Origin of the sequence: Streptomyces sp. NPDC051104, from assembly GCF_040682835.1 — a bacterium.
GTDB classification, from domain to species: domain Bacteria; phylum Actinomycetota; class Actinomycetes; order Streptomycetales; family Streptomycetaceae; genus Streptomyces; species Streptomyces cynarae.
Map to the genome: position 1 here is coordinate 111,465 of NZ_JBFBBS010000014.1, position 53,639 is coordinate 165,103.

General features: G+C 70.2%; 56 protein-coding genes, 1 rRNA gene and 2 pseudogenes (1 of these 59 only partly in view). 28 read left to right on the plus strand and 31 right to left on the minus strand.

Annotated features, from left to right (window positions below; all coding sequences use genetic code 11):
• Positions 1-424, minus strand: the 5' portion of a protein-coding gene (locus AB0N14_RS21150; RefSeq protein WP_366027227.1) for an AmfC protein. 197 nt of this gene lie to the left of the window's left edge; only the first 424 of its 621 coding nucleotides appear in the window; its start codon is at positions 422-424; its stop codon lies off the left edge, out of view.
• A 192-nt stretch (positions 425-616) separates the two neighbouring features.
• Between AB0N14_RS21150 and dtd the strand changes: the two genes are divergently transcribed.
• Positions 617-1,042 (plus strand): D-aminoacyl-tRNA deacylase, encoded by a 426-nt coding sequence (gene dtd / locus AB0N14_RS21155; RefSeq protein ID WP_263230697.1) that lies wholly within the window; start codon positions 617-619, stop codon positions 1,040-1,042.
• Between the two features lie 295 nt (positions 1,043-1,337).
• On the opposite strand, the gene AB0N14_RS21160 is transcribed toward dtd, so the two are convergent.
• From AB0N14_RS21160 to AB0N14_RS21210, 11 genes are all read right to left on the minus strand, one after another.
• A complete protein-coding gene (locus AB0N14_RS21160; protein WP_366027228.1) occupies positions 1,338-2,303 on the minus strand; it encodes a folate-binding protein in 966 nt (321 codons plus the stop codon).
• Between the two features lie 10 nt (positions 2,304-2,313).
• The gene (locus AB0N14_RS21165; protein ID WP_366027229.1) at positions 2,314-2,751 is read right to left on the minus strand and encodes a Fur family transcriptional regulator; all 438 of its coding nucleotides are present in this window, start codon (positions 2,749-2,751) and stop codon (positions 2,314-2,316) included.
• Between the two features lie 34 nt (positions 2,752-2,785).
• On the minus strand, positions 2,786-3,427 hold the full coding sequence (locus tag AB0N14_RS21170; protein ID WP_366027230.1) for a restriction endonuclease subunit S: 642 nt from the start codon (positions 3,425-3,427) through the stop codon (positions 2,786-2,788).
• Positions 3,424-4,998: an N-6 DNA methylase gene (locus tag AB0N14_RS21175; protein WP_366027231.1), complete on the minus strand. Its 1,575-nt coding sequence runs from the start codon at positions 4,996-4,998 to the stop codon at positions 3,424-3,426. Before AB0N14_RS21175 ends, AB0N14_RS21170 begins: the two co-directional genes overlap by 4 nt.
• Positions 4,991-5,482, minus strand: coding sequence for a hypothetical protein (locus tag AB0N14_RS21180; protein ID WP_366027233.1), 492 nt, complete (start codon positions 5,480-5,482; stop codon positions 4,991-4,993). Before AB0N14_RS21180 ends, AB0N14_RS21175 begins: the two co-directional genes overlap by 8 nt.
• 476 nt (positions 5,483-5,958) lie before the next feature.
• Positions 5,959-6,534 carry an FABP family protein gene (locus AB0N14_RS21185; RefSeq protein WP_366027234.1) on the minus strand — a complete coding sequence of 192 codons (576 nt, stop codon included), beginning with the start codon at positions 6,532-6,534 and terminating at the stop codon, positions 5,959-5,961.
• Positions 6,535-6,752: 218 nt separating this feature from the next.
• Positions 6,753-7,601: a hypothetical protein gene (locus tag AB0N14_RS21190; RefSeq protein ID WP_366027235.1), complete on the minus strand. Its 849-nt coding sequence runs from the start codon at positions 7,599-7,601 to the stop codon at positions 6,753-6,755.
• Entirely contained in the window at positions 7,598-8,401 is an 804-nt protein-coding gene (locus AB0N14_RS21195) for a hypothetical protein (RefSeq protein WP_366027236.1), read from the minus strand. The genes AB0N14_RS21190 and AB0N14_RS21195 overlap by 4 nt, the downstream gene beginning before the upstream one ends.
• A complete protein-coding gene (locus AB0N14_RS21200; RefSeq protein WP_366027237.1) occupies positions 8,398-9,162 on the minus strand; it encodes a hypothetical protein in 765 nt (254 codons plus the stop codon). Before AB0N14_RS21200 ends, AB0N14_RS21195 begins: the two co-directional genes overlap by 4 nt.
• 89 nt (positions 9,163-9,251) lie before the next feature.
• On the minus strand, positions 9,252-9,533 hold the full coding sequence (locus AB0N14_RS21205; protein ID WP_366027238.1) for a DUF397 domain-containing protein: 282 nt from the start codon (positions 9,531-9,533) through the stop codon (positions 9,252-9,254).
• Positions 9,515-10,357 carry a helix-turn-helix transcriptional regulator gene (locus AB0N14_RS21210; RefSeq protein WP_366027279.1) on the minus strand — a complete coding sequence of 281 codons (843 nt, stop codon included), beginning with the start codon at positions 10,355-10,357 and terminating at the stop codon, positions 9,515-9,517. The genes AB0N14_RS21205 and AB0N14_RS21210 overlap by 19 nt, the downstream gene beginning before the upstream one ends.
• A 178-nt stretch (positions 10,358-10,535) precedes the next feature.
• Between AB0N14_RS21210 and AB0N14_RS21215 the strand changes: the two genes are divergently transcribed.
• The 3 genes from AB0N14_RS21215 to AB0N14_RS21225 all read left to right on the plus strand — a co-directional run bounded on the left by AB0N14_RS21215 (position 10,536) and on the right by AB0N14_RS21225 (position 13,068).
• Positions 10,536-10,901 carry a hypothetical protein gene (locus tag AB0N14_RS21215; protein WP_366027239.1) on the plus strand — a complete coding sequence of 122 codons (366 nt, stop codon included), beginning with the start codon at positions 10,536-10,538 and terminating at the stop codon, positions 10,899-10,901.
• A 24-nt stretch (positions 10,902-10,925) separates the two neighbouring features.
• Positions 10,926-11,288 carry a DsrE family protein gene (locus AB0N14_RS21220; protein ID WP_366027240.1) on the plus strand — a complete coding sequence of 121 codons (363 nt, stop codon included), beginning with the start codon at positions 10,926-10,928 and terminating at the stop codon, positions 11,286-11,288.
• A 67-nt stretch (positions 11,289-11,355) separates the two neighbouring features.
• Entirely contained in the window at positions 11,356-13,068 is a 1,713-nt protein-coding gene (locus AB0N14_RS21225; protein WP_366027241.1) for a SpoIIE family protein phosphatase, read from the plus strand.
• 15 nt (positions 13,069-13,083) lie between these two features.
• On the opposite strand, the gene AB0N14_RS21230 is transcribed toward AB0N14_RS21225, so the two are convergent.
• The 8 genes from AB0N14_RS21230 to AB0N14_RS21265 all read right to left on the minus strand — a co-directional run bounded on the left by AB0N14_RS21230 (position 13,084) and on the right by AB0N14_RS21265 (position 18,213).
• The gene (locus tag AB0N14_RS21230) at positions 13,084-13,341 is read right to left on the minus strand and encodes a DUF3099 domain-containing protein (RefSeq protein WP_103844332.1); all 258 of its coding nucleotides are present in this window, start codon (positions 13,339-13,341) and stop codon (positions 13,084-13,086) included.
• 89 nt (positions 13,342-13,430) lie between these two features.
• On the minus strand, positions 13,431-13,718 hold the full coding sequence (locus AB0N14_RS21235; protein WP_103844331.1) for a DUF1416 domain-containing protein: 288 nt from the start codon (positions 13,716-13,718) through the stop codon (positions 13,431-13,433).
• 31 nt (positions 13,719-13,749) lie between these two features.
• A complete protein-coding gene (locus AB0N14_RS21240) occupies positions 13,750-14,595 on the minus strand; it encodes a sulfurtransferase (RefSeq protein ID WP_366027242.1) in 846 nt (281 codons plus the stop codon).
• 144 nt (positions 14,596-14,739) lie between these two features.
• On the minus strand, positions 14,740-14,820 hold the full coding sequence (locus AB0N14_RS21245; RefSeq protein WP_355139345.1) for a putative leader peptide: 81 nt from the start codon (positions 14,818-14,820) through the stop codon (positions 14,740-14,742).
• Positions 14,821-15,100: 280 nt separating this feature from the next.
• On the minus strand, positions 15,101-15,844 hold the full coding sequence (locus AB0N14_RS21250; RefSeq protein ID WP_366027243.1) for a DUF2993 domain-containing protein: 744 nt from the start codon (positions 15,842-15,844) through the stop codon (positions 15,101-15,103).
• A 138-nt stretch (positions 15,845-15,982) separates the two neighbouring features.
• On the minus strand, positions 15,983-17,062 hold the full coding sequence (locus AB0N14_RS21255) for a hypothetical protein (protein WP_366027244.1): 1,080 nt from the start codon (positions 17,060-17,062) through the stop codon (positions 15,983-15,985).
• Between the two features lie 3 nt (positions 17,063-17,065).
• Positions 17,066-17,320, minus strand: coding sequence for a MoaD/ThiS family protein (locus AB0N14_RS21260; protein ID WP_200421040.1), 255 nt, complete (start codon positions 17,318-17,320; stop codon positions 17,066-17,068).
• 38 nt (positions 17,321-17,358) lie between these two features.
• Complete coding sequence (locus tag AB0N14_RS21265; protein WP_366027245.1) at positions 17,359-18,213, minus strand: alpha/beta fold hydrolase; 855 nt, start codon at positions 18,211-18,213, stop codon at positions 17,359-17,361.
• A 173-nt stretch (positions 18,214-18,386) separates the two neighbouring features.
• On the opposite strand from AB0N14_RS21265, the gene AB0N14_RS21270 reads away from it, so the two are divergent.
• The 6 genes from AB0N14_RS21270 (at position 18,387) to AB0N14_RS21295 (ending at position 24,312) form a co-directional block, all read left to right on the plus strand.
• Positions 18,387-19,166, plus strand: a complete 780-nt coding sequence (locus AB0N14_RS21270) for a response regulator transcription factor (protein WP_366027246.1) — start codon at positions 18,387-18,389, stop codon at positions 19,164-19,166.
• Positions 19,167-19,263: 97 nt separating this feature from the next.
• Positions 19,264-20,286, plus strand: a complete 1,023-nt coding sequence (locus AB0N14_RS21275; protein ID WP_263230711.1) for a LacI family DNA-binding transcriptional regulator — start codon at positions 19,264-19,266, stop codon at positions 20,284-20,286.
• A gap of 155 nt (positions 20,287-20,441) precedes the next feature.
• Positions 20,442-21,548 (plus strand): trypsin-like peptidase domain-containing protein, encoded by a 1,107-nt coding sequence (locus AB0N14_RS21280; protein WP_366027247.1) that lies wholly within the window; start codon positions 20,442-20,444, stop codon positions 21,546-21,548.
• Between the two features lie 37 nt (positions 21,549-21,585).
• The gene (locus AB0N14_RS21285; RefSeq protein ID WP_366027248.1) at positions 21,586-21,861 is read left to right on the plus strand and encodes a hypothetical protein; all 276 of its coding nucleotides are present in this window, start codon (positions 21,586-21,588) and stop codon (positions 21,859-21,861) included.
• A gap of 259 nt (positions 21,862-22,120) precedes the next feature.
• Complete coding sequence (locus tag AB0N14_RS21290) at positions 22,121-22,855, plus strand: response regulator transcription factor (RefSeq protein ID WP_366027249.1); 735 nt, start codon at positions 22,121-22,123, stop codon at positions 22,853-22,855.
• A complete protein-coding gene (locus AB0N14_RS21295) occupies positions 22,852-24,312 on the plus strand; it encodes a HAMP domain-containing sensor histidine kinase (RefSeq protein ID WP_366027250.1) in 1,461 nt (486 codons plus the stop codon). Before AB0N14_RS21290 ends, AB0N14_RS21295 begins: the two co-directional genes overlap by 4 nt.
• Positions 24,313-24,412: 100 nt before the next feature.
• On the opposite strand, the pseudogene AB0N14_RS21300 reads toward AB0N14_RS21295, so the two are convergent.
• A pseudogene (locus AB0N14_RS21300) lies at positions 24,413-25,195 on the minus strand (bifunctional metallophosphatase/5'-nucleotidase); the annotation flags it as partial.
• Positions 25,196-25,343: 148 nt separating this feature from the next.
• Between AB0N14_RS21300 and mshD the strand changes: the two are divergent.
• The 8 genes from mshD to pstB all read left to right on the plus strand — a co-directional run bounded on the left by mshD (position 25,344) and on the right by pstB (position 35,466).
• Positions 25,344-26,270, plus strand: coding sequence for a mycothiol synthase (mshD, locus tag AB0N14_RS21305; RefSeq protein ID WP_366027251.1), 927 nt, complete (start codon positions 25,344-25,346; stop codon positions 26,268-26,270).
• A 792-nt stretch (positions 26,271-27,062) separates the two neighbouring features.
• The gene (locus AB0N14_RS21310; protein ID WP_366027252.1) at positions 27,063-29,342 is read left to right on the plus strand and encodes an RNA degradosome polyphosphate kinase; all 2,280 of its coding nucleotides are present in this window, start codon (positions 27,063-27,065) and stop codon (positions 29,340-29,342) included.
• A gap of 136 nt (positions 29,343-29,478) precedes the next feature.
• Positions 29,479-30,507, plus strand: a complete 1,029-nt coding sequence (locus tag AB0N14_RS21315) for a CHAD domain-containing protein (RefSeq protein WP_366027280.1) — start codon at positions 29,479-29,481, stop codon at positions 30,505-30,507.
• A 68-nt stretch (positions 30,508-30,575) separates the two neighbouring features.
• Positions 30,576-31,013 carry an NUDIX hydrolase gene (locus AB0N14_RS21320; protein ID WP_366027253.1) on the plus strand — a complete coding sequence of 146 codons (438 nt, stop codon included), beginning with the start codon at positions 30,576-30,578 and terminating at the stop codon, positions 31,011-31,013.
• A 293-nt stretch (positions 31,014-31,306) separates the two neighbouring features.
• The gene (pstS, locus tag AB0N14_RS21325; protein ID WP_366027254.1) at positions 31,307-32,449 is read left to right on the plus strand and encodes a phosphate ABC transporter substrate-binding protein PstS; all 1,143 of its coding nucleotides are present in this window, start codon (positions 31,307-31,309) and stop codon (positions 32,447-32,449) included.
• A gap of 102 nt (positions 32,450-32,551) precedes the next feature.
• On the plus strand, positions 32,552-33,559 hold the full coding sequence (gene pstC, locus AB0N14_RS21330; protein ID WP_366027255.1) for a phosphate ABC transporter permease subunit PstC: 1,008 nt from the start codon (positions 32,552-32,554) through the stop codon (positions 33,557-33,559).
• Positions 33,556-34,617 (plus strand): phosphate ABC transporter permease PstA, encoded by a 1,062-nt coding sequence (gene pstA / locus AB0N14_RS21335; protein WP_366027256.1) that lies wholly within the window; start codon positions 33,556-33,558, stop codon positions 34,615-34,617. The genes pstC and pstA overlap by 4 nt, the downstream gene beginning before the upstream one ends.
• Positions 34,618-34,689: 72 nt before the next feature.
• On the plus strand, positions 34,690-35,466 hold the full coding sequence (pstB, locus tag AB0N14_RS21340) for a phosphate ABC transporter ATP-binding protein PstB (protein WP_366027257.1): 777 nt from the start codon (positions 34,690-34,692) through the stop codon (positions 35,464-35,466).
• Between the two features lie 111 nt (positions 35,467-35,577).
• Here the strand turns inward: pstB and AB0N14_RS21345 are convergent, their stop codons facing one another.
• The 3 genes from AB0N14_RS21345 to AB0N14_RS21355 all read right to left on the minus strand — a co-directional run bounded on the left by AB0N14_RS21345 (position 35,578) and on the right by AB0N14_RS21355 (position 37,481).
• The gene (locus AB0N14_RS21345) at positions 35,578-35,778 is read right to left on the minus strand and encodes a DUF5988 family protein (protein ID WP_366027258.1); all 201 of its coding nucleotides are present in this window, start codon (positions 35,776-35,778) and stop codon (positions 35,578-35,580) included.
• A gap of 76 nt (positions 35,779-35,854) precedes the next feature.
• Positions 35,855-36,853: an inorganic phosphate transporter gene (locus AB0N14_RS21350; RefSeq protein ID WP_366027259.1), complete on the minus strand. Its 999-nt coding sequence runs from the start codon at positions 36,851-36,853 to the stop codon at positions 35,855-35,857.
• Between the two features lie 7 nt (positions 36,854-36,860).
• The gene (locus AB0N14_RS21355; protein ID WP_055490603.1) at positions 36,861-37,481 is read right to left on the minus strand and encodes a DUF47 family protein; all 621 of its coding nucleotides are present in this window, start codon (positions 37,479-37,481) and stop codon (positions 36,861-36,863) included.
• Positions 37,482-37,704: 223 nt separating this feature from the next.
• Here AB0N14_RS21355 and AB0N14_RS21360 point away from each other — a divergent pair, with 223 nt between their 5' ends.
• Positions 37,705-38,061 (plus strand): metal-sensitive transcriptional regulator, encoded by a 357-nt coding sequence (locus tag AB0N14_RS21360; protein WP_366027260.1) that lies wholly within the window; start codon positions 37,705-37,707, stop codon positions 38,059-38,061.
• A gap of 10 nt (positions 38,062-38,071) precedes the next feature.
• Here AB0N14_RS21360 and AB0N14_RS21365 read toward each other — a convergent pair whose 3' ends face one another.
• Both AB0N14_RS21365 and AB0N14_RS21370 read right to left on the minus strand, forming a co-directional pair.
• Positions 38,072-38,251, minus strand: coding sequence for a hypothetical protein (locus AB0N14_RS21365; RefSeq protein ID WP_366027261.1), 180 nt, complete (start codon positions 38,249-38,251; stop codon positions 38,072-38,074).
• 153 nt (positions 38,252-38,404) lie between these two features.
• Positions 38,405-39,244 carry a hypothetical protein gene (locus AB0N14_RS21370; RefSeq protein ID WP_366027262.1) on the minus strand — a complete coding sequence of 280 codons (840 nt, stop codon included), beginning with the start codon at positions 39,242-39,244 and terminating at the stop codon, positions 38,405-38,407.
• 120 nt (positions 39,245-39,364) lie between these two features.
• On the opposite strand from AB0N14_RS21370, the gene AB0N14_RS21375 reads away from it, so the two are divergent.
• Both AB0N14_RS21375 and AB0N14_RS21380 read left to right on the plus strand, forming a co-directional pair.
• Complete coding sequence (locus AB0N14_RS21375; protein WP_366027263.1) at positions 39,365-39,526, plus strand: hypothetical protein; 162 nt, start codon at positions 39,365-39,367, stop codon at positions 39,524-39,526.
• Between the two features lie 141 nt (positions 39,527-39,667).
• Positions 39,668-41,200, plus strand: a complete 1,533-nt coding sequence (locus AB0N14_RS21380; RefSeq protein ID WP_366027264.1) for an FAD-binding oxidoreductase — start codon at positions 39,668-39,670, stop codon at positions 41,198-41,200.
• A gap of 19 nt (positions 41,201-41,219) precedes the next feature.
• Here AB0N14_RS21380 and AB0N14_RS21385 read toward each other — a convergent pair whose 3' ends face one another.
• The 3 genes from AB0N14_RS21385 to AB0N14_RS21395 form a co-directional block, all read right to left on the minus strand.
• Positions 41,220-41,921, minus strand: coding sequence for a phosphatase PAP2 family protein (locus AB0N14_RS21385; protein ID WP_366027265.1), 702 nt, complete (start codon positions 41,919-41,921; stop codon positions 41,220-41,222).
• 282 nt (positions 41,922-42,203) lie between these two features.
• Complete coding sequence (locus tag AB0N14_RS21390) at positions 42,204-43,211, minus strand: bifunctional lytic transglycosylase/C40 family peptidase (protein WP_366027266.1); 1,008 nt, start codon at positions 43,209-43,211, stop codon at positions 42,204-42,206.
• 430 nt (positions 43,212-43,641) lie between these two features.
• Positions 43,642-44,397 (minus strand): serine protease, encoded by a 756-nt coding sequence (locus tag AB0N14_RS21395; protein WP_366027267.1) that lies wholly within the window; start codon positions 44,395-44,397, stop codon positions 43,642-43,644.
• A 411-nt stretch (positions 44,398-44,808) separates the two neighbouring features.
• Between AB0N14_RS21395 and AB0N14_RS21400 the strand changes: the two are divergent.
• The 7 genes and pseudogenes from AB0N14_RS21400 to AB0N14_RS21430 form a co-directional block, all read left to right on the plus strand.
• Positions 44,809-44,937: pseudogene (locus tag AB0N14_RS21400) on the plus strand (peptidase S8); the annotation flags it as partial.
• Positions 44,938-45,497: 560 nt separating this feature from the next.
• Positions 45,498-45,806: a hypothetical protein gene (locus AB0N14_RS21405; RefSeq protein ID WP_043441655.1), complete on the plus strand. Its 309-nt coding sequence runs from the start codon at positions 45,498-45,500 to the stop codon at positions 45,804-45,806.
• 217 nt (positions 45,807-46,023) lie between these two features.
• Complete coding sequence (locus tag AB0N14_RS21410; RefSeq protein WP_366027268.1) at positions 46,024-46,860, plus strand: hypothetical protein; 837 nt, start codon at positions 46,024-46,026, stop codon at positions 46,858-46,860.
• Complete coding sequence (locus tag AB0N14_RS21415; protein WP_366027269.1) at positions 46,850-48,214, plus strand: hypothetical protein; 1,365 nt, start codon at positions 46,850-46,852, stop codon at positions 48,212-48,214. Before AB0N14_RS21410 ends, AB0N14_RS21415 begins: the two co-directional genes overlap by 11 nt.
• Positions 48,211-49,770 carry an SCO6880 family protein gene (locus tag AB0N14_RS21420; protein WP_366027270.1) on the plus strand — a complete coding sequence of 520 codons (1,560 nt, stop codon included), beginning with the start codon at positions 48,211-48,213 and terminating at the stop codon, positions 49,768-49,770. Before AB0N14_RS21415 ends, AB0N14_RS21420 begins: the two co-directional genes overlap by 4 nt.
• A gap of 7 nt (positions 49,771-49,777) precedes the next feature.
• A complete protein-coding gene (locus AB0N14_RS21425) occupies positions 49,778-51,202 on the plus strand; it encodes an ATP-binding protein (RefSeq protein WP_366027271.1) in 1,425 nt (474 codons plus the stop codon).
• A 54-nt stretch (positions 51,203-51,256) separates the two neighbouring features.
• A complete protein-coding gene (locus tag AB0N14_RS21430) occupies positions 51,257-52,855 on the plus strand; it encodes a type VI secretion protein (RefSeq protein ID WP_366027272.1) in 1,599 nt (532 codons plus the stop codon).
• A gap of 19 nt (positions 52,856-52,874) precedes the next feature.
• Here AB0N14_RS21430 and AB0N14_RS21435 read toward each other — a convergent pair whose 3' ends face one another.
• On the minus strand, positions 52,875-53,444 hold the full coding sequence (locus AB0N14_RS21435; protein WP_366027273.1) for a GNAT family N-acetyltransferase: 570 nt from the start codon (positions 53,442-53,444) through the stop codon (positions 52,875-52,877).
• A gap of 90 nt (positions 53,445-53,534) precedes the next feature.
• Positions 53,535-53,639, minus strand: a 5S ribosomal RNA gene (rrf, locus tag AB0N14_RS21440); the annotation flags it as partial.

A 53,639-nucleotide genomic window follows, 5' to 3' on the forward strand; every position in this document is an offset into this window, starting at 1 on the left:
GCATCTCGGCCGCCAGCCGCCGGTACTCCTCGCCGTGCGGTGTGCCGAGAGTCACATGCCGGGCCGAGGAGCGCTGGCGGGCCGGGGGGTCCCTGAGGATCTCCGGAAGCCGTTCCATGACTCCGTCGGGCGCCGCGCCGCCCCCGCGGCGGGCCAGCTCCGCGCGCAGGATGTCGATACGGCCCTGCAGCAGCCGCCGTACGTAACTGAGGTCCGCCTCGTCCCGCTGGGCGTCCCGGCGCAGCACGCGCAGCTCCGGCAGTCCCAGGCCGGACAGGCTGTGCTCCTGCGGGTACGCCCTGCTCGGAGAGCTCGGGGGCGGATCCGCAGGCAGCGGGGGGCTGTCCGTGCGCTGCACGGGCGCCCGGCACTCCGCCATGGTTGCCGTACGGGCGGGCTGCTGCCCGGTGCTCGGTGTGCTCATGTACCTACCGTCCCCTCGACCGGCGCGGCACCCCCCACGGATGCGCCGCTAACACACGCATCGTGCCACTGCAAGTAGCCGTAATGTGGCCAAGTGACCATGGACAGCCCAGATGGGGGTGTTGAGGGTCAAGGCGGAACGACCAGTTGGCCGTATCCCGGCGCCGCCGTGCCGCACGGCATCATGGTCCTCATGCGTGCGGTGGTGCAGAGGGTCGACGGCGCGAGCGTCGTCGTGGACGGTGAGACGGTCGGCGAGATCAGCGGCGAGGGGCTGTGCGTGCTCGTCGGGGTGACGCACGACGACACCAAGGAGAAGGCGGCCCAGCTCGCCCGCAAACTGTGGTCGATCCGCATGCTGCACGACGAGAAGTCCTGCTCCGACATCGACGCGCCGCTGCTGGTGATCAGCCAGTTCACGCTGTACGGCGACGCCCGCAAGGGTCGCCGCCCGACCTGGAACGCGGCCGCCCCCGGCGATGTCGCCGAGCCGCTGGTCGACGAGGTGGTCGCGCAGCTACGGGCGCTGGGCGCGACGGTGGCGACGGGGCGGTTCGGGGCGGCGATGCGGGTGTCGCTGACGAACGATGGGCCGTTCACCGTGCTGCTCGAGATTTAGGGTGCCCGGGGGCGGGGCTGGGCGGGGGTGGGTCGCGCGGCCCGGCGCTGACGGGGTGCCTCCCCCGAGCTCTTCGAGGGAGACCCCCAGCGCCCACCCGTGCCGCCCCTGAGGGTCCAGGCCGTCAAGGCTCTGGGGGAGGCGCGACTGCCCGCAGCTACGACGGCTACGGGCTGCCCGCAGCGGCGGCGCCACTGAGCCGGCGGACTTCAGCTCCCTAAGGGGCGCGGGGCCGTATGTGATATGCGGCTCCGCCGCGTGGGCGCGCTCAGCCACGACGGACCCGCAGTCGCGCCTACGGCTGGACCACGACCTCCTGTGCGGCCGCTGTCTCCCCGGCCAGGAGCCTCGCGTCCAGCGGGACGTTCCGTTTGACCAGGGCCAGGGCGACCGGGCCCAGTTCGTGGTGGCGTACCGACGTCGTCACGAAGCCGATCCTGCGGCCGTCGGGGCCGTCGTCCGCGAGGCGCAGTTCCGTGCCGTGCGGGGGCAGGTGGACCTCGCTGCCGTCGAGGTGGAGGAAGACCAGGCGGCGCGGCGGCTTGCCCAGGTTCTGGACGCGGGCGACCGTCTCCTGCCCGCGGTAGCAGCCCTTCTGGAGGTGGACGGCGGTGCCGATCCAGCCCAGCTCGTGCGGGATGGTGCGGTGGTCGGTCTCGAAGCCCAGGCGCGGGCGGTGCTGCTCCACGCGCAGCGCCTCGTAGGCGAGGATGCCGGCCGCGGGGCCGTTCTTCTCCGCGTACGACTCCAGGTCCGCGCGTGGCAGGAACAGGTCCCGGCCGTACGGCGTCTCGCGGACCAGCACCCCCTCGGGCGCCTCGGCGATCGAACCGGCCGGCAGGTGCACCACCGCGAAGTCGTCCGTCCGGTCGGCGACGTCGACGCGGTAGAAGAACTTCATCGACTCGAGGTACACGATCAGCGCACCCTGGGTGCCGGGCTCGACATGCGCCCAGACCGTCCCGCCGTCGTCGACCAGGTACAGGGCGTGCTCGATGTGGCCGTGCGCGGAGAGGATCAGCGCCTCGGTGGCCTCGTGCGGGGACAGTTCGCTGACGTGCTGGGTGAGCAGCAGGTGCAGCCAGCTCAGCCGGTCCTCGCCGCTGACGGTGACGACACCGCGGTGCGAGAGGTCCACGAATCCGGAGCCGTCGGCAAGGGCACGCTGCTCGCGGAACAGATCGCCGTAGTGGGCGGCGACGCCTTCGTCCACGCCCTCGGCGGGGACGGCGCCGGGCAGAGACAGCAGGGGACTCTTCATGGTCTCAAGCCTACGACGGGGTAGTTGAACTCTTGAGCGAACAGTCCTTGCACCGGCCGAAGATCGCGAAGTGCTTCATGTCCGTTTCGAAGCCGAACGTCTCGCGCAGCTTGGCCGTGAACTCGGACGCCACCGCGACGTCCGCCTCGATCACGTTCTGGCAGTCCCGGCAGACCAGGTGGATGTGGTGGTGCCGGTCGGCCAGGTGGTAGGTGGGAGCGCCGTGCCCCAGATGGGCATGGGTGACCAGCCCCAGCTCCTCCAGGAGCTCCAGGGTCCGGTAGACGGTGGAAATGTTGACCCCCGACGCCGTCTTCCTCACCTCGTTGAGGATGTCGTCGGGGGTCGCGTGCTCCAGTGTGTCCACGGCTTCGAGCACGAGTTGCCGCTGCGGGGTCAGCCGGTAGCCGCGCTGCCTGAGGTCGCTCTTCCAGTCGGTGCCTACCACAGCGTCCAGTCTAGGACGCCGCTGCGGACGGCCGTCACGCCTCAGCAGACAGCGCGCCCGTCATCAGGAGATCGGCGAGCAGGCTGCGATATTCCCCCGTGGTCCGAGCGATCTCCGTATGCACACGCACCTTCTCGTCGAGCGCGGCGAGGGTGTCGCCGATGGCTTTCTGTTCCTCGGCGGGTGGCACCGATACGGGCAGTTCACCCAGCGCCCGCGTACTGATCGAAGGGATCACCATGGCGACCGAGCGCGACTCGATCCACTTCTGGGCGGCACTCGCGCTCAAATACGCGGCCAGGTACTCCGGCAGGAAAGGGGCGGGTTGCTTCAGCCGGAGCCGGACGAGGTTCGCGTGGTACAGCCACTGGTGCTGCTCCGCGGTCACCAGTGCGCACCGGCCGACGGTACCGGTCCGAGTAACGAGCACGTCGCCCTCCGCCAGCTGGTACTTCTGCAGGTTGCGTGCCTTGTCCGGAACCACGCCGACCCGGCCTGCCGGTGTAATCCGCTGGTGGGACAGGTCCCTCGGCAGCACCAGCGGCACGCCCTCATCCGCGACCGTCCGGCCCTCCTCCTTGATGGCCGGTCCCACCTGAAAGGAGCACAGGTCCTTAAGAGCCAAGCGCTGCCATCCTGCGGGCAGCGCTCCCTCGTCCTCGCTCCCGTCGGTCACAGGCCGTACCTCCGCAGCCGTACCTCTACGAGGCGGTCAATGGTCGTCGCTTGCTCGTACAGCTTCTCAAGCTCATCGGACAGTTCCGCCAGCCGGTTCTTCGCTGAGGCCTGGGGCAGATCACCCTGCGGGTCCCGCACGTACAGCGCCGGTTCAAGTTGGTGATCGCGATCCGCGATCTCCTCGGGCGCCACCGCGCGGCTGAGTCCGGGAGTGCGGCCGTGGCCCTCGTTACGCCAAGAGACATAGGACTGGACGAGTCTGTCGACATCGTCGCCCGACAACGTGCGGCGAGTCCGAGAGGTCATGCTTCCAAGAGCCGCCCCGTCCACGAAGAGGACAGACTCCGCGTGACCGCGCGGAGGGCGCAGAAACCAGATCTGCGTTCGGATCGCGGTCAGCGCGAAAAGCTGCTGAGGCAGCGCCATCACGCATTCAACGACGCCGTCCTCGACCATGCGAGCCCTCGCCTGCCCTACGGCACCGCTCCGGAATCCCGCTCCAGCAGGCATGAGAACCGCAGCCCGGCCCCCAGGGGCGAGGCGCGAAACGACGTACTGCAGCCAGTCGAAGTCCCCTTGGCGAGTCACGCCGTATCGCCAGTACTCCGGAGGGGAAACCCCATTGTCGACGCGAACGGCGAACGGCGGATTGGCGATCACTGCGTCGAACGATTCGGGTGGATCGGTGGGGCCATGGGACGGGATCAAAGGGCCCGGCCGAATGCGGGGCCGGTGGACACCGCGGAGCTGAAGGTTCATGCGTGCGAGCCGCAAGGTGCCCTCGTACGCGCCTCTGCCGCTCACCTCTTCCGGGGCGGTGCCCCCCTGCTCGGCCACCGCATCCAGGTACCCGGCCAGCAGCTCTCCGCTTCTGCAGAATGGATCGTGCAACCGCTTCGCAGGAGGAGCCTGGGCAGCCAGGGCTCGCGCCATGACACGGCTCACCGATGGAGGCGTGAAGAACTCGTCGGCCGTGCGCGCGTCCGTGTCGCGAAGGAGCGCCAGGAGCCGGTCGAAGGCCTGCCGACTCTCATCGCGGGATGCGGGCGGATTGCGGTCCAGGAACCGGACGGCATGGGACAGCGACAGCCGGTCATACTCCACCGGCACGTCCAGATCCACCGGTCCGGCCTCCGCGTCCGCAACGTAATCGGACCACCGTTCCTTCTCCTGGCTCTGGGCGAAGACCAGAAAAAGGAGCAGATACACGTAGTCGGACATGCGTAGCCGACCGCGCAACCGGTCCGCGTCCCGCCACGCCAGCTGCTCCACCGCCGAGAGCAGGCTGCCCGGGCGTTCACCGCCCAGGCCGACGCGGAAGCGGTCGCCGTACGTGGTTCCCGCCGACTCACCCGGCTGCAGCGCGTTGGACGGGATCGTACGGCCGGACAGCCACTCCAGGATCTCCCCGGCACGGAAGGCCTCGGACCCGGTGCTCCCTGCGTCCGGAGCGACGGGCATTGGAAAGTCCGGGTGCCGTCGCTCCCAGTTGGTGACTGCGGGGCGCTTCACTCCGGCCAGCCGGGCAATGTCGGAGCGTGACACGAGCACGTCGCCGAGGTCACTCAAGATTATCCTCCTTGCGCGCAAGGACGGACGGGAACCGGTCCATCTCCCGGACCTCCTTGGTCAGGTCCGGACTGAGCGACCCAAGAACCCGGTAGATCCTGGCGTGGTCGGCGGCAAGATCCTCGCCGTAGATGGGCTCATGGTGCATCACGCGGTTGCGCAGGCGGACCACGCGCCACAGGTCGTCGGACAGGGCGGCGCGAGAACCGGAATGGTACGGGAACGCCTTGTGCAGGGTGGTCCTCCAGAAGGCCCGGTCGTAGCGCTTCACGAGCAGTGTCGCCCAGAAGCCGAAGTTCAACTCCGTGACGACGTCGTCCACGGTGACCGGCCGCTTCGGGCGCTGCTGCTCCTCCGCACGCTGGTCCTCGTTCCGCTCGCACTTGGTACGCGCCTTGGCGACAAGACCCTTCCCTCCCGCGTTGAGCGGTGCCACCGTCCACCAGTCCGGTCTTCCGTAGGTGAGAACCAGGCGGTCGTGCAAGGCGCGGCGAGTTCGGCATAGTTCAGCGGGACGTACAAGGCCTCGGACGCCTCGACGTTCCAGCGGTACAGCCGCATCGCGGCCTGCGGGTCTCCCCCGGCCGCACGCAGGTACGGCTTCATACGCGGCTCGGAGAAGTACCGCTGCACCCACTCGGGCATCCTCGACCACCGGTTCCCCCTTCCGGGCACACGGATGCCCAGGACGTTTTCCTCCTCACGGAAATGACCTGCTGTGCTACAGTGGATGACGAACGTTCTGGGCCGCCTCTGCTTCGCACGCCACCCAGAGCACGGCTTGTCGGGAACCCCGGCCGCATTCCAGTTGCGGCCGGGGTTCCGTGCGTTGGTGCCTACGATAGCGGCTAGTACTGCCACCATCAAGCGCATTGCAGTGCACTTGAATCTGTTAACCCCATCGACGGTGCGAAACAGGGCCTCGCGGATGCCCGCGAGGCCCTCTCCTTGCTGCTTGCTCTACTTGAAGAACGCGATGCCGTCGTCCGGGAGGTCGTCCGGGAGGGCCTTCGCCCAGCGCTCGACGTCCTCCGGGGTGACGACCTTCTTCAGGTGGGCCGACATGTACGGGCGCAGCTCGACCTCCGGCGTCTGCTTCTCGCCGACCCACATCAGGTCGCTGTTGACGTAGCCGTAAAGGCGCTTGCCGCCCGTGTACGGGCCCGACGCCTCGGTACGGGCCACCGTGTCCGTCGCCAGGTCGATCTGCGGCTTCTGGTGCGCCAGCTCGCCGTACCAGATCTCGACGACGCCGTCGTTGCGGACCATGGTCACCTCGACCTTGCGGTCCGCGTCGATCCGCCAGTAGCCGGACTCCGACTCCAGCGGCCTGACCTTGTTCCCGTCGCCGTCCAGCACCCAGGTGTGCGAGTGGTACTCCAGGAAGTTCCGGCCGTCGTGGGTGAAGGAGACCTCCTGCCCGAAGTTGCACTTCTCGGAGCCGGGGAAGTCGTGCACACCCGCGCCGGTCCAGTTCCCGAGCAGGAAGGCGAGCGGGACGAGGTCCTTGTGAAGGTCGGACGGGATCTCGATCATGAGCAGCTCTTCGTCGTGGATGGCGTGGGGGTCAGCGCTGGCCCTCGAAGAGCTTCTTCACGGTCAGTCCGGCGAAGGCGAGCACGCCGACGCAGACCAGGACCAGCAGGGTTTCGAAGAAGATCTCCACGGGAGTGCTCCTTGGTGGGCGAGGGTGGGTACATAAGAGCCGGGTCCCACTGTAGTCGGGCGGGACCCGGCGCTCTCCCCGAGGTCGGCTAGCCGAGCAGCTGGCTCTGCAGGGCGATCGTCTGCTGGAAGGGCACGGCCTTCGCGCCACCCTTCCTGGACTGCACGATCATCGCAAGGGTGTCGCCTGCGGACAGATACGCCTCGCGGACCTGTTCGGCGCCGTACGGCTTGACCTCCGCGAACACCTGGTGCTTCACGTCCTCGACCCGGGCGGCGACCGGGTAGTCATCCCTGGCCACCTCGGCGGCACCGCGCACGGCGTACCGCGGGGCGTTGTAGTCGGTCAGTTTGCCGGCCAGGAATTCGTCCGCGACGGCCGCGGTGTCGAACTGCAGCAGGTAGATCCGCGTGTGCGTGCCGTCCGGGGTGTTCCAGCCGCGGGCGGCGACGTGTCGCAGGCCGTTGTCGGTCAGCAGCTGCCCGAGCTCATCACGGTCGCCCCGGTCGGCGAACTCCGCGAGGAAGGTCCGCGTCGGCAGCCAGCCGTCCGTGCCGCGCAGCGCCGCGTCGGCCGTCGCCCCCTCGGGGGCGGGCAGGAGGAGGGCCCGCAGGTCGGCGTAGTGCGCTCCGGCGTTGTTCCCCTCGGCGAACGGCCCCGGGCTGCCGGACGGCAGCGGCGGCTTCACCAGCGGCGGGTACTCCCAGCGCCCGTCGGAGGCGGTGACCAGCCCGGGGAGATCGGTGCGCTTCATCCCGGTGATGCCGTACACCGTCGCGCCCCCGGCCACCGCGAAGACGGCCACGGCGGCGGTCCAGCGCAGGAGGGCGCGCAGGGCGCGGCGCTCCTTCTTCAGCGGGGGCGGTGCGAGAAGCGGTGCTCCAGGCGCCGGCTCCACCACGCGCTGCCCCTCGGTCTGTTCGGTCTGTTCGGTCATACCGCCTTCCCCGGGTCCGCGATGCGGTCGAGCTGGGTGCGCAGCAGCAGCGCGGCCCGCTTGGTGTCCATCGGTCTGGCCCCGTACGCCGTCGCCGTGACGAGCACGTCGCCCTGGTACGCGGAGCAGAACAGCATGTCGAGCTTCTCGTCCGCCTCCGTCGGCGGGAGGAAGCACTGCGCGTTCTTGCGGCCCTGGATCGCCGGACCCTTCCGGAAGACGTTCAGGGCGCTCAGGAACTCGTTCTGGAACGTCGAGATGTCCCGCACCGCCGCGCCGCTCTCCAATTGGGTCAGGACGACGTCCATGGTGAACGCCTTGTCCGCGCTGAGGTAGCTGCGCAGCGCCATGCCCGTGGTGTGCTGACTGTCGATCTGTTTCTCCAGTCGCAGCCGCTGGGAGCGCGGCAGACCGCTCAGAGACTGCTTGCGCAAGGCGGCGGCCTCGCCTCCGCTCAGATGTGCGTCGGCGCCGTACTGGTCGATGTCGGGGCCGCGGAGCAGGCCGTCGGTGCCGTACGGCACGAGCATGCCGGCGAGCCCGGCCGCGGACGCCGGTTTCGCCCCCGGGTCGTTCTGCTCGACCGGGAACTTCCAGATGGGCGCGCCCGCGTCCCGGTCGGCGCCGCTGACGGTCACAGCGGTGTACCCGACGCCGACGACCAGGGCCGCAGCCAGCAGGACCACGCCGGTGACAGCGGCGACCCGGCCACGGCGTACGGGACTCCCGGCCTGCAGCCCGTCGGGCGGCGTGACGGTCGCTGCCGCGCCGAACTGGTTGTTCTCGCTGTTGTCGTTCACAGCCGCCCCACCTGCCGCTTCGCCAGGTCCATGACCTTCTCCTTGGAGATGGGCTTCGTGTCGTAGATCCAGATTTCCATGGCGATGTCACCGCGCCAGGCGTGCGCCTCGGCGGAGTACACCGGCATGCCAGACTTGGTGTCGGGCCTGGTGTGGACGTACGCCCTGCCGTCCCCCGTACCGGGGATGGCCCAACTGCGTGATCCGGCCTGGCGCTCGGCCCAATAGCGACCGCCCTCGGCGGAGCCGGCCGCGTCGAGCTGTTCCTCCTGGCGGTACTGCACAAGACGGATCTCGACGCCGTACGTGTCACTCAGCCGCCAGGCGGTGACGGCGGCCCGGCGGAACTCATGACCGATCTCGTACCTGAACTCGACGGCCGGCTGCTTGAAGGTCTCCGCGTACTCCGCGAGGCTCATCCAACCGTCGTGGCCCGGCTCGAACAGGGGGTCCTGTGCGCCGCTCGGCCGCTTGAGCAGCAACGTGCGCAGGTCGCCGTCGGTCCGGACCCGGCGGTCCTGTACGGCGGACAGCGGCTCGGGTCCCTTGCCCTTGGCCTGGGCCAGTACGGGCTGCGACAGGGGCGGCAGCGCGGTCGGCTCGCGTTCGGCCTGGATCACGTAACCGGTGCAGGTGCCCGCGACGACGCCGAGCACGGCGGCCGCGGCGATCAGCAGGGTCGTACGCCCGCTGCGGCGTACGTCGGACGGACCCGGATCAGGGACCGATTCCGGCGCATCCGCGACTTCCGAGAACTCCAAGACGTCCCCTCATGGAAAAGCGACACACGGATCGGCATCCGTGCACACAGGAGACTCATGGACAGCAGGCGGAGTTGCTCAGGAGTTGATCACGATTCGGTGCGCTTGACTTCGTCGATGAAGCGGGCCCAGGCGGCGGCCTCGAAGACGAGGGTGCCGCGGGCGGGGTCCTTGCTGTCGCGGACGGGGACGAGGGAGGGGAGGTCGGGGGCGATCTCGACGCAGTTGCCTCCGTCGGAGTTGCTGTAGCTGCTCTTGCGCCAGACAGCGACGGTCAGGAAGTCGTCGGATACCTCGACACACTCGCCGCCGTCCGGATTGCTGTAGCTGCTCTTACGCCAGGTGGCGGCGCTCAGATCGATCGCTCGCACGGCACTTCCTCCAACATCCGCAGGACGAACTTGCGCGACTCGGCCGGGTTTAGAGCCACGTCACGCATCGCATCGTACGCACGTTGCAGCAGCTCAACTGAGCTGTTTTCTTCGATCAGTTCGCCGCGGTGCGCGTTCTCCGTGTACGCCACCGTTTTCCCGTCCAGCAGCCGCAGGAACATCACGGCGGTGCTCACCAGCCCGTGCAATCCGGAACCCTGCGGCAGCACCTGGATCGTGATGTGCGGGCGCTCCGAGGCCTCCAGCAGGTACTCGAGCTGCTGCCGCCACACCTGCCTGTCACGCAGCGGCGTACGCAGCACCGCCTCTGCGAGAAGGGCGCGAAACGGCGGCGCATCCTCCCCCTCCAGCAGCTTCCGTCGCCCGGTGCGCGCTTCGATCTGCTGATTCAGCTCCTCACCCTTGGCACCGCCCAGTGCCAGGACCTCACGCGCGTACCCCTCGGTCTGGAGCAGGCCCGGCAGGATGCTCACTCCGAAGTGCCACAGGCTGACCGCCTCCGCCTCCAACATCATGTACCGCCGGTACTGCTCCTTGAACTGCGACGGATCCCCCACCGCCAGCTCCCACAACGCCAGCAGCAGCCCCGGAGTGCCGTAGTACTGGTCCAGCGCCTGTACGACCTCCGGGCCGCCCAGCGTCTGGCCGCTCTCCATCTTTCCGAACTGGGAGGGGTCCCAGCCGACCACCTTCGCCAGCTCCCGCAGGCTCACGCCCCGCTCGGTCCGCAGCAGGCGTAACTCCTCCGCGAACCGCCTGCGCGGCTCCTGGCTCCGTCCTGTGATCACCCGTCTCGGCGGCATCGCGCTCCTCCGTGCAATACGGCCGTGGAAGGTGTGGAAAGAGCGCCTGGAGGCGGAGAAGCAGACCTCGTCCACGGCGTTGCGGCCCTGCTCAGGGGCCATGCTCGTAACGTCCGGAACACGCAGCGTAGTCCAAGCGTCGCGCTGCGCGCAGGCGTTGTGGAAAGGAACCGAACCGATGACGGCCCTGGAACGCGGAGCGCTCGTCTACGACCCGGCCACGCGCAAGGTAGGCGAGTACCAGGACAGATCAGGGCCGTACGCCATGCTGCGCCCCATCGGTGGCGGCCGGGAGTGGCAGGCCGACCCCGCCGCCCTCCGCCCCGCCACCCAGCGGGAGCGGCTCAGCGCCGGGGTGCGGGCCGCGAACGAGCGCGCCCGGGCCGCCGACGACACCAACCCTCCCCTGCCCGTCCGGGGCTGTGCGACGTGCGAGGAACTGGCCGCGCGGCGGGAGATCGCGCGGGCGGAGTACGACGGCAGCACCGAGACGGACGCGAACGTCCTGCTGCGCCGCCACCACAACCGGGAGCACCGCGCCTGACCCGGCAGGACTACGCTTCGTACCATGGCGAAGAAGCTCGTGATCAAGGTGACGGCCGGGGCGGACGCCCCGGAGCGGTGCTCGCAGGCGTTCACCGTGGCGGCCGTCGCCGTGGCCAGCGGTGTCGACGTCTCGCTCTGGCTGACCGGTGAGTCGTCGTGGTTCGCGCTGCCTGGAAGGGCCGCAGAGTTCGAACTGCCGCATGCCGCGCCGCTGCCCGACCTGATCGAGTCGGTCCTGGCGGCCGGCCGGATCACCCTGTGCACGCAGTGCGCGGCCCGCCGCGAGATCACGGAGAAGGACGTCATCGAGGGGGTGCGCATCGCGGGCGCGCAGGTCTTCGTACAGGAAGCGCTCGCGGACGACACCCAGGCGCTCGTGTACTGACCCCCGCACGACAGCGCCACCTCGTCCCTCGGGGAACTCCGGACACCTAGCAGAACAGAGGCTGACCATGACGGATCCCGAGGCAGCCGGCACGGTCGGCGAGCAGCCCTGGAGCAGCGCTTGGGGGGTGGTCGCCAGAACCCTGGACTCCCTGGGCACCGGCGCCTTCCTGGTCGATGAGCAGGGGTGCATCCGCGGCGTGAACGCCCGGGCCGAGCAGCTTCTGGCCCGGCCTGCCGCGGGGATGCTCGGGGAGGACTCGCACGACCTGCTGCACCGAAGCCGCCACGGCGAGAGGACGCCGAGGGCGCAGTGCCCACTCCGGGAGAGCATGCTCGCCGGGCGCACGGCACTGGGCACCGAGGAGTGGTTCCAACGCGGTGACGGCTCCATGCTGCCGATCTCATGGCTGTCGACGCCCTGTGCCATCGACGACCGGACCACCACCCTCGTCCTCTTCCATCCGCCCGACCAGTCCGAGACATCCGACGAGCCGCTCGGGTTGGTCACCGCGTCGCTCTCCGAGCTGGAGCGGCTGGCCCTGCTGGCCGAGACGACCACGACCCTGGCCTCCACGCTGGACGTCGACGAGGCGATGCGCCGACTGGTGAGCCTGGTGGTGCCCCGCCTCGCGGACTGGGCCGTCATCGACCTGATCACCGAACGCGACGAGGTGTGGCGCCATGCCGTCGTGCACGCGGAGAACGGCACCCTGGTGCACCGGGAGGACCTTCAGGGAGTGATGCCGCCGGTGCCCGAGGAGTCCCCGATGCCCCTGTCCCGGGCTCTGCGGGGCGTGGCGTCGTCGCTGGCCGGTCCGGAGACCTACCAGGGCCCGCCGGACTCGGGTATCGCGGTCGAACAGCGCCGTCTGTTCGACGAGACCGGCATGCACTCGGCCGCCATCGCGCCCATACGCGGTCCGCGGGAGGTGCTGGGAGCCCTGACCCTGGGCCGCTCCGAGCGGCCGGAGCGGTTCACCGTCGCCGACATGGCGCTGCTCGAGGACATCACGCGGCGCGCCGGGCTGGCCCTGGAGAACGCGCGTCTCTACCAGCAGCAGCGCGCGATCGCCGAGACCATGCAGCGCCATCTGCTGCCCCAGCTGCCCCATGTGCCGGGGCTCCGGATGGCCGCCCGTTACCTGCCCTCGCCCGACGCCTCACAGGTCGGCGGCGACTGGTACGACGCCTTCACCCTGACGGACGGGGTCATGGCCCTGGCCATCGGTGACGTCGTCGGCCACGATCTGGACGCCGCGGCCGGCATGGCGCAGCTGCGCAACATGCTCCGCGCCTACGCCTGGGCGCAGAAAGAACCGCCCAGCAAGATCGTGGAGTGGCTCGACGACGCCTCCCTGCACATCGCCGAAGTCTCCATGGCCACGATGATCTTCGCGCGGGTGAGTGTGGCCGACGACGGGCGGTACGAACTGTCCTGGACCAACGCCGGCCACCCGCCGCCCCTGCTGGTCACCCACGACGGCGTGACCCGCTATCTGACCGACGGCCACGGCGTCCTCCTGGGCCTCGCGGCCCACCAGCCCCGCGCCGACGCCACCGAGATGCTGCCGCCCGGCTCCACCCTCGTGCTCTACACCGACGGCCTGGTCGAAGCCCCGGGCCACTCCATCGACGAGGGTCTGGAGCGACTGCGCCGGAACGCCGCGTCCCTGGCCCACCGCCCCCTGGAGCCCTTCATCGACAACCTGCTGGCACAGACCCGCCCGGTCGACAACGAGGACGACGTCGCGCTCCTGGCGATACGCATCCCCGCCTGACACCGGCCCGCACGGTCACCGCCGCTTCTTGCCGTCCAGCTCGTCCCACCACTCGTCGGACTGCGGGTCCCCGGACGGGTCGTCCCACCAGCGGTCCTCGGGACCCCGGCGGTTGGCCACCATCGCGGCCAGGGGCGGGATCACCATCGCGACCACGCACATGCCCACCGCCGCCGGAACCGACCAGATGCGCACGACTCCCCAGGCCAGGACGAACAGCGCCAGGCAGGTGCCCATCATGGCGAAGTACACATGGCGTCGTCGTGCGTACATACCTTCACTATGCCCCGCGGACATGCGGAAGGACCGCACCCGAGGTGTCCAACCCGTGGGTGCGGCCCTTCGGCCATGCGGGGTACTGCTCAGACCGCGATCGCGACCTCCGCGAGGCCGCCCTTCTGGGCGACGACGGTACGGTCCGCGGTGCCACCCGGCACCAGGGCACGCACGGTCCAGGTGCCCTCGGCCGCGTAGAAGCGGAACTGTCCGGTCGCCGAGGTGGGGACCTCTGCGGTGAACTCGCCGGTCGAGTCCAGGAGGCGCACGTACCCGGTCACGGGCTCGCCGTTGCGAGTCACCTGGCCCTGGATGGTGGTCTCACCGGGCTTGATCGTCGAGGCGTCGGGGCCGCCGGCCTTCGCTCCACACATGTGCTTCTCCGTCTTTTCTGAGAGGTCGGTCTTACTTGCCGGCGCCGAGCTCGATCGGCACGCCCACCAGGGAGCCGTACTCCGTCCAGGAACCGTCGTAGTTCTTGACGTTCTCCTGGCCGAGCAGCTCGTGCAGCACGAACCAGCTGTGCGCGGAGCGCTCACCGATGCGGCAGTAGGCGATGGTGTCCTTGGCCAGGTCCACGCCCTCGGACTCGTACAGCTCCTTCAGCTCCTCGTCGGACTTGAAGGTGCCGTCGTCGTTGGCCGACTTCGACCAGGGGATGTTCTTGGCGCTCGGGACGTGGCCCGGGCGCTGCGACTGCTCCTGCGGCAGGTGCGCCGGGGCGAGCAGCTTGCCGGAGAACTCGTCGGGCGAGCGGACGTCGACCAGGTTCTTGGAGCCGATCGCGTCGACGACCTCGTCGCGAAAGGCACGGATCGAGGCGTCCTGCGGCTTGGCCTTGTACTGGGTCTTCGCGCGCTCGGGCACCTCGGTGCCGTCGACGAGCTCGCGGGCGTCCAGCTCCCACTTCTTGCGGCCGCCGTCGAGGAGACGGACGTCCTCGTGGCCGTAGAGCTTGAAGTACCAGTAGGCGTAGGCCGCGAACCAGTTGTTGTTGCCGCCGTAGAGGACGACCGTGTCGTCGTTGGCGATCCCCTTCTCCGACAGGAGCGTCTCGAACTGCTCCTGGTTGACGAAGTCGCGGCGGACCGGGTCCTGGAGGTCCTGCTTCCAGTCGATGCGGACAGCGTTCTTGATGTGGTTCTTCTCGTACGCCGTGGTGTCCTCGTCGACCTCGACGACGACGACCTTGGGGTCGTCCAGGTGCTGCTCGACCCAGTCGGCGTCTACCAGGACGTCGCTGCGGCTCATGCTTCTTCTCCTCCGGGGCAGTTTGCGGCGGGGCGTTGCGAGTCAGAAGGGGTGCGGGTACGCGGTGTCGCGGTGGCGTACGCGGCGCACGAGTGGCCCTGTGTCAGGAGCCAGGGCCGGGATACGGGAGTGAAGATCTCCCGCTCAGGAAGTGCGACAGAGCATGGCGGCGACGCGGCACAGGTCTACTGCCCGCCGCTTCGTGAGATCCGCCTGTCGCTGCATGGGGTCGATCGTAGGGACCGAGCGCGGGGCGTGTCACCGGCGTGTCGAATGGTGAGATGCGATCGTCCGTCATACGAGATGGGATGCGCTGCGGGGCGGTCGCCGGACGACTCCCGGGCGCACGCCTCCGACACCCCATCTACGGTACGGACGGGGGCGTCTCGCCCATCGGACAATCGGTCTGCGCCCGGCCTCAGCCCGGCCTGCGCCCGCCTTTGGGGCCTGCCTTCGCTGCCGGTCGCCGGTCGGCGGTTGCCGGTCGTCGCGGTCGCGGGTCGTCCTACCCAGCGAGCCGGACGTCCGAACCCTTCACCGTGATCTCCACGCCGTCCTTCACAGCCTCGAGCTTGTCGAGCTTGATGCCGCCGGGGAGCCGGTCGATGCGCTGCTCGAAGTCGGTGATGGTCCGGATCCGGGAGCCGGCGACTTCCATGCCGGCGAGCTTGGGCAGGCTGTCGGCGTGCACCCTGACGGTGTTGCCCTGGGCCGTGACCGAGCTGAGCACGTAGACCGGGTTCGGCAGCTTGATGCCGAGGGCGGGCGCCTCGACCTTGACCGCGACCTTGACCTTCCCGTTCCCGCCGTCGGACAGGCCGATCACCCGGGCGGTGACACCGGGGGCGACATCGGTGGGCTGTGACTTGGCCGTCTTCAGCAGCTCGGCATAGGTGACGAGCGCGGTGCCGGTGGCGTCGGCGGCGGTGGCCGAGCTGAAGCTGCCGGAGAACGTCACGCCCTTCATCGACGCGTTCAGGTCGTCGATACGGATCTTCTCGGAGCCGTTGCCGGTGGTCGCGTCGTAGTCCTTGATGCCGATCTCGACGTCGTCCAGCTCGCCGGAGAGGACCTGGGTGAGGAAGGGGAAGCCCTTGATCGACACGTCCGGGGTGGTGGCCAGGTTCTCGGTGGCCCTGAGCTTGTCGGCCGCCTCGTTCTGCGCGATGTGAACCGCGACGCGGTCCGCGATCACGAAGAGGCCGCCAAGGATCACGACGAGGATCAGCAGTATTCGCAGTGCGCGCATTGCTCGGTTGTCCCCACGTCGGCGGTCGTCACGGCGGTCCGACGACCCGGAGGCCGTCCTGCGTGACAGTACCCGTCGGGGAAGAGGCAACGGGGAATTGTTGATCAGCTGTGACACGGAGGGGCGGGGCTGGCTTGCTCAGCCCAGCGCCCGGCCCAGTACGTAGATCACCGGCGCCGCCGCCGTCAGCGGCAGTGCGACGCCCGCCGTGAAGTGGACGAAGCGGGAGGGGTAGTCGTAGCTCGCCACCCGGTGGCCGATCAGCGCGCAGACGCCCGCGCCCAGGCCGAGGAACGCGCCCGACGCACCCGATGTGCCGAAACCCGTCGCGCCGCCCATCGCGATGCCCGCGCCCGACGCCGCCAGCAGGGCCACCACGACCGACGCCGCCGTCGGCAGCGGCAGCGCGCGGGCCAGGACCGCCACGGCGACCGCGACCGCGCCCACCGTGACCGCGTCGGATACGGCCGCCAGGTGCCCGGCCGCGACGATCGACAGCGCGGCCGAGGCGACCGTCGCCATCAGGCCGTACATCCGCGTGTCCGGGTCGGCGTGCGACCTGAGCTGGAGGACCAGGGACAGCAGGACCCAGACGCCGAGCGTGCCCAGGATCGCCGCCGGCGCCTGCTCCCGGCCCGCCACCAGCAGCGTCACGTCCGCGGTGACAGCGCCCAGGAACGCCAGCGCGATGCCCTGCCGGGCCGGCCACATGCCGTTCAGCCGGAACCATCCGGCCGCCGTCACGGCCTGCAGGATCACGAGCGGTACGACGAGCGCGTACGTCCCCACGGCCGCGGCCCCGGCGAGCAGCGCCCCCAGGACCGCGGTGAGCGCGGCCGGCTGCAGCCCGGGCTCGATGATCGGCGAACGGCCTTCGAGCCGGGCCCGCTGGTTCGCGGGCAGGGTGGCCGGGTCGACGGCGGGGGACCCGGGCTCGGTGGGGGCGGTCGTCGTCGCGGTGACGGCCACGCCGGGCGCCGCGTGACCGCGCGGCTCGTACGCCTGCGCGTGCGTCTCCGGCGGCAACGGCTGCGCGGCCACGTACGGCTGCTGCCATTGCTGATGCTGCTGCGGGTGGGCCGCGCCGTTCGGGTCGTACCAACCCTGCTGCGGGTAACCCTCCCGGGGCTGTCGGGCCTGCGGGGCCTGGTGGGCGTCATAGCCCCCGTACCCGGGGGCCGCGTGTCCCTCGTAGCCCTCGTACGGCTGGTTGCTCATCGCTCATCCTCCTGCGAACGGCGGGAGCACCTCGACCGTGCCGCCCTCGGCCAGCCGTACCGTCTCGTGCTCACGGGTCCCGACGGGGTCACCGTCGACCAGGAAGGAGCAGCGCTTCAGGACGCGGACGAGTTCGCCGGGGTGCCTCTCGCGCGCCGCGTCGAGCGCCTCCGCGAGCGTCGTCGCGTCGTACGGCTCCTCGGCGACCCCCGCGGCCGCCTTCGCGGCGGCCCAGTAGCGCACCGTGCCCTTTGCCATCTGCTTCCTCGACTCGGTCGTGGTGAACACCGTTCAGGCTAGCCCGCCCGGGCGGCCACCCACTCCCCGATGCGGGCCAGCAGGGCGTCGTCGCTGGCGTGCTCGGCGTGGCCCATGCCGGGCTCCAGCCACAGTTCGGCGTGGTCACGGGCGGCCTCGGCCAGCATGCGGGGGTGGTCGACGGGGAAGTAGCCGTCCTGGTCGCCGTGCACGATCAGCAGCGGGGTCGGCGCGATCAGGGGGACGGATTCCACGGGCGAGGCCGGTACGGGGTCCCAGTCGCGGTGGTGGATGCGGGTGCGCAGGCCGTAGCGGCCCACCAGGCGGCCCTCGGGCCGGGTCACCAGCCAGTGCAGCCGCCGCATGGGGGCCGTGCCCCGGTAGTACCAGCGGGCGGGCGCACTCACTGACACCACCGCGTCCGTGTCCGCGCCCTCCTCGTGCGCCGCCGCGTGCCGCAGCACCACCGATCCGCCCATCGAGAAGCCGACGGTGGCCACGCGCGTGTGCCCCAGCTCCCGCGCCCATCGCACGGCGGCCGCCAGATCGTGCACTTCCCGGTCGCCGACGGTGGACCGGCCGCCGGACGCCCCGTGGCCCCGGAAGGAGAACGTCACCACCGCGCCGTACTGCCTGAGGACGCCCGCCACCCGGCGCACATGGGGCCGCTCCAGATCACCCGTGAAGCCGTGTGCCACGACGATCGCAAGATCGTCCAGGCGGCCGGAAGGTGGACGCCCGGTGTCGTATACAACGGATCCCGGATCGTATGCGGCGTCGATCGTCACCCCGTCGGGCGTGCGAAGAAACGTCCGCACAGGCCCGCGACGAGCCGTCTCGGAATGCGGACGAACCGTGGATCGTGCCGTTCCACCTGCCGTACCAGTGCTCATGTGGGCTATTCTGCTGGGCAGAGGACTCGGGCAGCGTAGCCCCCGGGTCCTTTTGTGCTTTCGGAAGCGTTGTATACGAAGCGGGAAACCGCAGGTGTACGGGCCGCCGGGATGCGCAGAGCAGTGCCGCCCCGCCAAACGTCCTCGCACGGGACCGAGGAGGAACCAGACGTATGAGTTCTCTGCTGCTCCTGACCAACGCCCTTCAGCCGTCGACGGAGGTGCTTCCCGCTCTCGGCCTGCTCCTGCACAACGTGCGAGTCGCTCCGGCGGAAGGCCCCGCTCTCGTCGACACCCCCGGTGCCGACGTCATCCTCGTCGACGGGCGACGGGACCTGCCGCAGGTGCGCAGCCTGTGCCAGCTGCTGCGCTCCACCGGGCCCGGCTGTCCGCTTCTCCTGGTCGTCACCGAGGGCGGTCTCGCGGCCGTCACCGCCGACTGGGGCATCGACGACGTACTCCTCGACACCGCCGGCCCCGCCGAGGTGGAGGCCCGCCTCCGCCTGGCCATGGGCCGTCAGCAGATCGTCAACGACGACTCCCCGATGGAGATCCGCAACGGCGACCTGTCCGTGGACGAGGCGACCTACTCGGCCAAGCTCAAGGGCCGCGTCCTGGACCTCACCTTCAAGGAGTTCGAGCTCCTGAAGTACCTCGCGCAGCACCCCGGGCGGGTCTTCACCCGCGCCCAGCTGCTCCAGGAAGTCTGGGGCTACGACTACTTCGGCGGCACGCGCACGGTCGACGTCCACGTACGACGGCTGCGCGCCAAACTGGGGCCCGAGCACGAGTCGCTGATCGGCACCGTCCGCAACGTGGGCTACCGCTTCGTCACCCCGGAGAAGGTGGAGCGCGCCGCCGAGGAGGCGAAGGCCAAGGCGGCCCGGCCGAAGGCGGACGACGCGGACGAGTCGGCGCCCGTGGCCGGGGCCGAGGTCACGGCCGAGGCATAGACACAGGTCACGGCTGAGGCACAGCGACAGGTCACAGCTGGGGCATAGAACGGCGAAGGCCCTGCCCAGAGGCGGTCCATCCGCGTAGACTCCGCGCGTGGCCAAGGTGACTCGGGACGATGTGGCGCGGCTGGCGGGGACATCCACCGCCGTCGTCAGCTATGTCATCAACAACGGACCCCGGCCGGTCGCCCCGGCCACGCGCGAGCGCGTCCTCGCCGCGATCAAGGAACTGGGATACCGGCCCGACCGGGTCGCCCAGGCCATGGCGTCGCGGCGCACGGACCTCATAGGCATGATCGTGCCGGACGCGCGCCAGCCCTTCTTCGGGGAGATGACGCACGCGGTCGAGCAGGCCGCCGCCGAGCGCGGAAAGATGGTGCTGGTCGGCAACACCGACTACGTGGCCGAGCGCGAGGTCCACTATCTGCGGGCCTTCCTCGGCATGCGCGTCTCCGGGCTGATCCTGGTCAGCCACGCGCTCAACGACCACGCCGCCGCGGAGATCGACGCCTGGGACGCCCGGGTCGTCCTGCTGCACGAGCGGCCCGAGGCGATCGACGACGTCGCCGTCGTCACGGACGACCTGGGCGGCGCCCAACTCGCCGTACGGCACCTCCTCGAGCACGGGTACGAGTACGTCGCCTGTATGGGCGGTACCGCTGAGACCCCTGCGGTCGGCGACCCCGTGTCCGACCACGTCGAGGGCTGGCGGCGCGCGATGCAGGAGGCCGGCATCCCGACGGAGGGCCGCCTGTTCGAGGCGCCGTACAACCGGTACGACGCGTACAACGTCGCCCTGGAGCTGCTGTCCGGGCCGCACCGCCCCCCGGCGATCTTCTGCTCCACCGACGACCAGGCGATCGGCGTGCTCCGGGCGGCCCGCGAGCTGCGGATCGACGTGCCCGGAGAGCTGGCGGTGGCCGGGTTCGACGACGTGAAGGAGGCGGCACTGACGGACCCGCCGCTCACCACGGTGGCCTCGGACCGTTCGGGCATGGCCCGCGCGGCCGTCGATCTGGTGCTCGACGACGGGCTTCGGGTGGCGGGGTCGCGGCGGGAGCGGTTGAAGCTGTTCCCCTCGCGGCTGGTCGTGCGCCGTTCCTGCGGGTGTGAGTAGATCCCTTCGCGGTCCCGCTGAAACCCCCTCGGAGTCGTGAGAGACGAGTCTTCATCACGGCCCCGAGGGGTCTTTATATCGGGCATACACGGTTCTGTCGGGCTTCTCAGCGGGGACTCAGGCAGCTCTCATGATCAGGGGACACTCTCTTTTGCATGACCGAGAGCTTCCGCCGCAGCGGCGAGTACGAGTACCCCCAGGGGCACGGACCCCAGTCCGCGTACCCCGAGCAGCAGCAGCACACCTCCTCCCCCGTGAACCCGGAGTGGCCGCCCCCTCCGGCGTACGAGCCGGCGCAGCCGGCGGTCGCGGCCGGCGGCGGTCATGACGGATACGGCGGCGGCGACGGCACGGCCGTCCTGGCCGCCGTCCCGGCCCAGCCCGGGCCGAAGCGGCGCACCAAGGGCCCGTTCGCGCTCCTCGCCGCCGTGGCGATCGTCGCCGCGGCGATAGGTGGCGGCACGGCGTACGGGATCCAGGAGCTGACCGGCAAGGACACGGCCGTCTCCTCGAGCTCGACCAGCACCAACGTGGTGCCGTCCAGTGCGAAGGGCACGGTCGCCGGAGTGGTCGCCGCGGTCAACCCGAGCATCGTGGAGATCAACGCCACCTCGAGCGCCGGTGAGTCGACCGGTTCCGGCGTGATCATCACCAGCGACGGCCAGATCGTCACCAACAACCATGTCATCTCGGGTGCCTCCTCGATCAAGGTGACGACGAGCGACGGCAAGTCGTACACCGCGCAGCTCGTGGGCACCGACAGCAAGAAGGACCTGGCGCTGCTCGAGCTGCAGGGCGCCTCCGGGCTGAAGGCCGCCACGCTCGGCAACTCCGACGGCCTCCAGGTCGGCGACCAGGTCGTCGCCATCGGCTCGCCCGAGGGCCTGAGCGACACGGTCACCAGCGGCATCATCTCCGCACTGAACCGTGACGTCACCGTGCCGACCGACGAGAACCAGCAGCAGCAGGGCGGCAGCGGCCGGTGGCCGTTCGCGTTCGGCGGCCGGCAGTTCAACGGCGACACGGGCTCGTCCACGACGACGTACAAGGCGATCCAGACGGACGCCTCCCTCAACCCGGGCAACTCCGGTGGCGCCCTCATCGACATGAACGGCAACGTCATCGGCATCAACTCGGCGATGTACTCGGCCAGTTCGGACTCGACCTCGTCGAGCGCCGGCAGCGTCGGCCTGGGCTTCGCCATCCCGATCAACACCGTCAAGTCCGACCTGGCGACGCTGCGCTCCGGTTCCCAGAGCTGAGCGGGCGCCCCGCCGGGCGAGTGGTAAGGAGTACGACATGATCACGATGGCTGTGCACGAGGTCACCGGTGCCACCAAGCCCGGCGGAGTCCTGCTGGCCCTGGCCGTGGCGAACGAGCTCCACGCCCCGATGCGGCGCCGGGTGCGGACCCGGCCCCAGCCCCGGCCCCGGACCCGGCCGCGGGTCGAGCGCACCCCCGAGGTGCCGGTCCCGCAGGTGGCGGTCCCGCAGCTGATGGGGCTGCGGATGACGGCTGCGCGGCCGCACCGCCGCAAGGTTCCGCTGAGCCGGCTGACCGCGGTGATGGGCTGACCAGAAGCCCGTACAGTCCCCGGAGGTGCGGTTGCCCGGGGCAGGGCGCGCAACCCGGCGCTGACGGGTGCCTCCCCCAAGCTCTTCGAGCAGGGGGGACCCCCAGCGCCCACCCGTGCCGCCCCTGGGCTCCCCTCAGGCCGTCAAGGCACTGGGGGAGGCACGACTGCACGCAGCTACGCCTTTCCGTCCCCGACCCGAATCGTGCGAGGCTGAATCCGTTCAGCCCGTCCGTCGCACCTTGAGGAACTCCACATCCATGAGCCCCGCCGAAGGCGACCGAGACCCCCAGCGCATCCTGATCGTCGACGACGAGCCGGCCGTGCGTGAAGCACTCCAGCGCAGCCTCGCCTTCGAGGGCTATGCCACCGAGGTGGCCGTGGACGGTGCGGACGCGCTGGAGAAGGCGACCGCGTACAAGCCGGACCTGGTGGTCCTCGACATCCAGATGCCGCGCATGGACGGCCTCACCGCCGCCCGCCGGATCCGGGGCGCGGGCGACACCACTCCCATCCTGATGCTGACGGCCCGCGACACGGTCGGCGACCGTGTCACCGGCCTGGACGCCGGGGCCGACGACTACCTGGTCAAGCCGTTCGAGCTGGACGAGCTGTTCGCCCGTATCCGCGCCCTGCTGCGCCGCAGCCACTACGCGGCGGCCGTGGCGGGCGCGGCCGAGGAGAACGACGTCCTCGCCTTCGCCGACCTGCGCATGGACCTCGCCACCCGCGAGGTCACGCGCGCCGGGCGCCCGGTGGAGCTGACCCGTACCGAGTTCACGCTCCTGGAGATGTTCATGGCACACCCGCGCCAGGTGCTGACCCGCGAGCAGATCCTGAAGTCGGTCTGGGGCTTCGACTTCGAGCCGTCGTCGAACTCGCTCGACGTGTACGTCATGTACCTGCGCCGCAAGACGGAGGCGGGCGGCGAGCCGCGCCTGGTGCACACCGTGCGTGGCGTGGGCTACGTCCTGCGGCAGGGCGGCGCGGAGTGATCAAACGGTTCCGGTCCCTCCCGCTGCGCTCACGGCTGGCCCTGCTGGTGGCGGTCGCGGTGGCGTTCGGCGTGGCGGCGGTGTCGGTCACCTGCTGGTTCATCGTGCAGGGCAAGTTGTACCAGCAGGTCGACAGCCAGCTGACGTCCGCCAGCGGCCCGGTCAAGATGGTGGGCCTGACGAACACCCTGAGCAACTGCACCACCACGCCCCATCCCCAGGACGACCGCGGTCCGCAGCCCGACACCTACTACATGCAGGTGATCAACACGGACGGCAGGATCTGCGTCTACCAGCAGTCCGCGGGCCTCCTCCACGTCACCCGCACCGATCTCGAGATCGCCAAGAACCCGGACCCGGACAAGAGGATCATCCACAACGGCACCGACAGCAAGGGCAACCCGGTGCGGGTGATCGCGGCGCCCCTGGTGAGCGAGGGCCCGGGCGGAGTGCAGCTGTTCTCCGACAGCGCCCTGCTCATGGCGGTCCCCCTCACCGACACCCAGAAGACCCTCGGCGACCTGGCCCTGGTCCTCCTCGTCGTGTCCGGCGTCGGTGTCGTGGGGGCCGGAGCCACCGGTCTCGCCGTGGCCCGGGCGGGCCTGCGCCCCGTCGACAAGCTCACCGAGGCCGTCGAGCACATTGCCCGCACCGAGGACCTCACCACCCGCATCCCGGTGGACGAGGAGAGCGAGGACGAGATCGCCCGCCTGTCCCGTTCCTTCAACTCGATGACGTCGGCCCTGGCCAGCTCCCGGGAACTGCAGCAGCAGCTGATCGCGGACGCGGGCCACGAGCTGCGCACCCCGCTCACGTCGCTGCGCACCAACATCGAACTCCTCACCCGCAGCGAGGAGACGGGCCGCCCGCTGCCCCCGGAGGACCGCAAGGCGCTGCTCGCCTCGGTGAAGGCGCAGATGACGGAGTTGGCCTCGCTCATCGGTGACCTCCAGGAACTCTCGCGCCCCACGAGCGGCCAGCACGCCGGCAAGGCGCAGGTGGTGGCGTGGCAGGACGTCGTCGAGTCGGCGCTGCGCCGCGCCCGGCTGCGCGGCCCGGAGCTGACGATCACGGCGGACCTCCAGCCGTGGTACGTCCGCTCGGAGCCGTCCGCGCTGGAGCGGGCCGTGGTCAACATCCTGGACAACGCGGTGAAGTTCAGCCCGGGGAGCGGCACGATCGATGTCCAGCTCGCCGACGGCGTCCTGACCGTACGCGACCACGGCCCGGGGATCGCGGCCGACGAACTCCCGCACGTCTTCGACCGCTTCTGGCGCTCCCCGAGCGCCCGCGCCCTGCCCGGCTCGGGTCTCGGCCTGTCGATCGTGGCCCGCACGGTGGAACAGGCGGGCGGCGAGGTGTCCCTGACCCCTGCGGAGGGCGGCGGCACGGTGGCGACGGTACGGCTGCCGGGTGCGCCCACTCCGCCGCCGGAGGAACAACCGGCCGTCGCGTAGCAGCGGCGAACCGCAAGGGCGTCCTGATCGCCGACTCCACGGTGGGCGGTGACGTGTCCGACCGCTGCTTCTACCTCGGCCGCCCCTCGCACGCCGGCGACAGGGCGACGATCGACTGCACGCCCTGCCGCTGGAGCACCTTGGCGTACTTGTTGATCGTCTCGACCTCGTCGCCGAACTTCAGGCCCTTCACACCCTCCGCGGAGACGATGTTCGGGGTGCCCTCGAGCGTGACGCCGATGAAGCCGACCTTGACGCCGTTCTTCTTCCACACCCAGTAGGGCTTGACGATCGGCTTGCCGGTCTTCTCGTCCGTCACGTTCGCGGCGAGATAAGGGAAGTTCGCGCCCTGGAACGTCTCGCCGTCGTCGTAGCAGCCGTCCGTCGGGTGGCAGCCGCCGTTCTGCAGCCGGGCCAGTTCCCGCGCGCCCTCGTCGAACTCGTGGTTGCCGACGCTGGTGACGTCCAGGTCGAGCTTGTTGAGCGCGTCGATGGTGGGCTCGTCGTGGAAGAGGCCGGAGATCAGCGGCGAAGCGCCGACCATGTCTCCGGCGGCGGCGGTGATGGAGTACGGGTGGCCGGTGCGGGCCTGGCGCAGGTGCGTGGCGAGGTACTCGACGCCGCCCGTGTCGATGGTCTTGGTGGTGCCGTCCTCCTGGTGCTCGGTGACCCGTCCGGAGGAACCGGCCGGCGGCTCCAGGTTGCCGTGCAGGTCGTTGAAGGACAGCAGCTGCACGTCCTGGTAGCGGCCGGGGTGTTGCGGACCGGGCCTGCTGCCGTGGGCGTCGGCCGGGAGCGCGGCGAGAAGGGTGCCGGCCGTGGCCAGGCCCGCGGCGGCGGCGAGGATGCGGTGAAGACGTCTATGCCGGACGTTCGGCGGCATGTGCCCCGCTGTGGTGTGTAAAGAACACGCCAAGACGGTGATTCGCGCAGCTTAGGGTCAACGCGCGTAGCGCAAAAGGGGGTTCGGGGTTACGAGCGGGTTGCCTTCTACCTCCCCTTTCCTTCCTCCGCCCCGTACCCTCGTACCCATGACCAGCGACGACACCGCCCGCCCGGCTCCGACCCGCTCCCTCGAGACCGTCACCGCGCTCTCGCCCGAACAGGCCGACGCCGTGCTGGCGCTCCTCGCCTACGCCGCCCGGGTCGACGGGCAGCAGGCCGTGTCCGAACAGGGGCGACTGCAGTTGCGCGGCGGCGGGCGGGACGGCGTCTCCCATCTTCTGCTGACGGTCGACGGCACGCTCGTCGGATACGCCCAGCTGGAGGACACCGACCCGGTGGAGGCGCCGACCGCCGAGCTGGTCGTGCACCCGGCCCACCGCGGCCACGGGCACGGCCGGGCGCTGGGCTCCGCCCTCCTAGCGGCCTCCGGCAAGCGGCTGCGGGTGTGGGCACACGGCGGCCACTCCGCGGCGCGGCACCTGGCACAGGTGCTGGGCCTGACCCTGTTCCGCGAACTGCGCCAGCTGCGCCGCTCGTTGACGGACTTCGACCCGCCGGAGCCGACGTTGCCGGAGGGTGTCACGGTGCGCACGTTCGTGCCCGGGCAGGACGACAAGGCCTGGCTCGCCGTCAACGCGGCGGCGTTCGCCCACCACCCCGAACAGGGCTCCCTCACCCAGCGGGACCTCGACGACCGCAAGGCGGAGCCATGGTTCGACCCGGAGGGCTTCTTCCTGGCGGAACGGGAGGGGGAACTGGTCGGCTTCCACTGGACCAAGATCCACGCGCAGGAGCGGCTCGGCGAGGTGTACGTCCTGGGCGTCCGCCCCGGCACCCAGGGCACCGGCCTGGGCCGCGCCCTCACCACGATCGGCCTGCGCCACCTGGCGGCCCGGGGCCTGCCGACGGCGATGCTGTACGTCGACGCGGACAACAAGGCGGCCCTGTCGGTGTACGAACGCCTGGGCTTCACGACGTACGAGACGGACCTGATGTACCGAACGGAAACCTGAGCCGCGGCCTCCGGCAGGGGGGCGGGGGGCTGCGGCGCCGCGGAGCCGGGCTTCCGGCCCGCCGGGGGCTGGGGGCGCCGGGGGGGACGGAAGCCCTGCCGGAGGCTCAGCCCGCCCAGGGCACAGGGGCCCAGCCACCACCGCCACCACCCGGGGCACAGGGGCTCAGCCCCGCCAAGGCGCGGGCGCGCCGGGGCCGGGCAGAGGGTCTTCGCCCCCGCCGCCCCTACCCTTCCCGTCCCTGGGGGCTGCGCCCCCAGACCCCCGCTGTCGGCCTTGCCGCCTCGTCCTCAAACTCCTCCAAGCTCTTCGAGCAGTGGGGAGCCCCAGACGGGCTGAATGATGCCGACCGGCGCTGACACATCAGGCCCTGGACATTCAGCCCCTCCGGCGTTTGAGGAGCGGGGGTCCCGGGGGCTGGCCCCCGAACGGGGTCCGGGGCGAAGCCCCTGGCGGGGTGCAGGGGCGGAGCCCCGCGAAGGCTCCAGGGGACGCAGTCCCCGCCCGGGTCCAAGGGCGAAGCCCCCACCGGGGTCGAAGGGGCGGAGCCCCTGGAGGATGGGTCGGGTAGGGGCGGCGGGGGCGATGTCCCCGGGCCTCCCCCCGCTATCCCGCACGTCATGTCGCCGTAACCATTGATTCAGACGGGCTTGCGACGCTCAGCCAATGAACGCCGCCGTGCCAGAGCCCTTGCCGCCCCCGGAGAACGGGGCCGGTGCGGACCGTGCGCGCTCGCTGCCGCCCGGTCGTTCCGACGCGCCCGTCACCCGTTCGGCGCGGAAGAATGGGTTTATGAGCCAGCAGAACGCCCAGGCGCCGGTCCACCCGTCCCCCGCCACCCCCCGCGAGGGAGAGCCCTCGGGTCGCGCGGCCATGCAGAATCAGCAGCCCTCCGTGGGTTCCATCGCCGCGCACCGCCCGCACACAGTGGCGGCGGCGGTGTCCGGACTCGATCCCGACCTCGACGCCGACCTGGACGCCTACGAGGAGGCCGAGGGCGCCCAGCTGCCCCAGGGCCGCTTCCTGGACCGCGAGCGCAGCTGGCTCCAGTTCAACGAGCGTGTCCTCGAGCTCGCCGAGGATCCGAACACGCCGCTCCTCGAGCGCGCGAAGTTCCTCGCGATCTTCGCCAGCAACCTGGACGAGTTCTTCATGGTCCGGGTGGCGGGACTGAAACGTCGTATCGCCACCGGGGTCGCCACCCGGTCCGCGTCGGGCCTCCAGCCCCGCGAGGTGCTGGAGATGATCTGGGCCCGCTCCCGCGAGCTGATGGCCCGGCACGCCGCCACCTTCCAGGAGGACGTCGCCCCCGCCCTCGCGGAGGAGGGCATCCACATCGTCCGCTGGAGCGAGCTGACGGACAAGGAGCAGGCGCGGCTGTTCACCCTGTTCCGGCACCAGATCTTCCCGGTGCTGACCCCGCTCGCCGTGGACCCCGCGCACCCCTTCCCGTACATCTCGGGCCTGTCCCTGAACCTCGCGGTCGTCGTGCGCAACCCGGTCTCCGGCCACCGCCACTTCGCCCGCGTCAAGGTGCCGCCGCTGCTCTCCCGCTTCCTGGAGGCCTCCCCGCAGCGCTACGTCCCCATCGAGGACGTCATCGCCGCGCATCTGGAGGAGCTGTTCCCGGGCATGGAGGTGCTGCAGCACCACACCTTCCGGATAACCCGGAACGAGGACCTCGAGGTCGAGGAGGACGACGCGGAGAACCTGCTCCAGGCCCTGGAGAAGGAGCTCATGCGGCGCCGCTTCGGCCCGCCGGTGCGCCTGGAGGTCGAGGAGTCCATCGACCGCTACGTCCTCGACCTGCTGGTGCGCGAGCTGAAGATCTCCGAGGCCGAGGTCTACCCGCTGGCCGGCCCCCTGGACCTCACCGGCCTCTTCGGCATCGCCAACCTCGACCGGCCCGAGCTGAAGTACCCCAAGTTCGTCGCCGGCACCCACCGCGACCTGGCGGAGGTCGAGTCGGCGTCCGCGCCGGACATCTTCGCCGCGCTGCGCGAGCGGGACGTCCTGCTGCACCACCCGTACGACAGCTTCTCCACGTCCGTACAGGCGTTCCTGGAGCAGGCCGCCGCCGACCCGGACGTCCTGGCGATCAAGCAGACGCTGTACCGCACCTCGGAGACCTCGCCGATCGTCGACGCGCTGATCGACGCCGCCGAGTCCGGCAAGCAGGTCCTCGTACTGGTGGAGATCAAGGCCCGCTTCGACGAGCAGGCCAACATCAAGTGGGCCCGCAAGCTGGAGGAGGCGGGCTGCCACGTCGTCTACGGTCTCGTCGGGCTGAAGACCCACTGCAAGCTGTCGCTCGTGGTGCGGCAGGAGGGCGAAACGCTCCGCCGCTACAGCCACGTCGGCACGGGCAACTACCACCCGAAGACCGCACGTCTGTACGAGGACCTGGGGCTGCTGACGGCCGACCCGCAGGTCGGCGCGGACCTGTCCGACCTGTTCAACCGGCTGTCGGGCTACTCCCGCCGGGAGATCTACCGCCGCCTGCTGGTCGCGCCCAAGTCCCTGCGCGACGGCCTGGTCTCGCGGGTCAACAAGGAGATCCAGCACCACCGGGCCGGCCGGCCCGCGTCCGTCCGCATCAAGGTCAACTCGATGGTGGACGAGGCGGTCATCGACTCCCTCTACCGGGCCTCCCAGGCGGGCGTCCCCGTCGACGTGTGGGTGCGCGGCATCTGCGCGCTGCGCCCGGGCGTGACCGGACTGTCGGAGAACATCCGCGTACGGTCCATCCTCGGCCGCTTCCTGGAGCACTCCCGCGTCTTCGCCTTCGGCAACGGCGGCGAGCCGGAGGTGTGGATCGGCAGCGCCGACATGATGCACCGCAATCTCGACCGCCGTATCGAAGCACTCGTCAGGGTCGCCGACCCGGCGCACCGGGCGGCTCTCAACCGGCTCCTGGAAACCGGTATGTCCGACACCACCTCGTCCTGGCACCTGGGCCCGGACGGCGAGTGGATCCGGCACGCCTTCGACGCCGACGGCCAGCCCCTGCCGAACATCCAGGAGATGCTCATAGACGCCCGGAGGCGCCGGCGTGGCACAGCAACACCTTGATCCCCCCACCGACCCCACGGCCGACCTCACGGCCGACCTCACGGCCGGGCCCTCCCCCACACTCTCGACTTCGCCGGAGCGGGGGGACCCCCATGAGCAGGGAGGTGCCCCCACCGGGGACGCCCTCGCGGAGTACCTGCGGGCCCAGGCCACGGAGTTCCTCCGCGCGTTGCGTCAGCACCGGGAGGCCGGTGACGGGGGTCCCCCCGCACGGGCGAAGTCGCGAGCGGGGGAGGGAGGCGGTACGGAGGACTCCGGCGACGCCGCGCTCGCCCTGCGCCGCTCGGCCCGTCGCATCAGCGGCACGCTGCACACGTTCCGCGCCCTGCTCGACGCCGACTGGTCGGAGGCGATGCGGCCGGAGCTGGCCTGGCTGTCGGGCACGCTGGCCCGCGAGCACGCGTACGCGGCCCGGCTCGACCGCCTGCTGCTCGCCCTGCACCGGCTGTCGGGCTCGTCGGCCTTCCCCGCGCAGACGACCGGCGCAGCGGAGGGCGCCGGGCCGCGCGACCGGGTCGGCGTTCCGGAGCGCGGCAACCTGACCGTGGGCGCCGCGAAGGCGGGCGCCCTGCTGGAGCGTCAGCTCACCCTGGCCCGCACCCGCGCCCACTCGGCGGCCCTGCAGGCGCTCGGTTCCAGCCGCTTCCACGCGGTGGCGGACAGCGTCGCCGTCCTCGCCAGCGAGGTCCCGCTCACCCGGGCCGCGGCGACCGCCGACCTGCGGCCGCCGGCCGCGGCGGCCGAGGAGCGGCTGACCGACGCGGTGGCCGCGCTGCCGCTGGTCACCGCGGGCCACCCGTACAACGCGGAGGCCCTCGTCCACGGCCTGTCCCCGGACCCGGCCCCGCATCCGCAGGACGGCCCCTGGCACCAGGTCCGGCTGCTGCTGCGGCTGCACCGCTACGCGCGTGAGGTGCTGTACGGGCGGTACGGCGAGAACGCGGCGGTCGACGTGCGGCTGCTGGCGGCCGGGCAGGCCCTCAACCGGCACCGGGACGCCTCGGAGGCGGCGGCCGCGGCGGCAGCGGCGGCCCGCACCCCGCGCATCGCCCCGGCGACGGCGTACGCCCTGGGCGTGCTGCACGCCGACCAGCGGCACGAGGTGGAGGCGGCCCGCTTCGCCTTCCAGCAGTCCTGGCAGAAGCAGGCGGTGGGTACTCCGTAGACGCCGCAGGGACGGCTGGGCTCACGGGGGCGCGCACCGTATGCGTGAGAGAGGAGCCGGAGTACCCGATGACCGAGGAGACCATCCGTGCGGCGGGCTGTGTCCTGTGGCGCCGCTCGCCCGTCGACGGCGCCCTGGAGATCTGTCTGGTCCACCGGCCGAAGTACGACGACTGGTCCCACCCCAAGGGCAAGCTGAAGCGCGGCGAGGACCCGCTCACGGGGGCGCTGCGGGAGGTGGCGGAAGAGACGGGCTACACCGCCGTGCCCGGCGCGCCCCTGCCCACCGCGCACTATCTGGCGAACGGCCGCCCCAAGCAGGTGCACTACTGGGCGGCCGAGGCCACGGACGGCTCCTTCGCCCCCAACCGCGAGGTCGACCGCGTCCTGTGGCTCCCCCCGGTCGCGGCCCGCCACCGCCTGAGCCAGCCGCGTGACAGGGAACTCGTCGACACCCTGCTCCGGGTACTGGAACAGCCGACCGCTCGGACACCCGCCGCGGAATGACACGCCCGGGCACGCGGGCGCCCGACATGAGCGGATCCCGACCGTTGCGTGAGTGACGAAGGTCGCGAGGAGAATCCGGGATCGCCCCGTGTCCACAACGTAAGCCTTCCGTGACCTAACCACACCGTCCGCAGGGGTTCACCCCCCGTTCACTTTCGGCCATAGGCGCCTTCACCTGATCTGCCTAATTTCGGCCTTACACGGTGGCGGGCGCCACCTCGCAGGCGCGCCCACATCACCCCACTTCGCACGCCGCCGATCAGGACGGCGGCTCCTGGAAGGAACTCCCGAAAGTGAAGCTTCAGCGCATGAACCGGCGGGCCCTCACCCTCGGTGCTCTCGCCGTCTCCGGCGCCCTGGCCCTCACGGCGTGCGGCTCCGACGACACGGGTTCCAAGAGCAGCGGCGGGGGCAGCAGCGCCTCCGCGGGCGCGACGAACGCCGGCTCCATCAAGTGCGACAACGCCAAGGGCCAGCTGCTCGCCGACGGCTCCTCCGCGCAGAAGAACGCCATTGACGCGTGGACGGCCGCGTTCAGCCAGGCCTGCACGGGTGTGCAGATCAACTACAAGGGCAGCGGCTCCGGTGCCGGTGTCACCGCGTTCACCCAGGGCCAGCTCGCCTTCGCCGGTTCCGACTCCGCGCTGAAGCCCGCGGAGATCGAGGCCTCCAAGAAGATCTGCACCGGTGGCGGCCAGGGCATCGACCTGCCGATGGTCGGCGGCCCGATCGCCGTCGGTTATAACCTGCCGGGCGTGGACAACCTGGTCCTGGACGCCCCCACGCTGGCCAAGATCTTCAACAGCGACATCAAGACCTGGGACGACCCGGCGATCAAGAAGCTGAACCCGAACGCCAAGCTGCCGTCCACCAAGATCTCGGCCTTCCACCGTTCGGACGAGTCCGGCACCACGGACAACTTCACCAAGTACCTGAAGGCCGCGGCCCCCGCCGTCTGGGGCAAGTACTCCGGCGGCAAGGCCTGGCAGGCCCCGGGCGGCCAGTCCGCTCCGCAGTCCGCGGGTGTGGCGCAGCAGGTGAAGCAGACCGCCGGCGCCATCGGCTACTTCGAGCTGTCCTACGCCAAGGACATGAGCACGGTCGCCGTCGACACGGGCGCCTCCTCCCCGGTCAAGCCCTCCACCGACGGCGCCAGCAAGGCCATCGCGGACGCCAAGGTCGTCGGCACCGGCACGGACCTGGCGCTGAAGCTCAACTACAACACCAAGGCCGACGGCGCCTACCCGATGGTCCTGGTCACCTACGAGATCGTCTGCGACAAGGGCAACAAGGCGGACACCCTGCCCGCCACCAAGGCCTTCCTGCGCTACATCGCCAGCACGGACGGCCAGTCGATCCTGACCCAGAACAGCTACGCGCCGATCCCCGACGCGATCATCTCCAAGGTCCGCACCACCATCGAGGGCCTGAGCTGACCTGAGTGTGCGGCCCGGTCCCCGCGGGGCCGGGCCGTACCGTCCGGTGCACCGCCGCCTGGAGCCGAGCCATGAGCGCGGCTCCGCAGACCGGAGATCCCGATGGACATATCAACAAAAAACACACAAGCGCCTCCCCCCGCCCCCCAGCCGTCCGTGGCCGAGCAGAAGCGTGCGGCCCGCGGTGCCACCCGGCCCGGAGACCGGATCTTCCTCGGTCTGTCCCGTGGGTCGGGCATCCTGCTGCTGGTGATCATGGCCGCGATCGCGGTCTTCCTCACCTACCGGGCCTACCTGGCCATCAGCAAGGACCACGGCAACTTCCTGACCACCTTCGAGTGGAACACCGGAGCGATTCCGCCGGTCTTCGGCATCGCCGTCCTGGCGTTCGGCACGGTGATCTCCTCGATCGTCGCCATGGTCATCGCGGTCCCGATCGCGGTCGCCATCGCGCTCTTCCTCACGCACTACGCCCCGCGCCGGCTCTCCGGCCCCATCGCGTACGTGATCGACCTGCTCGCCGCCGTGCCGTCCATCGTCTACGGCCTGTGGGGCGCCCTGATCCTCGTACCGCACCTGACCGGCCTCTTCAGCTGGCTGAACGACTACTTCGGCTGGTCCGGCATCCTGTCCTGGGACGGCGGCCCGCCGCGCTCGCTGCTCACCGTGGGCGTCCTGCTCGCGATCATGATCCTGCCGATCGTCACCAACGTGAGCCGTGAGGTCTTCCGCCAGGTCCCGCGCATGCACGAGGAGGCGGCTCTCGCCCTCGGCGCCACGCGCTGGGAGGTCATCCGCATGGCGGTGCTGCCCTTCGGCCGCTCCGGCGTCATCTCCGCCTCGATGCTCGGCCTCGGCCGCGCGCTCGGCGAGACCATGGCCGTCGCGACCGTGCTCTCCCCGGACTTCCTCATCCACGGCAGCCTGCTCAACCCGGGCGGCGGCACCTTCGCCCAGAACATCGCCAGCAAGTTCAACGAGGCGACGGAGTACGGCCGTGACGCGCTGATCGCCTCCGGTCTGGTCCTGTTCGTCATCACCCTGCTGGTCAACGGCGCGGCCCGCGTGATCATCGCCCGCCGCAAGGAGTACTCGGGGGCCAACGCATGAGCAACGCACTTGTCGCCGACAAGCGCCACAGCACCCTGCGCGGCGCCAGCCTGCCCAAGTGGTCCCCGTGGGCCATCGCCGCCGGTTCGATCGCCGTCGCGTGCGGCATCGGCGCCGCAGCCGGTCTGACGAGCCACGTCCAGTGGGGCCTGATCGCCGCGATCCTCTTCCTCCTCGGCACCTACGCCATCGCCGCGCGCGTCGAGGGCCGCCGTCAGGCGAAGGACCGGATCGCGACCTCCCTGGTGTGGGTGGCCTTCCTGCTCGCCGTGATTCCGCTGGTCTCCCTGGTGTGGACGACCCTCTCGCGCGGTGTGAAGGTCCTCGACATCTACTTCCTGACCCACTCGATGGGTGTCGTCCCCGACTCCCAGCCCGGCGGTGGCATCTACCACGCCATCCTCGGCAGCCTCGAGCAGGTCGGCCTCGCCACCGTCATCGGCACGCCGATCGGCGTGCTCACCGCCATCTACCTGGTGGAGTACGGGCGCGGCAGGCTCGCCCAGGCCGTCACCTTCTTCGTCGACGTGATGACCGGTATCCCGTCGATCGTCGCCGGTCTGTTCATCCTCAGCCTGATGCTGATCTTCAAGATGGAGCCCTTCGGCTTCGCCGGTTCGCTCGCCCTGGCCATCCTGATGATGCCGGTCGTGGTCCGCTCCACGGAGGAGATGCTCAAGCTCGTCCCGAACGAGCTGCGCGAGGCGTCCCTCGCGCTCGGCGTCCCGAAGTGGCGCACCATCCTGAAGGTGGTCCTGCCCACCTCCCTCGGCGGCATCACGACGGGCATCATGCTGTCGATCGCCCGTATCGCCGGTGAGACCGCGCCGGTCCTGCTGCTGGTGTTCGGCAACCGCTTCATCAACGCCAACCCGTTCGAGGGTGCCCAGCAGTCGCTGCCGCTGTACATCTACCAGCAGTACGCGAACAGCGCCGGCGCCAACGCGGCGTACGACCGGGCCTGGGCGGCGTCGCTGACGCTGATCGCCTTCGTGATGATCCTCAACCTGCTGGCCCGCGGCATCGCCCGCTGGAAGGCCCCGAAGACCGGTCGCTGAGGCGACTGATGACGGCTCCGCCGGGCGGGGCCAAACAGCGACCGATCAAGACTTTCTGGAAGTGAAGTAGTCATGGCCAAGCGAATCGACGTAAGCGGGCTCACCGCCTACTACGGCTCCCACAAGGCGATCGAGGACATCTCGATGTCGATCGAGCCGCGGTCGGTGACGGCGTTCATCGGCCCCTCCGGCTGCGGCAAGTCGACGTTCCTGCGCACCCTCAACCGTATGCACGAGGTGACGCCGGGCGGGCGTGTCGAGGGCAAGGTGCTGCTCGACGACGAGGACCTGTACGGCGCCGGGATCGACCCGGTCTCCGTCCGCCGTGAGGTGGGCATGGTCTTCCAGCGCCCGAACCCCTTCCCCACGATGTCGATCTTCGACAACGTGGCGGCCGGTCTGCGGCTGAACGGCAACTACAAGAAGAGCGAGCTGGCGGACGTCGTCGAGAAGTCGCTCAAGGGCGCCAACCTCTGGAACGAGGTGAAGGACCGCCTGAACAAGCCGGGCTCCGGCCTGTCCGGTGGTCAGCAGCAGCGTCTGTGCATCGCTCGGGCGATCGCGGTGGAGCCGAAGGTGCTCCTGATGGACGAGCCCTGCTCGGCCCTCGACCCGATCTCCACCCTCGCCATCGAGGACCTGATCGGCGAGCTGAAGGAGCGCTTCACGATCGTCATCGTGACGCACAACATGCAGCAGGCGGCCCGTGTCTCGGACCGTACGGCGTTCTTCAACCTGGCCGCCGTGGGGCAGCCGGGCAAGCTGATCGAGATCGACGACACCGAGCGGATCTTCTCGAACCCGTCGGTGCAGGCGACCGAGGACTACATCTCGGGTCGCTTCGGCTGATCCGGCGGTCCGTCCGAAGACCCCTCGCGGTGCTGCATGGCGGTGCCACCGCGAGGCCGAAGAGGGCCCGCCCCTGGCTCCCGGGGGCGGGCCCGCTCGTGTCCCGGGCCGCTACTCGGCCACTTCCGTACGTTCCCACCACCGGTAGACGGTGACGTTCTGCTTCTCGACATCCTCATGGCGCGTGGTGACCTTGTAGTGCTCGTACCCACCACGGTGCGGAATCTTGAGCTCCTGGCCGGGAGGAACAACCGGCACGACCTTCCCGGCCAGTTCCTCGGGACCACCTTCAAGAAGTGCCTTGCTACCCATACCTCCAGTTTTGCCACCCTGTCGACACCCGCATCTCGAAGCCACGGGCCGGCACGGTGGCACCGGAGTCGCGTCCCTACAGGAACGCCAGATTGATCAGCCCGAACGCCGTGGCCGCGACCAGCGCCGCCGCCGGCATCGTGATGAACCAGCCCAGGACGATGTTCTTCGCCACGCCCCAGCGCACCGCGTTCACCCGCTTGGTGGCGCCCACACCCATGATCGCCGAGGTGATCACATGCGTCGTGGAGATCGGCGCCTTGAACAGGAACGCCGTCGCGAACATGATCGACGCCCCCGTGGTCTCCGCCGCGAACCCCTGCGGCGGGTCCAGTTCGATGATCTTGCGGCCCAGCGTGCGCATGATGCGCCAGCCGCCCGCGTACGTGCCCAGCGACAGCATCGCCGCCGAGACGAGCTTCACCCACACCGGGATCGGGTCCCCGTAGTTCTCGACGTCCGCGATGACCAGGGCCATCACCACGACGCCCATCGTCTTCTGCGCGTCCTGCAGACCGTGGCCGAGCGCCATGCCCGCGGCCGACACCGTCTGCGCTATCCGGAAACCGCGCTTCGCCTTGTGCGGGTTGGACCGGCGGAAGATCCACATGATGGCCGTCATCACCAGGTAGCCGACGATCAGGCCCACCACCGGCGACAGGAACATGGGGGTGATGATCTTGTCCACGACGCCGGACCAGTGCACCGCCGTACCGCCCGCGAGGGCCGCGCCCACCAGTCCGCCGAACAGCGCGTGCGACGAGGACGACGGCAGGCCGTAGTACCAGGTGATCAGGTTCCAGACGATGGCGCCGAGCAGTGCCGCGAAGAGGATCCCCATCCCCTTGCCGCCCTGAGGCGTCTGGATCAGTCCCTCACTGACCGTCTTCGCCACACCGCTGCCGAGGAAGGCGCCGGCGAGGTTCATCACCGCCGCCATCGCCAGCGCCGCCCGCGGGGTCAGCGCCCGCGTCGACACCGATGTCGCGATGGCGTTCGCGGAGTCGTGGAAGCCGTTGGTATACGCGAAGAGGAGTGCGACCAGGATGGTCAGGATCAGAGCGAAGGTGTCCATGGACGCCTCAGGACTCCTTGACCGCGATGGTCTCCACGGTGTTGGCCACGTGCTCGAACGCGTCCGCGGCCTCCTCCAGCACGTCCACGATCTGCTTGAGCTTCAGGACCTCTATCGCGTCGTACTTGCCGTTGAACAGGTGGGCCAGCAGCTTGCGGTGGATCTGGTCCGCCTGGTTCTCCAGCCGGTTGACCTCGATCCAGTACTCCGTGAGGTTCTCCATCGTGCGGAGGTTCGGCATCGCCTCGGCCGTCAGCTCCGCCGCCCGCGCGAGCACCTCGATCTGCTGCTCGACGCCCTTCGGCAGTTCCTCGACGTTGTAGAGGACGACCAGGTCGACGGCCTCCTCCATGAAGTCCATGATGTCGTCGAGGGACGAGGCGAGGGAGTAGATGTCCTCACGGTCGAACGGCGTGATGAACGAGGAGTTCAGCTGGTGGAAGATCGCGTGCGTGGCGTCGTCACCGGCGTGTTCCGCGGCCCGCATACGCTCTGCGATCTCGGCCCGGGCGGAGGCGTCCGCCCCGAGCAGTTCCATCAGGAGTTTCGAGCCGGTGACGATGTTGTCCGCGGATGCGGCGAACATGTCGTAGAAGCTCGTCTCCCTGGGGGTCAGACGAAAGCGCACGTGGGGTCCTCAGGATGCTTCGGTTTCGGTCAGGCTGATGCTAAGGGCATCATCCGGCCACGGCTAAGGGGCCGTCCTCCAGTGTCACCCATCGGACAGTGTGGTCCTCACGGGGGCACTGCGGAGGTGGCCGGGCAGTGACCAAGAGCCGTATACCCGGCAAAGTTCGTTATCATATACCCGTGGGGGGTATATCTCCGCAGCGGGGCACGAGGAGGACGCGATGACGACGACCGAGGCCGGCGCGACAGCGCCCTCGGGGGGCACCGACGCCGTGGTGACCGATCACGACCGCGGCATCCACGGCTACCACAAGCAGAAGGACGAGCACCTCAAGCGGCTGCGCCGCATCGAGGGCCAGATCCGCGGCCTGCAGCGCATGGTCGACGAGGACGTGTACTGCATCGACATACTCACGCAGGTCTCGGCCTCCACGAAGGCCCTGCAATCCTTCGCGCTCCAGCTGCTCGAGGAGCATCTGCGCCACTGCGTCGCGGACGCGGCGCTCAAGGGCGGCGCGGAGATCGACGCGAAGGTGGAGGAGGCGACGAAGGCGATCGGCCGCCTGCTGCGGACCTGACGACGGCGGCTCACTCTCCGGAGGCGTCCCGTTCCTCGGCCACCTTCAGCACCTCGTCGATGCTCTCCAGACTCAGCCGGTCCTCGTGCGCGGCCGAGGCCGCGATGATCAGGTCACCGCACAGTTCGATCTCGGCGAGGGCCACGTGGTCCTGAACTGCCGTACCGCCGACCGGAGCCACGTGCGTCACCTCTTTCTGCCGTCACCGGCTTCCTGGGGCCGGCTTCCTAGCGTAGGGAGCGGCGCCTGGGCGGCGCATGGCACGGACGGACCATTTCCGGCCCCCTCAACCGCGCCACTTCCGGCCACTCACCTGCGCCACGACCGGCCCCGCGCCCGCACCTCACTGCTCGGCGATCTTCCCGGCGAAGATGTCCCCGGACGCCGGCAGCCGTACGTCGGCCGGGGCCCCGAAGTCGTACAGCACCGTCGTCGAGGCCACCGCCACCGGCGTCCTCTGCCGCCCGCCCACGAAGCTGAACCGGTGGCTGACCTCGCGGATGCGTCCCTCGTCGTCGAGGTAGGCGTCGAACGGGACCTCGGCCGTGGCGAACCCTTTCGCCGCCGCCTGGAGGGCCTTCCTGTTCCCTGCGGACGCGTCGCGCGCCGCGAGCCCGATGTCGGCGATCCCGCGGTAGTGCCGCACCGGGGTCCCGTCGATCCGGGTCCTGCCGACGTACGTCGCCTTCCGCACCCCGCGCAGCAGCTCCGCGGCCGTGTACGGGTCGGTGGCGCCGCCGGTGACCAGGTTGCCGTCGGAGAGCGTGGTCGTGTCGACCCGCACCCACTTGTCGGCGGGCACCCCCGCGCCCCGGTTCTTCATGAAGAGGGCGCCCGGCGCGAGCAGTTCGGTGATGGGGCGGTGCTCGTCGGCGCCCGCCGGGTCCTGGGGGAGGGTCACCGTCAGCCGCCCGAGCCGGCCCCGGTAGTCGTAGACCCCCTCGCCGCGGATGGTGACCCGGGTGCCGCCGGTCGCCATCTCCATCGACGTGCGGGCCTTGGAACTGCCCGCGCGCACCAGGGCGCCGGCCGCCTGGTGCAGCGCCTGGACGGCGCCCGGGCCGGAGCGCGCGTCCTCGGCGGCGGCCCCGTCGCCGGCACAGCCCGTGAGCGAGGGCGAGCAGACCAGGAGCACCGTCGCGACGACCGCCGCACCGACCCGACCGCGCTGCCGCACCACCATCGTCTGCCTACCCCCAGCCGGTCCGTCCCGGTGCCCTCCTGTCGTTCCGGTTAACGACGGGTAGGAGGACCCGTCACGCGCGCCTTCGGCGATTCACTTGCCCTGGGTAACCTTGTGGGAGTGGAGCAGCAGGACTTCCCGACCGGTCCCGAGGAGCACCGCACGACAACGGTCGAACAGGGCCGTTTCTGCGTGGCCCGGTGCAGTTGCGGCTGGCGGGGACCGGCCCGCAGAGCCCGCAGCCTGGCGCGATCGGACGCGGAGGTGCACGAGGCCGGCTAGGGGGTGCCCCCGAACTCCGGTTGCGCCCGTGGACGTACGCGTCCACACCGCCCTCACCCTGTAGCGATTCTGTGGTACTTCCCTGCGCAACCCTCCGCGACGAGGCCCCGTCTCGTTCTGCGGAACCCAAGGGAGGCGCACATGCAACGGCGTACGTTCATCGGCGGGGCCACCGCCGTGCTCGCGGCGACGGTCACCACCACCGCGTGCAGCGGCGGTGCTTCGGCCGGCATCGGCACGTCCCTGCGGACGGACAGCGCCGGCGCGCAGGCCCCCGCCAACTGGACGGACCTGGCGCGGGATCTGGACGGCACCCTGGTGCGCCCAGGCGACCGCGCCTGGCTTACCGCCCGCCAGCTGTACAACACCCGCTTCGACGGACTGAGGCCGGCGGCCGTGGCGTACGTGGCGCACACCGACGACATCCGCACCGCGCTGGCGTACGCGCGCGTGCACCGCGTCAAGGTCGCGATACGCAACGGCGGGCACTCCTACGCCGGTTGGTCCTCGGGGGACGGACGCCTGATCATCGACGTGGGCAAGCTCAACACGATACGGGCGAGCGGCGGCGAGGCGGTCATCGGCGCGGGTTCCAAGCTGATCGACGTCTACCGCGCGCTCACCGCGAAGGGCGTGACAATACCCGCCGGTTCCTGCCCCACGGTCGGCGTCTCCGGCCTCACCCTCGGTGGCGGCCACGGGGTGGTCTCCCGGGCGTACGGACTGACCTGCGACAGCCTCACCCAGGCGACCCTGGTCACGGCGGACGGCAAGCAACTCGTCGCGAACGCCACCGAGAACAAGGACCTGTTCTGGGCCCTGCGCGGCGCGGGCAACGGCAACTTCGGCGTCGTCACCGAGCTCCGCTTCAGGACCCACCCGGCGCCGCAGGCCGTGTCGGCGTACCTGACCTGGCCCTGGTCCAAGGCCGCCGCCGTGCTCAAGGCCTGGCAGGAGTGGGGCCCCGGCCAGCCCGACGAGATCTGGTCCTCCTGCCACCTCGAGAACGGCGGCACCCCCACCGTCTCCGTCGCCGCCTTCTCGCTCGGCACCTACGGCGAACTCCAGAACGCCGTCGACCGCCTGGCCGCCAAGGTCGGCGCCCCCGCACGCGGCGTCTCGCTCCGGCGGCACTCCTACCAGGGCGCGATGGAGGCGTACGCGGGCTGCTCCTCCTTCCCCACAGCCGCCCAGTGCCACCTGCCGGGCCCGACACCGGGTCGTAGCCCGCAGGGCGCCCTCGGCCGGGAGACGTACGCGGCCCGCTCCGACTTCTTCGACCGCTCGATCCCGGCGGCCGGCATCCAGACGCTCCTGCGGCAGATCGCACAGGTGCGGGGCGGCGCGGGCAGCGTCGCGTTCACCGCGCTCGGCGGCGCGGTCAACCGGGTGGCTCCGACGGCGACGGCGTTCGTGCACCGCCGGTCGCGGATGCTGGCGCAGTACATCGCGAGCTGGCGGGCCGGCACCTCCGGCGCAACCGCGCAGTCCTGGCTGAATTCCGCGCACACCTCGATGCGCGACTACGCGTCCGGGGCGGCGTACCAGAACTACACGGACCCGACCCTGTCGAACTGGCGGAAGGTGTACTACGGGGACGCGGCGACGCGCCTCGCCCAGCTGAAGCACCGGTACGACCCGGACGGCTTCTTCACCTTCCCGCAGTCGCTGTGACCGCGCCCGGTGGCGAGCCCTACGCCGCCAGGTCCCTGTCCTGAGGGCAGGACGGCTCGCGCCGCGCCCCGGAGATCACGGTCTCCGCGGCGCGCCCCCCGCGGGCCCGGATCAACCGGCCGGCGCGCGGTGAGCGTTCGACGGCCTTCATGACCGGGGTGAGCATCGCCGTGGCGAGTGGGGAGAGCAGCAGGGCGACCGCCGTGCCGAGGGCGAAGCCGCCGATGACGTCCGTCGGGTAGTGCACGCCCATGTAGACCCGGCAGAAGCCTTCGAGGAGCGCCAGGCCGAGACCGAGCAGCCCGAACTTCCGGTTCGCCACGAAGAGTCCGACGGCCATGGCCATGGTGAGCGTCGCGTGGTCGCTGACGAAGGAGTAGTCGGTCTTGCCGGTGACGAGGACGTCGAGCCCCTGGTGGTCGACGAACGGCCGGGGGCGCTCCACGAAGCCCCGGATCGGCACGTTCACCAGCAGCGCGATACCGGCGGCCAGGGGCGCCCAGACGATCGCCGCCACGGAGGACGCCGCGTCCTCGCCGCCCCGGCGCCGCACGCTCGTCCAGCACCACAGGACGAGCAGCACCATGGCGAGCAGCAGACCCCACTCGCCGACGAACCCCATGGCCCGGTCGAACCAGTGCGGCGCTTCCTTGGCCAGGCCGTTGATGTCGTAGAGCAGATCGACGTCGGGGTTCGACCCTGACTCGGCCAGTCCAGCCATCGTGCGCGGCCCCTTCGTCGTCCGTCCCGTCCGCGGACACGCCGTGCGCGCGCCGCTGCACCACCCCCGTGGTCGTAGATCCGCTCCACGTCGAGCCGGCTGCCGTACGTCAACGGTCTACGGGAGAAGGAACGCACAGTCCTGTTCCCCACGTTCCACATTCCACCGAATGATCACGCAGACGTTATCGAAGAGAGACACGTCTTCGCAGCTCACGGGGGTGAGCGTGAGGGAGGGGTTCCAGCCAGCGTGCACCCGCCCATGCGCCGTTCACATCCCGATTCACACCGTCGTGGGCAGCGCTTTCGCGCCATCCTCGGTGACACGCGTCGCCCCGAAGTAGTCGGAGTTGTCGATCGGGTCGAAACGGATCACGGCACCGGTTCTCGGCGCATCGATCATGTAGCCGCCGCCGATGTAGATCCCGACGTGGTGGATGGCGCGGGAATTGGTCGGGTCGTGTGAGAAGAACACCAGATCGCCGGGGAGCAGTTCATCGCGGCTCGGGTGCGGTCCGGCGTTGTACTGGTCGTTGGCGACGCGCGGCAGCGTGATGCCGACGCTCGCGTACGCGGCCTTGGTCAGACCGGAGCAGTCGAAGCGTCCGCCCTCCTCCGGAGTGCCGTCGCCACCCCACAGATAGGGGGTGCCGAGCTTCTTCTGCGCGTAGTTGATCGCGCCGGCCGCCTGCTTGGAGGGGTCGAGCCGCTGGACGGGCGCGGCGAAGCTCTTGGCCAGGGTGGTGATGGTCCTGACGTAGTTCTGGGTCTCCTTGTACGGCGGCACGCCTCCGTACCGGATGACCGCGTACGCCCCCGCGTTGTACGCGGCGAGCATGTTCTCCGTCGGGTTGCCGGGCTCGTCCTTGACGTAGGAGGCGAGCTTGCAGTCGTAGGAGGCGGCCGACGGGATCGCGTCGCGCGGATCCCACACGTCGGCCTTGCCGTCGCCGTTGCCGTCGATGCCGTGGATGGCCCAGGTGCCGGGGATGAACTGCGCTATGCCCTCGGCCTTCGCGGGGCTCTTGGCGTTCGGGTTGAAGCCGCTCTCCTGGTAGAGCTGGGCGGCCAGCAGCGCGGGGTTGATGGCGCTGCACAGGTTGCCCCACTTCTGCACGATGGCGGAGTACGCGGCGGGGACGGCGTTCTTGGCGAGGGCGACGGAGCCCCCGCCGATGCCGTTCGCGAGGTTCCCGGCGACCGTGTAGACCCCGACGACGAGCAGCATCACGAAGCTCAGCGCGGCACCGACGGCTACGGTCGCCCAGATCCACGCCTTACGCACCGTCAACCGCCCCTCGCCGCCCGGGAGTACGCCGAGGGTCAGTGTAGGGGCGGGAGCTGTCCGACGGACCTGAAAAGCCCTGGCCGGACGACGTGGACCGCAGAGGATCGGCCACCGGGGAAGGGGGGCGGGGTGCCTAACCGCCGGATGCGGCAGTGGTCCTGCCCGCCGGGCGCGGTGGTGGTGCTCCGCGCCGGACGCGGCGGACATCCTGCCCGCTGGACGCGGCGGTGGTCCTCCCCGCCGGGCGGCGGGAGTGGTGCTACGCGCCGGGCGGCGGGAGTGGTGCTACGCGCCGGGCGCGGGAGTGGTACTACGCGCCGGGCGCGGGAGTGGTACTACGCGCCGGGCGCGGGAGTGGTACTACGCGCCGAACGCGGCGGTAGTGCCACCCGCCGGCGCGGCGATCCTCCTACCCGCCGGACCGGCCACCGTCCTACCCGCCGGACGCGGCCCGGTACAGATCCGCGGCCTCGCGTCCGAGGACGACGCTGTAGGACACGTCCGGGGTGGAACCGCCCTGTTCGTGTCCGCCGAGGACACCCACGACCTCGCCGTAGCCGTTCACCCAGGGGCTGCCGCTCGTGCCGCTGGTGAAGCTCGGGCAGTCGATGCGCTGCTGGGTGCGACTGAGGGCCGTCGGCCTGTTGGTGCAGGTGATCGGGGATTCCTGGGAGTCGGGGTAGCCGGTCACGGTGACGGCGGTGGCGCCGGTCTCGTGCCCGGTGACGAACCTGTTGCTCCCCACGATGCTCTCGACCTCGACACCGCCGATGGACTCCACGGTGGCGAAGGCCACGTCGCTGTCCTCGTCCTGCCCACCGCTCCAGCGGTCACCGACGAAGGTCTTGGCCACCTTCCACACACCGTAGGGCGCCTTGCCGTCCCGGTAGCCCGGGGCGAACCAGAGCGTGTCGCTGCCCGCGCAGTGCGCGGCGGTCACGATCAGGTTGCCGCGCTCGCTGTGCACGACGGAGGCGGTGCAGAAGTGACCGCCCTCCAGCCCACCGGACGCGCCGAACAGCGCGCCGACGCGAGAGCTGGCCCGAGTGGCCGGCGCCTCCCTGGTCACGCCCAGCGGTCCGGGACCGCCGGCGGCCGCCGCCACGGAGGAGGACGTGACAGCCAGCAGCACGACGGCACCGAAGAACGCGTGCCGGCGGTTGCCAGGGGGGCGTCTGATGCGGTTCATCACGTCTTACTGTGGCCCAGAAAGGTGAGAAAAACTCCTTGAGCACCCTGAAATTCCTCTGTGAGGTCTCATTCCCGCAGCTCAGCGGGGGCATTCGGCCCACAAGGACTTCCTCCCTGCGGATCGCCGCGCGCATGTGCGATGAACCCCAGTTCGAAACAAACCCCCTTCCCCACCCTGCAGGCGGATGCGCGTAGACCCGCCCCACGCAGCGCCCGCAGCGCCCTCCCTGTGAACCCGTCAAGCCGTTGCCACGCCCCCGCCATCCCCCGGCCATCGACCGGTAAGGCGGGCTCCTCGGTTCGGCAATGCCGGAGTCAGGAATTCCGGAGCCTCTTGTTTGTCGCGTACTCAACAGGTCAGGGCCGTCCCGGGCCGCCGCCTCGTCGCCGGGGGCACCGAACCGGCGACGCACTCAACGACGTCACCAGCGGCAGCCACGGCTCCTGCTCCACCAGCTACTTCTGCACGGCCCGGTCCGGCTACGACGGCCCGACCGGCTGGGGCACCCCGGAGGGGGTCGGCGCCTTCACCCGCTGATCCCTTTCCCCCACACATGACGGACGCCGTCAGAAAGTAAGTGGGGACTTACCGACGGCACCCTCCGGGCGACGGGCCGCGGCAACCAGCCGCAACCCGTCGCCGTGCGCGCTCCCCGCACGTCCCGTGCTTCGGCGCACATCCGTGCGATCTGACATGCCGCCACCCGACGCATACGCGCCCCCTGTTCAGGGATAGCCTTCCGCTCGTACGGGTGACACCCGTACGCCACGGGCCGGCCGGTCGGCTGGCGCCAGGGGCCAACCAGGCCCTCAGGGCGCAGAAGAAGTCAACGACGGAACCGCACACCAGGTTCCGCTGCGACTTCATTGCCCGGCGTGACCTGCCGTGATACACACAGTGACCATACGCCCCTTCACACACCGGTCCACGCCCACTCGCGAGGGTCCCACGCGGGCCGGACGCAAGGGACACGTACGAAACCCGCCAACCAATGACGCCAAGTCGACATACGACAGCGGCATTGTCGGCGAGAATGGCCCTGACCCCTGCGACGGTGGCAGGGGGTACGGAACAACCCAACAGGGGCGGTGACTTACATGCATCTCGCGGCCGCAAAAGGCGACATCAACACGATCATCGGCGGTATCGCCCCAGACTGGGGACCGTTCGGCAGCCTGGGCAACGAGGCTCGCGTGATGGTCGAGGTGGTGATGGCCGTCGCCATCCTGCTCTGCCTGGCGATCGCGATCTGGGGCGCGGCCAAACAGCGCATCGGCGCGACGGCCCTGCGCGACACGTTCAGCGCCGAGCAGGGCAAGGGCCTCATCATCGCGGGTCTGACCGGGGTCTTCATCATCGGCTCGCTGGGCACGCTGTTCACGATCGTGTACGGCATGGCCGTCTAGGCCCGGCCCCGGACCGCCGGGCCCACCTGGCGCACCGTCAGTCCCCGGCCGGGCGCGCCAGCAGCCCCTCCGACCCATTCGTCCGTCGCGCCCACCGGCTGAGGTTGCGTTTCCTGATGTCGAGTCACCACACCGCGCCCGCGCGGCAACCAGCACGGCTACCGTCGTACTTCTACGCGGTTCGAAGCGGCCAACAGCTGAAGGGGGCGTGCGCGGCGTGAGTCTCGGTGACGGTGCCTCCGGCGGGGGCGACACGGAGTACGGCGGAGTCGGGCAGACCCGCACCCGGCTGCCGGGCGGCCGGAGCGGTGACGTGTACGGGGGTGCCCGGCGGGGCCGGTCCTCGTCCCGGAGCCTGGTCACGGTGGTCGGCGTGGTCGTCCTCCTGATCGCAGCGATCGCCTTCGCGAACCGCGGGGACGGGCGTTCGTCATCGGCGGAAGGCGGCGAGCCCAGAGTGGACTCGGCTCCTACGGCGGCTTCAGGGGCACGACCGGTGCAGTCGAAGACCGGGGGGCTTCCTTCGGGCTTCGCGCATGATCAGCAAGGGGCAGGGTCGGCTGCGGCGAATTACGCGGTCGCGCTGGGTTCCACCGGGATGTTCCCGAAGGACAGTCGGCACAACATCGTCAACGCCCTCTACACGGCGGCCGCCGCGAGCAAGCTTCAGGGGCCGATGGACCAGGCCTACTCCGCGAGCTTCCTCAACAAGCTGGGGCTGGACGCCAACGGCAACGCTCCGCAGGGCAGCACGTTCGTCTCGCGTACGGTCCCGGTGGGCACCAAGGTCGAGCAGTACAGCGGCAACTCGGCGAAGGTCTCGGTCTGGTACATGGGTCTCATCGGCATGTCCGGCCAGGGATCAACCAATCCGGTCAGCTCCACGTGGAAGACGTGGACCTTCGAGCTGCAGTGGTCCAACGGTGACTGGAAGATCGTCAGAGACTCCCAGACGGACGGCCCCGCGCCGGTCCCCGGTGACGACAAGGCAGCCTCGTCCGACGAGATCAGCAAGGCCACCGAGGAGTACGGAGGGTTCACTTATGCCCGGTAGCCCACGGCGCGTACTCAAGCTCACGGCCGCAGTAGCCACCGTTCAAGCCACGGCCGTCGTACTGGCCACGCGTGCCTTCGCGGCACCGTCGCCCACACCGTCCGTCACGCCGTCACCCACGAATTCGACCACTCCGTCGCCCTCCGGGTCGAACGACCCGTGCGACCTGCTGATCGGCCCCGCCAAGGAGTACTGCCAGAAGAACAACGCCGGCAGCTCCAACGGCGGCAACTCCCTCACCCCCGACAACCCCCTCGACCCCCTCTCCTCCCTCGCAAAGGGCTGCGCCAAAGCCGCCTCCTGGACCATCGACAAGCTCAGTGAGGCCGTGAAGGAGACCGCGAGCGTCGACTTCACGAATCAGAAGTTCCTCCAGCAGTACGCCATCGTCTTCGCGGCCTCCGCCATCCTCACCCTCGTCCTGTGGCTGCTGGCAGTGGCCAAGCGGGCGGTGCGCGGTGTTCCGCTCGGCACCGCCATCAGCGAAGCCGTCGGCTTCCTCTGGCTCACGGTGCTGGCCTCCGCCTTCACCCCGCTGATCCTCTACACCGTCGTCTCGGCGACCGACGCCGTCAGTGACGTCCTGGCCAAGGCCACCGGCGACCAGACGACCACGTTCTTCGGCACCTTCTCCGGCGCCCTCAGCAAGGGCACCGACATCGGCGGCGGCCCGATCATGCTGATCATCGTCTCGCTGGTGTCGATCCTCGCCGCCGGCGTCCTCTACCTGGAGCTGTTCCTGCGGGCCGTCCTCCTCTACGTCGGCGCCCTGCTCGGCGTCGTCGTCTACTCCGGCCTCGTCGACAAGAACCTCTGGAGCCACGTCCGCCGCTGGGCGGGCATCATGATCGCGGTCATCCTGGTCAAGCCGGTCATCGTCATCGTGCTCGGCCTCGCAGGCGCCCTCGCCTCCGACGGCGGACCGGACTCCCTCGCCGCCGTGGTCTCCGGTCTCGCCATCATCCTGCTCGCCATCTTCTCGAGCGCCATGATCTACCGTTTCGTCCCCGGTTTCGGCGACGAGATCGTCAACTCCCGCAACAACCGCATCATGCAGGGCGCCGAGCGCAAGGCCGCCGCCGTCATCAGCTCCCCGGCGACCCTCGTCGCCCAGGGCATCAAGACCCACAGCACCCGCGCCGACAGCAACGGCGGCGCGGCCGCGGGCGCGACCCAGCCGCCCCGCCCCGCCAACCCGGTCTCCGGCGGTGTGGCCGCGCACAGCACCCGTAACCCGGGCGGCGGCGGAGCCGTCCCCTCCGCGCCCCCGCCCCGGACCAGCCCGGCCCAGACCCCGCACGCCGGCGGCACCCGCAACAGCAGTACCAACCGCACGGGAGGTGAAGGGCGTTGACGACCGAGTCCCACGTGTCCCATCCGGTCACGCCCCGCCGTACATATCTGATCGGCCGCGCCCGGCCGAACGCGATCATCGGCCGCAACCGCGAGACCGGTGAGATCGCGCTGATCATCGCGGGCGCGTTCCTCGGCATGATGTGCGGGCTCCTCGTCCCCGTCCTGTCCCTGCGGATCGTGCTGCTGATGGGCTTCCCGCTGCTCGCGCTGGCCGCCGTGTACGTGCCGTACAAGCACCGCACGTTCTACAAGTGGTTCGAGATCAACCGCAGTTACAAGCGCAGCCTGCGCCGGGGCGCGGCCTACCGGTCCGGGGTCATGGAGGCCGGCACCCGGCTCGACGGGCGCGAGGTCGAGATCGGACCGCCCCCGGGCATCGGCCGCATCACCTGGCTCGCCGCCCCCTTCGGACCCGACGAGATCGCCGTCCTCCTGCACGCCGACCGCAGGACGGTGACCGCCGCGATCGAGATCGAGGGCCCCGGCGTCGGCCTGCGCGACAGCGAGGACCAGGAGGCCCTCGTCGACCGCTTCGGCACCCTGCTGAAGCACGTCGCGAACGGCGACGGCTTCGTCACCCGCCTCCAGATGCTGGCCCGCACCCTGCCCGCCGACCCGGACGCGCACGCCAAGGACGTCTCCCAGCGCGGCGACGAGCGCTCGCCGACATGGCTGCGGCAGTCGTACGACCAGCTGCTGTCCATGGTGTCCACCAGCAGCGAGCAGCACCGCGCCTACCTCGTCGCCTGCATGCACTACACCCGGGAGCTCGCCGCCGAGGCCCAGGCCATGGCACGCGCCGCCCGGCCGCAGGGCGGCAAGAAGGTCGACCGGGACGCCGGGCTCGCGGTGGTGATGGCCCGCGAGCTGACCGACATCTGCTCCCGGCTCCAGGAGGCCGACATCCGTGTCCGGCAGCCGCTGGGACAGGGACGGCTCGCCTCCCTCATCCACTCCATGTATGACCCGGACCACCCCATCGACCACATCCAGGCGATGACCAAGCGGAACGCCTGGCCCGCCGAGCTCGACGCCACGGAGCCGACCTTCCTCCAGGCCAAGACCCGCGAGTCCTCCACCCGCGCGCCCTGGTGCCATGCCACCGCGTGGGTCAAGGAGTGGCCGATGACCCCGGTCGGCGTGAACTTCCTCGCGCCCCTCCTCGTCCACACCCCGGACGTCATCCGCACCGTCGCCGTCACGATGGACCTCGAACCCACCGAGATCGCCATCGAGCGCATGCTCACCGAGAAGACCAACGACGAGGCGGAGGCGAGCCGCGCCGCCAAGATGAACCGCACCGTCGACCCCCGTGACATCGCCGCCCATTCCCGCCTCGACCAGCGCGGCGAGGACCTCGCGAGCGGCGCCGCGGGCGTCAACCTGGTCGGGTACATCACCGTCTCCTCCCGTTCCCCGGAAGCCCTGGCCCGCGACAAGCGGACCATCCGTGCTTCGGCAGGCAAGTCGTATCTGAAGCTGGAGTGGTGCGACCGCGAGCACCACCGGGCCTTCGTGAACACGCTCCCCTTCGCCACCGGCATTCGGAGGTAAGGCCCTGATGCGGGATCCGCTGTCCGTCCTGACCGACGCCTTCACGTCCTTCCTCTTCGGCAAGGTCGAGACGACCCGGCTGCCCGTCCGCACCTCCACGGGCCAGGCCCAGGCCGTCTACCTGCCGACGGCCGCACCCGGCCTCGGCGACTCCGGCGTCATCATCGGCCGCGAGGTCTACTCCGGGAAGGGGTACATCTACGACCCCTTCCAGCTGTACGGCCAGCAGCTCCCGGCGCCGCACTGGCTCGTCCTCGGCGAGTCCGGCAACGGCAAGTCGGCGCTGGAGAAGACGTACGTCCTGCGCCAGCTCAGGTTCCGCGACCGGCAGGTCGTCGTCCTGGACGCGCAGGGCGAGGACGGCGTCGGCGAGTGGAACCTCATCGCCGAGGAGCTGGGGATAACACCCATCCGGCTCGACCCCATGGCCGCCCTGGACCACGGCATCCGGCTCAACCCGCTCGACCCCGCGATCACCACGACCGGACAGCTGGCCCTGCTCCGCACGATCATCGAGGTCGCGATGGGCCACGGCCTGGACGAACGGTCCGGCTTCGCCCTGAAGGTCGCGCACGCCTACGTCAACGAGACGATCGTCGAGCGCCAGCCGGTGCTCACCGACATCGTCGAGCAGCTGCGGCACCCCGAACCGGAGTCTGCGGAGGCGATGAACGTCGCCCTGGACGACGTACGGGCCTGGGGCCTGGACGTGGCGCTGGTCCTGGACCGCCTGGTCGACGGTGACCTCAGGGGCATGTTCGACGGCCCCACGACGGTCGGCATCGACCTGGACGCCCCCCTCATCGTCTTCGACCTCTCCCACATCGACCGCAACTCCATCGCCATGCCGATCCTCATGGCGATCGTGGGCGTGTGGCTGGAGCACACCTGGATCCGCCCCGACCGGAAGAAGCGCATCTTCCTGGTCGAGGAGGCCTGGCACATCATCAGCAGCCCGTTCGTGGCACAGCTGTTCCAGCGGCTGCTGAAGTTCGGCCGACGGCTCGGCCTGTCCTTCGTGGCCGTGGTCCACCACCTGAGCGACGTGGTGGACGGAGCGGCGGCCAAGGAGGCGGCGGCGATCCTGAAAATGGCGTCGACCAGGACGATCTACGCCCAGAAGGCCGACGAGGCACGGGCGACGGGCCGGGTCCTCGGCCTGCCCAGGTGGGCGGTGGAGATCATCCCGACCCTCGCCCCCGGTATCGCGGTGTGGGACGTCAACGGCAACGTACAGGTCGTCAAACACCTCGTCACGGAGATGGAACGGCCGCTGGTCTTCACCGACCGCGCGATGACGGAGTCGTCGAGCGACCGGCTGGCGGACGACGCGCTGCGCGCCGCGGAACTCGAGGCGGAGGAACGCGCGGCGGCGTTCGTCGAACAACGACTGAGCGATCTGGACGGCTCGTCCGAGACCACGGTGGCGTAGGGACATGGGCGACATGGGGTTCTTCATGGGCGACATGGGGTTCTTGGAGTCCCGATGAGACCAGGCACAGAGCGACAGGAGCGGCGGCAGGACGGCCAGGGCGGTATCCCCGACGGGCTGTTGGTGGGCCTGCTCGCCTTCCTGCTCGGCGTGACGCTGATGGTGTGGTCGGCCACGGGCCTCGCGGGCTGGTTCACCCGGGGCGCGTGGCCGCATGGCGTACGGATCAGCAGCACCCCGGTGGCCATGCGCCACCTGATCACCGACCCCCACGACATCACGGGCGCGTGGCCGGACACACCACCGGACCAGCTCTCCGGATACGGACTGTTCTGGGGCCTGTTCATAGGCGAACTGATGGTGCTGTTCGTGCTGGCGGTCTTCGCGATCGGCACGGTGGCACGATGGAAGGCCGTACGGGTCCGGAGAAAGGCGGAGGCGGCGGCCGGTGGGCCGCACGGGGACGTGACCGTGGCCGTGGGACCGCGCGGAGAGACGGCCTGGAGACCGCAGGGGACGGTGCCCGACGTGGCGGCCGGTTCGCTCACCGCCGCCGCCCCGGACTCGGCCCCCTACCCTGCTGCGCCCCTCCCCGAGCACCTCGGTACGCGACCGCCGACGCCGGCAACCGGCCCGGTTCCCTCCACGGCGGGTGTCGAACCGGCCCTACCCGTAGCACCCGGACTCGCGGCACCCGGCACCCCTGCTCCCGTCCCTGGCACCCGGAGGGCGCCCTCCGTCGTTCTCGGCGGCTCCGACGTCCGTCACCCTGTCGCCGCCCAGGCCGTGCGCGACGCGGAGGGGCCCGCGCTCGTCATCACCTCCAGCCCGGACTTGTGGTCCGAGACCAAGGACGCCCGCGCCAAGCTGGGACCCGTCCTCCTCTACGACCCCTCCCACCTGTGCGACACCCCGGCCCGGCTGCACTGGTCGCCGTCCGCCGGCTGCGAGGACAAGGCGACCGCCGCTGCACGCGCTGTGGCCCTGCTCGCCCCCGTCCGCCCCACGGCCCGCATCGACCAGGCGGTGGCCGATGTGGCGGAAACGCTCCTGCGGAGCTATCTGCACGCCGCCGCCATAGAGGGCCGCACCACCCGGCACATCCACCGCTGGGCCCAGGGCACACAGGTCCAGGAGGCCGTACGCGCCCTGCGGACGAACCCCAAGGCGTCGTCCGGCGCGGCAGGCGAACTGGAGGCCGCGCTCACCTCGCACCCCGAACGCAGGGACATGGCACAGGAACTGACCGCCCGCGCACTGTCCTCGCTCTTCACGGTCAATATCCGCGAGGCATGCACACCCAACCGAAATGACAGCCTCGCCTTGGATTCCTTCGTCAACGAAGGGGGCACACTTTATGTGGTCGGTGAATCCATCGAGGACCCCCGCCAGCACCCCGGCGCCATGCCGCTGCTGACGGCCCTCGCCTCCAGCGTGGTCGAGCGCGGCCGCCGCATGGCCGAACGGTCATCCTCCGGTCGCCTCGACCCACCACTCACCCTGGTCCTGGACGACGTGGCAGCGGTGGCCCCGCTGCCCCAGCTCCCGGATCTCCTGACGCCGGGAGCGGACCAGGGCCTGCCGACCTTGGCCCTCCTCCGCTCCAGGGAACAGGCCCGCAGCCGCTGGCCCGAGTACGAACTGCCCGTGTAGCCGTCCCGGCCGGCCCCGTCTACGGCCGCTCGATCACCATCTCCAGTTCCCGCTCGTCGCCAGCAGCCGCGGACACCGGCACGGTGACCCCGGTCGGCGCAAACCCCAGCTTCCGATAGAACGCCAGGGCGCGACCGTTGTCCTCGTGGACGATCAGCCGTACACGCTCCACGCCACGGCTCCAGGCCCACTCCAGGGCCTCGTCGAACAGCACCTCGGTCAGCCCGCACCCGCGGTGCTCGGGCCGTACGTACACGCCGACGACATGCCCCTGCCGCCGGTCGACCGGAAACCCTGCCCAGTCCTTGGTGCCGGCCTCCTCCAGCAGCACGGTGACGGTACCGACCCACTCGCCGTCCGGTCCCTGCGTGACGAACTGGTGCACGTCGGACGCCCCCTCGGCGCCGCTGGCCGCTCGCTCCTGCCAGAAGGAGTCGGGCTTGGCCAAGGCCTCGTCGTACGTCTCCAGGAAGGCGAGGTGCGCCACGGAATCCTGGAGCGCGAGGAGCCGCAGCGCCTTCACCGCGGGCCACTCCTCGGCGCGTATGGCACGAACGACGTACGTCTCAGCGATCTCGGGATTGCTCATGGGGGCAACCGTACGTCACCCGCCGCGAGACGCGAAAAAGCCCCAACTCACCGGGATATACCCGGGAATTGGGGCTCTTTCTCAAGAATTGTTCGGCGGTGTCCTACTCTCCCACAGGGTCCCCCCTGCAGTACCATCGGCGCTGTAAGGCTTAGCTTCCGGGTTCGGAATGTAACCGGGCGTTTCCCTCACGCT

Coding starts and splice junctions, on each gene's coding strand:
- dtd (WP_263230697.1), top strand. CDS start 617: ATGCGTGCGGTGGTGCAGAGGGTCGACGGCGCGAGCGTCGTCGTGGAC.
- AB0N14_RS21160 (WP_366027228.1), bottom strand. CDS start 2,303: ATGAAGAGTCCCCTGCTGTCTCTGCCCGGCGCCGTCCCCGCCGAGGGC.
- AB0N14_RS21185 (WP_366027234.1), bottom strand. CDS start 6,534: ATGATCGAGATCCCGTCCGACCTTCACAAGGACCTCGTCCCGCTCGCC.
- AB0N14_RS21190 (WP_366027235.1), bottom strand. CDS start 7,601: ATGACCGAACAGACCGAACAGACCGAGGGGCAGCGCGTGGTGGAGCCG.
- AB0N14_RS21210 (WP_366027279.1), bottom strand. CDS start 10,357: ATGCCGCCGAGACGGGTGATCACAGGACGGAGCCAGGAGCCGCGCAGG.
- AB0N14_RS21215 (WP_366027239.1), top strand. CDS start 10,536: ATGACGGCCCTGGAACGCGGAGCGCTCGTCTACGACCCGGCCACGCGC.
- AB0N14_RS21220 (WP_366027240.1), top strand. CDS start 10,926: ATGGCGAAGAAGCTCGTGATCAAGGTGACGGCCGGGGCGGACGCCCCG.
- AB0N14_RS21225 (WP_366027241.1), top strand. CDS start 11,356: ATGACGGATCCCGAGGCAGCCGGCACGGTCGGCGAGCAGCCCTGGAGC.
- AB0N14_RS21230 (WP_103844332.1), bottom strand. CDS start 13,341: ATGTACGCACGACGACGCCATGTGTACTTCGCCATGATGGGCACCTGC.
- AB0N14_RS21235 (WP_103844331.1), bottom strand. CDS start 13,718: ATGTGTGGAGCGAAGGCCGGCGGCCCCGACGCCTCGACGATCAAGCCC.
- AB0N14_RS21240 (WP_366027242.1), bottom strand. CDS start 14,595: ATGAGCCGCAGCGACGTCCTGGTAGACGCCGACTGGGTCGAGCAGCAC.
- AB0N14_RS21245 (WP_355139345.1), bottom strand. CDS start 14,820: ATGCAGCGACAGGCGGATCTCACGAAGCGGCGGGCAGTAGACCTGTGC.
- AB0N14_RS21250 (WP_366027243.1), bottom strand. CDS start 15,844: ATGCGCGCACTGCGAATACTGCTGATCCTCGTCGTGATCCTTGGCGGC.
- AB0N14_RS21255 (WP_366027244.1), bottom strand. CDS start 17,062: ATGAGCAACCAGCCGTACGAGGGCTACGAGGGACACGCGGCCCCCGGG.
- AB0N14_RS21260 (WP_200421040.1), bottom strand. CDS start 17,320: ATGGCAAAGGGCACGGTGCGCTACTGGGCCGCCGCGAAGGCGGCCGCG.
- AB0N14_RS21265 (WP_366027245.1), bottom strand. CDS start 18,213: ATGAGCACTGGTACGGCAGGTGGAACGGCACGATCCACGGTTCGTCCG.
- AB0N14_RS21270 (WP_366027246.1), top strand. CDS start 18,387: ATGAGTTCTCTGCTGCTCCTGACCAACGCCCTTCAGCCGTCGACGGAG.
- AB0N14_RS21280 (WP_366027247.1), top strand. CDS start 20,442: ATGACCGAGAGCTTCCGCCGCAGCGGCGAGTACGAGTACCCCCAGGGG.
- AB0N14_RS21285 (WP_366027248.1), top strand. CDS start 21,586: ATGATCACGATGGCTGTGCACGAGGTCACCGGTGCCACCAAGCCCGGC.
- AB0N14_RS21290 (WP_366027249.1), top strand. CDS start 22,121: ATGAGCCCCGCCGAAGGCGACCGAGACCCCCAGCGCATCCTGATCGTC.
- mshD (WP_366027251.1), top strand. CDS start 25,344: ATGACCAGCGACGACACCGCCCGCCCGGCTCCGACCCGCTCCCTCGAG.
- AB0N14_RS21310 (WP_366027252.1), top strand. CDS start 27,063: ATGAGCCAGCAGAACGCCCAGGCGCCGGTCCACCCGTCCCCCGCCACC.
- AB0N14_RS21320 (WP_366027253.1), top strand. CDS start 30,576: ATGACCGAGGAGACCATCCGTGCGGCGGGCTGTGTCCTGTGGCGCCGC.
- pstC (WP_366027255.1), top strand. CDS start 32,552: ATGGACATATCAACAAAAAACACACAAGCGCCTCCCCCCGCCCCCCAG.
- pstA (WP_366027256.1), top strand. CDS start 33,556: ATGAGCAACGCACTTGTCGCCGACAAGCGCCACAGCACCCTGCGCGGC.
- pstB (WP_366027257.1), top strand. CDS start 34,690: ATGGCCAAGCGAATCGACGTAAGCGGGCTCACCGCCTACTACGGCTCC.
- AB0N14_RS21345 (WP_366027258.1), bottom strand. CDS start 35,778: ATGGGTAGCAAGGCACTTCTTGAAGGTGGTCCCGAGGAACTGGCCGGG.
- AB0N14_RS21350 (WP_366027259.1), bottom strand. CDS start 36,853: ATGGACACCTTCGCTCTGATCCTGACCATCCTGGTCGCACTCCTCTTC.
- AB0N14_RS21360 (WP_366027260.1), top strand. CDS start 37,705: ATGACGACGACCGAGGCCGGCGCGACAGCGCCCTCGGGGGGCACCGAC.
- AB0N14_RS21370 (WP_366027262.1), bottom strand. CDS start 39,244: ATGGTGGTGCGGCAGCGCGGTCGGGTCGGTGCGGCGGTCGTCGCGACG.
- AB0N14_RS21380 (WP_366027264.1), top strand. CDS start 39,668: ATGCAACGGCGTACGTTCATCGGCGGGGCCACCGCCGTGCTCGCGGCG.
- AB0N14_RS21385 (WP_366027265.1), bottom strand. CDS start 41,921: ATGGCTGGACTGGCCGAGTCAGGGTCGAACCCCGACGTCGATCTGCTC.
- AB0N14_RS21395 (WP_366027267.1), bottom strand. CDS start 44,397: ATGAACCGCATCAGACGCCCCCCTGGCAACCGCCGGCACGCGTTCTTC.
- AB0N14_RS21405 (WP_043441655.1), top strand. CDS start 45,498: ATGCATCTCGCGGCCGCAAAAGGCGACATCAACACGATCATCGGCGGT.
- AB0N14_RS21415 (WP_366027269.1), top strand. CDS start 46,850: ATGCCCGGTAGCCCACGGCGCGTACTCAAGCTCACGGCCGCAGTAGCC.
- AB0N14_RS21425 (WP_366027271.1), top strand. CDS start 49,778: ATGCGGGATCCGCTGTCCGTCCTGACCGACGCCTTCACGTCCTTCCTC.
- AB0N14_RS21430 (WP_366027272.1), top strand. CDS start 51,257: ATGAGACCAGGCACAGAGCGACAGGAGCGGCGGCAGGACGGCCAGGGC.
- AB0N14_RS21435 (WP_366027273.1), bottom strand. CDS start 53,444: ATGAGCAATCCCGAGATCGCTGAGACGTACGTCGTTCGTGCCATACGC.